At 38.3% G+C, this 57,671-nt stretch carries 47 protein-coding genes, 1 rRNA gene and 1 pseudogene (1 of these 49 running past the window's edge); 18 read left to right on the top strand and 31 right to left on the bottom strand.

Features of this window, described 5'->3' with window-relative positions:
- The 3 genes from H6F39_RS00245 to H6F39_RS00235 form a co-directional block, all read right to left on the bottom strand.
- Positions 1-357, bottom strand: partial view of a hypothetical protein gene (locus tag H6F39_RS00245; protein WP_051347542.1) — the 5' portion only. Its footprint begins 303 nt before the window's first position; the window shows 357 of its 660 coding nt (coding positions 1-357); the start codon lies at positions 355-357; its stop codon lies beyond the left edge, outside the window.
- A 391-nt stretch (positions 358-748) separates the two neighbouring features.
- Entirely contained in the window at positions 749-1,753 is a 1,005-nt protein-coding gene (locus H6F39_RS00240) for a multicopper oxidase domain-containing protein (RefSeq protein WP_190371369.1), read from the bottom strand.
- A gap of 323 nt (positions 1,754-2,076) precedes the next feature.
- Entirely contained in the window at positions 2,077-2,652 is a 576-nt protein-coding gene (locus tag H6F39_RS00235) for a Uma2 family endonuclease (protein ID WP_190396012.1), read from the bottom strand.
- Positions 2,653-3,063: 411 nt separating this feature from the next.
- Here H6F39_RS00235 and H6F39_RS00230 point away from each other — a divergent pair, with 411 nt between their 5' ends.
- Positions 3,064-4,296 carry a hypothetical protein gene (locus H6F39_RS00230; protein ID WP_190396011.1) on the top strand — a complete coding sequence of 411 codons (1,233 nt, stop codon included), beginning with the start codon at positions 3,064-3,066 and terminating at the stop codon, positions 4,294-4,296.
- 298 nt (positions 4,297-4,594) lie between these two features.
- On the opposite strand, the gene H6F39_RS00225 is transcribed toward H6F39_RS00230, so the two are convergent.
- Together H6F39_RS00225 and H6F39_RS00220 are read right to left on the bottom strand one after the other, a co-directional pair.
- The gene (locus H6F39_RS00225; RefSeq protein WP_168360121.1) at positions 4,595-4,927 is read right to left on the bottom strand and encodes a XisI protein; all 333 of its coding nucleotides are present in this window, start codon (positions 4,925-4,927) and stop codon (positions 4,595-4,597) included.
- A pseudogene (locus H6F39_RS00220) lies at positions 4,915-5,331 on the bottom strand (XisH family protein). Before H6F39_RS00220 ends, H6F39_RS00225 begins: the two are co-directional and overlap by 13 nt.
- Positions 5,332-5,709: 378 nt before the next feature.
- On the opposite strand from H6F39_RS00220, the gene H6F39_RS00215 reads away from it, so the two are divergent.
- From H6F39_RS00215 to H6F39_RS00200, 4 genes are all read left to right on the top strand, one after another.
- Positions 5,710-6,633: an energy-coupling factor ABC transporter permease gene (locus H6F39_RS00215; RefSeq protein ID WP_190371361.1), complete on the top strand. Its 924-nt coding sequence runs from the start codon at positions 5,710-5,712 to the stop codon at positions 6,631-6,633.
- 6 nt (positions 6,634-6,639) lie between these two features.
- Positions 6,640-7,299 carry an energy-coupling factor transporter transmembrane protein EcfT gene (locus H6F39_RS00210; protein WP_190396010.1) on the top strand — a complete coding sequence of 220 codons (660 nt, stop codon included), beginning with the start codon at positions 6,640-6,642 and terminating at the stop codon, positions 7,297-7,299.
- 10 nt (positions 7,300-7,309) lie between these two features.
- Positions 7,310-8,074, top strand: coding sequence for an energy-coupling factor ABC transporter ATP-binding protein (locus tag H6F39_RS00205; protein WP_137907767.1), 765 nt, complete (start codon positions 7,310-7,312; stop codon positions 8,072-8,074).
- Positions 8,075-8,311: 237 nt separating this feature from the next.
- Positions 8,312-8,800, top strand: coding sequence for a hypothetical protein (locus tag H6F39_RS00200; protein WP_137907768.1), 489 nt, complete (start codon positions 8,312-8,314; stop codon positions 8,798-8,800).
- Positions 8,801-8,823: 23 nt separating this feature from the next.
- On the opposite strand, the gene H6F39_RS00195 is transcribed toward H6F39_RS00200, so the two are convergent.
- From H6F39_RS00195 to H6F39_RS00185, 3 genes are all read right to left on the bottom strand, one after another.
- Positions 8,824-10,263, bottom strand: a complete 1,440-nt coding sequence (locus H6F39_RS00195; protein WP_190396009.1) for an ATP-dependent DNA helicase RecQ — start codon at positions 10,261-10,263, stop codon at positions 8,824-8,826.
- 52 nt (positions 10,264-10,315) lie between these two features.
- Complete coding sequence (locus tag H6F39_RS00190; RefSeq protein ID WP_190371358.1) at positions 10,316-11,269, bottom strand: isoaspartyl peptidase/L-asparaginase; 954 nt, start codon at positions 11,267-11,269, stop codon at positions 10,316-10,318.
- Between the two features lie 396 nt (positions 11,270-11,665).
- Complete coding sequence (locus H6F39_RS00185) at positions 11,666-11,827, bottom strand: DUF2256 domain-containing protein (protein ID WP_137907771.1); 162 nt, start codon at positions 11,825-11,827, stop codon at positions 11,666-11,668.
- A 297-nt stretch (positions 11,828-12,124) separates the two neighbouring features.
- On the opposite strand from H6F39_RS00185, the gene H6F39_RS00180 reads away from it, so the two are divergent.
- Both H6F39_RS00180 and H6F39_RS00175 read left to right on the top strand, forming a co-directional pair.
- A complete protein-coding gene (locus tag H6F39_RS00180; protein ID WP_190396008.1) occupies positions 12,125-16,135 on the top strand; it encodes a bluetail domain-containing putative surface protein in 4,011 nt (1,336 codons plus the stop codon).
- A 119-nt stretch (positions 16,136-16,254) separates the two neighbouring features.
- Positions 16,255-17,394, top strand: coding sequence for a quinone-dependent dihydroorotate dehydrogenase (locus tag H6F39_RS00175; protein ID WP_190396007.1), 1,140 nt, complete (start codon positions 16,255-16,257; stop codon positions 17,392-17,394).
- A gap of 96 nt (positions 17,395-17,490) precedes the next feature.
- On the opposite strand, the gene H6F39_RS00170 is transcribed toward H6F39_RS00175, so the two are convergent.
- Positions 17,491-18,213, bottom strand: a complete 723-nt coding sequence (locus H6F39_RS00170; RefSeq protein ID WP_137907774.1) for a hypothetical protein — start codon at positions 18,211-18,213, stop codon at positions 17,491-17,493.
- A 932-nt stretch (positions 18,214-19,145) separates the two neighbouring features.
- Here H6F39_RS00170 and H6F39_RS00165 point away from each other — a divergent pair.
- The gene (locus H6F39_RS00165; RefSeq protein WP_027402274.1) at positions 19,146-19,667 is read left to right on the top strand and encodes an NYN domain-containing protein; all 522 of its coding nucleotides are present in this window, start codon (positions 19,146-19,148) and stop codon (positions 19,665-19,667) included.
- A 206-nt stretch (positions 19,668-19,873) separates the two neighbouring features.
- Positions 19,874-21,466: a 2-isopropylmalate synthase gene (locus tag H6F39_RS00160; protein WP_190396006.1), complete on the top strand. Its 1,593-nt coding sequence runs from the start codon at positions 19,874-19,876 to the stop codon at positions 21,464-21,466.
- A 37-nt stretch (positions 21,467-21,503) separates the two neighbouring features.
- Here H6F39_RS00160 and H6F39_RS00155 read toward each other — a convergent pair whose 3' ends face one another.
- Together H6F39_RS00155 and H6F39_RS00150 are read right to left on the bottom strand one after the other, a co-directional pair.
- On the bottom strand, positions 21,504-21,926 hold the full coding sequence (locus H6F39_RS00155; RefSeq protein ID WP_190396005.1) for a DUF29 family protein: 423 nt from the start codon (positions 21,924-21,926) through the stop codon (positions 21,504-21,506).
- A gap of 118 nt (positions 21,927-22,044) precedes the next feature.
- Complete coding sequence (locus tag H6F39_RS00150; protein ID WP_190396004.1) at positions 22,045-23,538, bottom strand: N-6 DNA methylase; 1,494 nt, start codon at positions 23,536-23,538, stop codon at positions 22,045-22,047.
- Positions 23,539-23,691: 153 nt separating this feature from the next.
- Between H6F39_RS00150 and H6F39_RS00145 the strand changes: the two genes are divergently transcribed.
- A complete protein-coding gene (locus H6F39_RS00145; protein ID WP_190396003.1) occupies positions 23,692-24,156 on the top strand; it encodes a hypothetical protein in 465 nt (154 codons plus the stop codon).
- Between the two features lie 142 nt (positions 24,157-24,298).
- Here H6F39_RS00145 and H6F39_RS00140 read toward each other — a convergent pair whose 3' ends face one another.
- The 9 genes from H6F39_RS00140 to H6F39_RS00100 all read right to left on the bottom strand — a co-directional run bounded on the left by H6F39_RS00140 (position 24,299) and on the right by H6F39_RS00100 (position 33,414).
- Positions 24,299-25,015, bottom strand: a complete 717-nt coding sequence (locus tag H6F39_RS00140) for a response regulator transcription factor (protein ID WP_028084525.1) — start codon at positions 25,013-25,015, stop codon at positions 24,299-24,301.
- A gap of 510 nt (positions 25,016-25,525) precedes the next feature.
- The gene (moeB, locus tag H6F39_RS00135) at positions 25,526-26,698 is read right to left on the bottom strand and encodes a molybdopterin-synthase adenylyltransferase MoeB (RefSeq protein ID WP_137907779.1); all 1,173 of its coding nucleotides are present in this window, start codon (positions 26,696-26,698) and stop codon (positions 25,526-25,528) included.
- 315 nt (positions 26,699-27,013) lie between these two features.
- Positions 27,014-27,421, bottom strand: a complete 408-nt coding sequence (locus H6F39_RS00130; RefSeq protein WP_137907780.1) for a HEPN domain-containing protein — start codon at positions 27,419-27,421, stop codon at positions 27,014-27,016.
- Entirely contained in the window at positions 27,418-27,738 is a 321-nt protein-coding gene (locus H6F39_RS00125; RefSeq protein ID WP_137907781.1) for a nucleotidyltransferase domain-containing protein, read from the bottom strand. Before H6F39_RS00125 ends, H6F39_RS00130 begins: the two co-directional genes overlap by 4 nt.
- 409 nt (positions 27,739-28,147) lie before the next feature.
- Complete coding sequence (locus H6F39_RS00120; protein WP_190371353.1) at positions 28,148-28,711, bottom strand: 5-formyltetrahydrofolate cyclo-ligase; 564 nt, start codon at positions 28,709-28,711, stop codon at positions 28,148-28,150.
- Between the two features lie 252 nt (positions 28,712-28,963).
- Positions 28,964-29,908, bottom strand: coding sequence for a GDP-L-fucose synthase (locus tag H6F39_RS00115; protein ID WP_137907783.1), 945 nt, complete (start codon positions 29,906-29,908; stop codon positions 28,964-28,966).
- 20 nt (positions 29,909-29,928) lie between these two features.
- Positions 29,929-31,008, bottom strand: a complete 1,080-nt coding sequence (gene gmd / locus H6F39_RS00110) for a GDP-mannose 4,6-dehydratase (RefSeq protein ID WP_190371352.1) — start codon at positions 31,006-31,008, stop codon at positions 29,929-29,931.
- 391 nt (positions 31,009-31,399) lie between these two features.
- Complete coding sequence (locus H6F39_RS00105; RefSeq protein WP_137907797.1) at positions 31,400-32,158, bottom strand: sugar transferase; 759 nt, start codon at positions 32,156-32,158, stop codon at positions 31,400-31,402.
- A gap of 113 nt (positions 32,159-32,271) precedes the next feature.
- Complete coding sequence (locus H6F39_RS00100) at positions 32,272-33,414, bottom strand: glycosyltransferase (protein WP_190371351.1); 1,143 nt, start codon at positions 33,412-33,414, stop codon at positions 32,272-32,274.
- Between the two features lie 268 nt (positions 33,415-33,682).
- Here H6F39_RS00100 and H6F39_RS00095 point away from each other — a divergent pair, with 268 nt between their 5' ends.
- The gene (locus H6F39_RS00095) at positions 33,683-34,615 is read left to right on the top strand and encodes an NAD-dependent epimerase/dehydratase family protein (RefSeq protein WP_137907786.1); all 933 of its coding nucleotides are present in this window, start codon (positions 33,683-33,685) and stop codon (positions 34,613-34,615) included.
- Positions 34,616-34,711: 96 nt separating this feature from the next.
- Here H6F39_RS00095 and H6F39_RS00090 read toward each other — a convergent pair whose 3' ends face one another.
- The 3 genes from H6F39_RS00090 to H6F39_RS00080 form a co-directional block, all read right to left on the bottom strand.
- Positions 34,712-34,954, bottom strand: a complete 243-nt coding sequence (locus H6F39_RS00090; protein ID WP_137907787.1) for a hypothetical protein — start codon at positions 34,952-34,954, stop codon at positions 34,712-34,714.
- Positions 34,955-35,139: 185 nt separating this feature from the next.
- Positions 35,140-36,495 carry a DUF3370 domain-containing protein gene (locus H6F39_RS00085; protein WP_137907798.1) on the bottom strand — a complete coding sequence of 452 codons (1,356 nt, stop codon included), beginning with the start codon at positions 36,493-36,495 and terminating at the stop codon, positions 35,140-35,142.
- A 38-nt stretch (positions 36,496-36,533) separates the two neighbouring features.
- Positions 36,534-36,986 carry a peptidase C15 gene (locus H6F39_RS00080; protein WP_306420209.1) on the bottom strand — a complete coding sequence of 151 codons (453 nt, stop codon included), beginning with the start codon at positions 36,984-36,986 and terminating at the stop codon, positions 36,534-36,536.
- Between the two features lie 161 nt (positions 36,987-37,147).
- On the opposite strand from H6F39_RS00080, the gene hisH reads away from it, so the two are divergent.
- Together hisH and rsmD are read left to right on the top strand one after the other, a co-directional pair.
- Positions 37,148-37,783 carry an imidazole glycerol phosphate synthase subunit HisH gene (gene hisH, locus H6F39_RS00075; RefSeq protein WP_137907788.1) on the top strand — a complete coding sequence of 212 codons (636 nt, stop codon included), beginning with the start codon at positions 37,148-37,150 and terminating at the stop codon, positions 37,781-37,783.
- Between the two features lie 171 nt (positions 37,784-37,954).
- Positions 37,955-38,512 carry a 16S rRNA (guanine(966)-N(2))-methyltransferase RsmD gene (gene rsmD, locus H6F39_RS00070; RefSeq protein WP_137907789.1) on the top strand — a complete coding sequence of 186 codons (558 nt, stop codon included), beginning with the start codon at positions 37,955-37,957 and terminating at the stop codon, positions 38,510-38,512.
- Between the two features lie 73 nt (positions 38,513-38,585).
- On the opposite strand, the gene petG is transcribed toward rsmD, so the two are convergent.
- A complete protein-coding gene (petG, locus tag H6F39_RS00065) occupies positions 38,586-38,699 on the bottom strand; it encodes a cytochrome b6-f complex subunit V (protein WP_015078754.1) in 114 nt (37 codons plus the stop codon).
- 199 nt (positions 38,700-38,898) lie between these two features.
- Between petG and H6F39_RS00060 the strand changes: the two genes are divergently transcribed.
- Both H6F39_RS00060 and H6F39_RS00055 read left to right on the top strand, forming a co-directional pair.
- Positions 38,899-39,273, top strand: a complete 375-nt coding sequence (locus H6F39_RS00060) for a cytochrome c (RefSeq protein ID WP_137907799.1) — start codon at positions 38,899-38,901, stop codon at positions 39,271-39,273.
- A 216-nt stretch (positions 39,274-39,489) separates the two neighbouring features.
- Positions 39,490-44,214 carry a GAF domain-containing protein gene (locus H6F39_RS00055; protein WP_190396002.1) on the top strand — a complete coding sequence of 1,575 codons (4,725 nt, stop codon included), beginning with the start codon at positions 39,490-39,492 and terminating at the stop codon, positions 44,212-44,214.
- Between the two features lie 122 nt (positions 44,215-44,336).
- On the opposite strand, the gene H6F39_RS00050 is transcribed toward H6F39_RS00055, so the two are convergent.
- Both H6F39_RS00050 and pdxA read right to left on the bottom strand, forming a co-directional pair.
- Complete coding sequence (locus H6F39_RS00050) at positions 44,337-45,818, bottom strand: UDP-N-acetylmuramoyl-L-alanyl-D-glutamate--2,6-diaminopimelate ligase (RefSeq protein ID WP_137907791.1); 1,482 nt, start codon at positions 45,816-45,818, stop codon at positions 44,337-44,339.
- A 56-nt stretch (positions 45,819-45,874) separates the two neighbouring features.
- On the bottom strand, positions 45,875-46,969 hold the full coding sequence (gene pdxA, locus H6F39_RS00045; protein WP_190372701.1) for a 4-hydroxythreonine-4-phosphate dehydrogenase PdxA: 1,095 nt from the start codon (positions 46,967-46,969) through the stop codon (positions 45,875-45,877).
- Between the two features lie 305 nt (positions 46,970-47,274).
- Between pdxA and H6F39_RS00040 the strand changes: the two genes are divergently transcribed.
- Entirely contained in the window at positions 47,275-47,379 is a 105-nt protein-coding gene (locus H6F39_RS00040; protein WP_137907794.1) for a PetM family cytochrome b6-f complex subunit 7, read from the top strand.
- A 70-nt stretch (positions 47,380-47,449) separates the two neighbouring features.
- On the opposite strand, the gene glmU is transcribed toward H6F39_RS00040, so the two are convergent.
- From glmU to H6F39_RS00020, 4 genes are all read right to left on the bottom strand, one after another.
- On the bottom strand, positions 47,450-48,805 hold the full coding sequence (gene glmU, locus H6F39_RS00035) for a bifunctional UDP-N-acetylglucosamine diphosphorylase/glucosamine-1-phosphate N-acetyltransferase GlmU (protein WP_190396001.1): 1,356 nt from the start codon (positions 48,803-48,805) through the stop codon (positions 47,450-47,452).
- Positions 48,806-49,083: 278 nt separating this feature from the next.
- Positions 49,084-51,867 (bottom strand): preprotein translocase subunit SecA, encoded by a 2,784-nt coding sequence (secA, locus tag H6F39_RS00030; protein WP_137909643.1) that lies wholly within the window; start codon positions 51,865-51,867, stop codon positions 49,084-49,086.
- A 618-nt stretch (positions 51,868-52,485) separates the two neighbouring features.
- On the bottom strand, positions 52,486-53,976 hold the full coding sequence (locus H6F39_RS00025) for a sensor histidine kinase KdpD (RefSeq protein ID WP_137909642.1): 1,491 nt from the start codon (positions 53,974-53,976) through the stop codon (positions 52,486-52,488).
- Positions 53,977-54,226: 250 nt separating this feature from the next.
- Positions 54,227-55,069, bottom strand: coding sequence for a lysophospholipid acyltransferase family protein (locus H6F39_RS00020; protein ID WP_137909641.1), 843 nt, complete (start codon positions 55,067-55,069; stop codon positions 54,227-54,229).
- A 332-nt stretch (positions 55,070-55,401) separates the two neighbouring features.
- Between H6F39_RS00020 and H6F39_RS00015 the strand changes: the two genes are divergently transcribed.
- Positions 55,402-55,836, top strand: coding sequence for a hypothetical protein (locus H6F39_RS00015; RefSeq protein ID WP_137909640.1), 435 nt, complete (start codon positions 55,402-55,404; stop codon positions 55,834-55,836).
- Between the two features lie 529 nt (positions 55,837-56,365).
- On the top strand, positions 56,366-56,857 hold the full coding sequence (gene psbV, locus H6F39_RS00010; RefSeq protein WP_137909639.1) for a photosystem II cytochrome c-550: 492 nt from the start codon (positions 56,366-56,368) through the stop codon (positions 56,855-56,857).
- Between the two features lie 357 nt (positions 56,858-57,214).
- On the opposite strand, the gene rrf is transcribed toward psbV, so the two are convergent.
- Positions 57,215-57,332 (bottom strand): 5S ribosomal RNA (rrf, locus tag H6F39_RS00005).
- Positions 57,333-57,671 lie beyond the last annotated feature (339 nt).

The following is a 57,671-nucleotide window of genomic DNA, read 5'->3' as shown; positions in this document are numbered from 1 at the left end:
TGTAGCGATACCCAAAAATGCAATTACACTAGACCAAAATGTTAGGGTACGCATCTGCGGTAATATCTTACTTGCACCTCGTAGCAAGGGAAAGGCTAAATGTCCTGTATACACAGCAACAACTGTTGCCAGCAATGCTCCTACGCCGTGAATTGTGCCTATGGAACGCTGCCAAGGGCTGGGATGTAAAAGATTAAAAAATGGCAAAAATAGAAACATTCCTGCTGATAAAATACTCAATCCATACACAGTAACTTTGGCGATATCTAGCTGTTTGGGAAAGGTTTCTGAAGTTGAATTAATGCCTGAGTCTAACACTATCAATGCTCCTGTAATGATGTGATCAAAAATCCTCATTCAATTACCAAAATCTCTATTTCACCTATAACTGCTAAATTTACCCCAAATAACTCCTAAGTTTGGGAATTTTTTTAGCAGAATTAACTTTGTCTGATGTGCTATTAATTTGATAATCGGATGATATTTTTGTGATTATTAAATCATACATTCTTTTAGCAAAAAAGAATTTTTTTTATTTTTTTATTTTTTATATTTTCCTTTATTTATGATAATTATTACTTATATATGAAGCTAATAAATTTGTCAGAATATGAAAATTTATAGAACTATAATAGAACTATATTTGATCTGGGAACGGGTTTTTAGATAAAAACTTGATTGCATAAATATTTTAGTCTCAATATATTTTCAAAATATAAAATTCCTAACTTTTTCAATACTCAAAGTTTTAGGAGTCTTTTTCTGAAATTACTGCAAATTGTCCCATACAACCGCTTTCAGCGATCGCATCTTGGTGAGGATGAAACATATACTTACCTGGATACTTAAAAGCAAATTCTAAAATATGTCTTTCTGCTACACCCATGGTTAAAACATCCGTTTTTACACTGGGATTCATTGTCATTCCCGAAGGATAAACATCGAAGAAATTAGCGTGAAGATGAAACGTTACAGCGGGGTCAAATTCAATAATATTCAAAACATAGGCACGAATTAACTGATTTTGATAAATTTGAATAGGATGGTGCATATAATGATGTGGCACGCCATTAAAAGCATAATACTCATTGCGGTTATCATCATTTACATCATAGCCAGACATGATTAAAACAATTTCGTCAGCAGGGGGACGGGGTTTAGGAGGATCAATAATAAACATTCCATACAATCCCTTGGCAACGTGACGAGTAACCGGAGCGACATGACAGTGATATAAATGAACGCCATAGGGTTCGGCATCAAATTCATATATAGTTGCTTTGTTATTACCTATGGGTTTAATACCATCCATTTCAGCGGGATGAACTCCATGAAAGTGCAAAGAATGGGAATGTCCAGCATTATTGAGAAAAAGTATTCTTATTTTTTCTCCTTCTTTAGCCCGGAGTGTGGGACCAGGAATGCGCCCATTTAAGTCCCAAATGTTATAGGAGACAGCGCTATTCAGCTGAATGGTGGAAGTACCAGCAATTAAGCGAAATTCGCGGACTGTGCGCCCATTTTCCTGTTTAATTGTCCCATAATCAAAATCTCGTAACACCTGCATAGGGTTAGTAGCACCATTAGAAGCTGTTATTTTCATGGGTGGTATTTTGACACTGGCATAATTTTTGCTGTTTAACATTTGCCAAATTGTCCCTGTCGTGATCATGAATGCACCGGAAAATCCCAGTTGTAGCAGTTGACGACGATGCCAAATTTTATCTTTACTCCCAGTCAAGTTGTCAGACATAAGACCAATAGGGGTATGCAGGTACGGTAAATTGCAAATAATTTGCAATTAGCTTTATATATAGTAAAGGAATCAGGAATTATTGTCAATAATTTAGAAAAATAATTTTCAGGACTATTTATGATATATTGATTTATTTACCGCTAACTAGAGAACAAATGGCACTTGCACCGAGATTGGGGATTACAGCGGATACAATGGCGACTGTGGGAAACTTTGAGCAAATTTAGCGGTTGAGGTCAAGGATAGCACTACAGGGGCAGCTATTAAAGATGTAAGATTGCGAGTAAAAGCGATCGCATTAGAAGATAATTTAACAGTATTTAGACAAGAGGTAGCATCTGGGAAACTACAATTTCTAAATCAGGAAAATCTAAAGGAGATATGTTTTGATGTTCTGTGATAATTTCTCGATTTTGATAACCTTCTGCTGTGGGATTTCTAAATACAATTAATTCGCGTTTCACTACATCTAATACCCAATAATCCTTAATTCCTGCTTGAGAATAAGCTTTAGCTTTGATTTCTGTATCTAGTTTTAAACTACTATCTGCAACTTCGATAATTAAATAAATTTCTGCTGGAGTAGGATGATGATCTGCATAGTCTAGCGGATCTATTTTCACTACAGCAATATCTGGTTCTGGTTCAGACCTTTCATTTAATTTTACAGGGTCTTGAATAGCGATGCAAGCTTTATGACCAATTCTATTTTCCAACAACTTATATGTTCTTCCCACTGCTGAACGGTGGGCTGTTCCTTTAGCAATCATCCAGATTATTTTCCCCTCTAATAATTCTACCCGTTCACTTGGTTCAAATATTCCTGCTTCAGCCATTCTGTGGTATTCATCAACAGTCCACAGCCGTAATTGTAAGGGTGATTCTGTGGTTTGCATAGTTAATTAAGGTGAATATTTATTCTCTATTATATGATATTTTATTTGTCTGAATCAGGATGTCCAGGATTTCAGGATTTACAGGATTTTTTATGAGATTTTAGAAATAAAGACACTGTGATTTTTGGCTCTTCGGTACTTGTTATGCTAAATTATTTTTTTTAAATCCCAAGATCCTTGTTATATAAGGATTTTACATTAATTTATTGGTTATTTTGACAAATTTGGTATCAAAAACAATAAAATCCTTTATTTATATGGGTTGTGGGGTAAATAAACTCATATTTGGCATAACAGGTACGGAAGAACCTGATTTTTGAAATTATTGGTTTAAGAAGAACTGTGTATGATAAATTACCAGTATCTTGCCTATACAGGTAAGTTACACAAAATTTAAAATACAATAATCCTATGAATATCAAATTTTTTCATGCAGATGGTTCATCTTATTTTTTTCTTGATCGGTTGCTTATAGTACCGTTTGGATATAATTATGTTGATAAAAAACCAAGTCCTGTTGAGTTCGGTGAATGCTCTTTAACAGGAGTATTTTTGAAAACTAATAATAATTGTGCTGTGATTGATCTTGATAATCAGTCTGGTCTGAGATTAATTGACCTGCCAAATTTATTTCCTAAGAAAGTTGAACCGATAACAGAACCTAGATTTTTAAGTGATCGAGATCCAAAATATATTTCTGCTAAAAAATATTACGATTATTTGATTGATTTTTATATTGAACAAAATAATGTGGAAACGAATAAATCACCATATGAAAAAATTTTTTTAAAGTTTTATTTTGACCTTTGTTATAAAATTTTCAAAGATCATAAAAATGATTTTTATAAAACAGGTATAGAACAGCTTGCACGTCAAGAATTGGTAAAATCCGCTTACGGTGACGATAATTATTATAATTATGAAGATTATAATAATTATCAATTCCTTCTAGAACAAGAGATAAGAAATACTCAGGAGTTAACGCCTTATCCTTTTAATGATGGTAGAGTATTATTTCAGGTTTTTCTGCCTCTAAATAGCGTACGTTTAAGTGTTGCTGCTAAAGATTTGCGAACGAAGCTTAATAACTCTACCCCTAATAACAACTATAGTTATTATAGTTTTAATGCAGTTGGATACACAAGTAAAGAAAATTTTATAGCCAAATGGGAAAAAGGAGATAATGGCACTAGAAGACAACAAAATAAAAATAAAGTTGGATTTTGTGAAATTGACTTCTTGTTCTGGGATGGTAAAGAGATGAGGCTTGTAGAGATAGATGGTCACAATAAAGATATAAATGAATCTATCGCAAAGAGAGAAAATCTTACTGGACACGAAAATGTAATTTTAGAAAATATTAGCAACGACTCCGTTAAGGTAATGTCCAATAGTTTTATAGAGGGAAGTAGTTCAGATAATAAATTAAAAGGAGATATACTTCATTTTATGTCTCCACGAATGATGCGTTTTTGGGAAAACGAAGATACGTCGTCTTTATTTAAAGACCTTGCACCCATTGGTTTCTTTAACAACTATACTGCTCACTATACTGATGTTCTTCCAAAAGAGCATTTTATATGTATAGAAAAGCTACCTTGGAATCTTAAAACGAACGAAGGACAATATGTTATTTTGGATTAATAATTATTATCAGATTTAATTCTGGCAATAAAATCAGTTTGTTGTGCTTTGATTATAGTTGTCCATTCCATTGGTCAAAATTCGCTTTTATTTTACAAAAAGTATTTATTCTATTATTCCCTATCAAGCAGCAAAAAGCACTAATCTAGATCATATTGCAGCGTTTTGAGTCTAACCAAAAAATATTGAATCCTCAAACCCTAAAAACGCAACTCAAGCAAACATCCTGTAAATCCTTAAATCCTGGATATCCTGATATGGCTACGCCACGCTTCGCTATCAGACAATTGAGATTTAATTAACTAACAGCAAAATCTGTATATTTTCGGACAGAAGGCAATTGAAAACCTAAAACAATATCATCTTTTGGTACACCTAATTCAACCAATTCATTAGCAATTCCCACCTCTGTACCATCCTGCTGAATCCAGATTTTATCATCAATAATATCTAGATGTAAAACAGGTCCATAAATACGAGTTTGATCACGCCAACCTACATAAATTAATTGATAATGGTTATTTTCAAGATCAAAAATTGTCTGTGCTTGAATGCGTTTATCCCAAACCATACTAGCGTGTTGTTTCAGTAAGTTCTGAATATATTGCCGATATTCTTCTAATTTTGCCATTCTGCTATTACCTCTTTTTCAATATTATAAACTACTAAATAAAGTTGATTCATTTTAATCACTGCTTGAATAAAAGGCAGTATAAAAAATTCATTGTAAACAGTAATAGGAACTGCTAAATATAATGTCCGTTCTGGTTCTTGTTCTTGTAAAGCAAGACGATAAATTATAAATTGTCCTCATGCAGCATAAAGTTCTGTAATTTTTGAAGGATTAAGAAAACTTTTGATTTCTATAGCTATTTTTTGTCCTTCTTTTTCGGCTGCAATAACTTTTTCTGCTCCTAAATCAATATATAATTCTAATGTTCCCGCTTGCAATGGATAAGGATCATGACTGATGAACCAGCCCTCTTTTTCTAGTGCTGTTTTGACAATGTTATGAAAAGCATCTTTAGCTGGCACGGTGTTAATTCCAAAATTATAACTTGGTTTCATTAAGTTACTTATATATTAACATTTGACAGTTGGAATAAAAACTAAAAATCCATATTGTAAAATTGTCTGCCTAATTCAGACGTAAATTACCAAAGCTGTAGATTCCTAATCTCTTGCAGCAGATAGAAATCTGAGAAGATGTCATAAATATTTATAAATGTTAATAATTCACAAAATAAATATATAATTTGACGTATTTTTTATTACAAAAATTCTCTAAATAAAATCCCAAAACATCTACCAATAGGGTATTCTCAAGACAGATAAATTTTAGTTTGCTATTAATTTTGTTAATTGTTACATTGCTGAAATTAGTGTAAAGAAAACACAAAAATAGGAGTTTTTATGCACATACCCGATGGATTTGTTTCTGTACCAGTTGCCGCAGTCACCAGTTTAGCCAGTGCGGCGGCTTTATTTGTAGCTTTTGATCGATCGCAAACAGCTTTTGGTATTCGTCGCGCCCCCATATTAGGTTTAACCACAGCCTTTATTTTCGCCGCCCAAATGGTTAATTTTCCCGTAGCGGGGGGGACTAGCGGCCACCTATTGGGAGGGGCTTTAGCAGCGATTATCTTGGGTAGTCCTTGGGCGGGAATGTTATGTATTGCGACGGTTTTGATCATTCAAGCCGTGTTATTTGCCGATGGTGGAATTACTGCCTTGGGAGCAAATATTTTTAACATGGGAGTCATCGGCGTGTGGGTAGCTTGGGGATTAACCCAAACTTTGCAAAGACTCTTTGGCGGTTTTCAAAGACTTTTACCCCTAGCGGCGGGAATAGCAGCGGGAGTTAGCGTAGTTGTTGCCGCTATAGCTTGTGCTATTGAATTAGCCCTTTCGGGGACAGCACCAGCCAACCTAGTGTTACCCACGATGACAGGTATACATATTTTGATCGGTGTTGGGGAAGGGGCGATTACCGGAGGTGTTCTAAATTACCTATCTACAACTCGTCCAGATTTATTACCAGGTGAAGAACAGAAAATTAGAGGTTGGTTAGTTCCCGTTGTCAGTATTTTACTGATTTCAGGTGTATTATCCCTATGCGCTTCCGCTTGGCCTGATGGTTTGGAAAAGGTAGCAGAAAACTTAGGATTTATTCATTTAGCGGAAAACGTGCGGGTAATTGTGCCGACACCTTTAGCTGATTACAATATTCAAGGTTTAGGGAAAATTGGCACTAGTATTACCGGGTTGGTAGGTGCTACAGCTTGCTTTGCTGTGGCTTTTGGCATTGCCAAAATTATCAGACCGAAAAATGCTTAATTAATTATGATGCAAATTTCCTTGCCATTACGCTTGCAATTATCCCTAATTATCGTAATTGGGGCGGCTTTTTTAAAGTATCATACTTGGTCTAATTTACTTGTCTATGGAGCGATCGCTCTTGTGTGGGTTGATTTGTTACAAGTACCCCTACCCAAATTAGGCGGTCTACTGGGTGCAGAATTAATTTTTTTATCCTTCGTGGCCTTACCATTGGGATGGGAACGAGCTAGTTTTTTGCTTGTGCGTTCCCTAATTTGTTTAATTGTCATGAATGGCTTTTTATTAACCCTACCTCCCCATAGTTTGGGTATCGCTCTCAAAAGCTTACCCATACCTGCACCATTAAAAGAAAACCTGATTCTCGCTGGACAATACTTAGAAATATTACTCTTAGAAGTGACGCGAATGCAGCGCAGCGCCCAACTGCGTGGTTTAAATGGTACAGCAGGGTGGCTACGTTATGCTAGTGCTGCCATGATTGGGGCTTTATATCTCCGCACCCTAGACAGAGCCGAAAGAGTTTATGCTGCTATGGTAGCCCGTGGATATAACGGAAAATTACCCCTAGATTCCCCCCTCAAACCGAAAGAACGCTTTACCCTATTAATAGCTGGGGTGATAGCTACTTGTTTAACCCTAAGTTCTTACTTTACTGTTATTTGAGTGGTGAATCTTGACATCATTAACTTCTAATCCCCAAATTTCCCTTTCGCAACCCCATACTGCTGTTGTTGAAGTCCAAAATCTGGCTTACGCTTATTCACAACAGCACCCCGTATTACAAGAAATTTCCTTTAGCTTACAAACAGGCGATCGCGTCGCTTTAATGGGAGCTACTGGTTCAGGAAAAAGCACCTTATTAGAAAACCTGATCGGCTTAAAACATCCCCAAAGCGGCAAAATTTGGATTAACGGTATACCGATATTGCCAAACACTTTACCGCAAATTAGGCAACAAATTGGTTTTAGCTTTCAAGATCCTAATGACCAATTATTTATGCCCACAATCCTGGAAGATATCACCTTTGGACCCCTTAACTATGGCATTTCCCCCATAGCTGCAAAGGATAAAGCCCATCAACTATTAGCCGACTTTGGATTAGAAGCCTACGCCCACCGTTCTGCTCATGAACTTTCTGGAGGACAAAGACGTTTAGCCGCCTTAGCGGCGATTTTAGCCCTAGATCCTGACATTCTCATCTTAGACGAACCCACCAACGGACTAGACCCAGCATGGCGACGACATTTAGCCCAAGTATTATTAAAATTGCCTGTAAAAGTCATGTTAATAGCTTCCCATGATCTCCAGTGGCTAGGAAGAGTCACCCAACGGGCTTTAGTTTTATCTAATGGTAAAATCCAAATAGATAGCGATATTCAACCACTGTTGCAAGATGGCAAAACCTTAGATAAACTGGGTTTGCCAGTAGATTGGTAAACTGGGGCTAACAGGGATTTTGCTGGTCAATGAACCACGGTTTTTGTTTCGCGCAGAGGCGCGAAGTAGGAAAGGCGCGAAGGAAGAAGGTAATCTGCGGTTTAAATAGATAAAAACTGCTGTCATATCTCTAATCTATGCCCTGCTTCCTATTTTCCTAAATTTGGGGGTTTAAGTCCCCGTTTCCCACTCTCTTGAATTTTAAATTTTTAAATTCTTAAATTCTTAAGTTCTTAAATGTTGTTTTCTCGTTATCCAGTTATTGCTCCTGTTACTCTGAGCATTGCTTTATTAATTACTAGTTGTAGTGACAGTAAAACCTCCCAATGTCAGCGACTAATTAAAGCCGTTAATCAGGGTACATCACTGATTGATACCAAAAAAGGTCAGCAAGTATCAACTAGTTTAAAGTTATCTAAAGACTTGAAAAATGTCACTCAAGAACTTCAGAAATTGAACTTAAAAGATCCTAAATTAAAAGAATTTGAAAGCGGTTTTATCAAAGTCTTTGATCATCTCAGTCAAGCCATAGGTAAAGCTGCTAAGGCTCTTGGTGATACTAAAACAGCAGAAGCATCTTCAGATGGTAAAATCACAATTCAAAAAGCTAGAAGAGAAATTGATTCCGCACTGACAACCGCAGCCAAAACCGCTGGTAAACAATCAGATACTTTAGCTGTTGAGTTGAATAAATATTGTAGCCAAGAACAATCAATTAAGAATTAAAAATGATCATTAACAAATGATAATTAATTTCTACAATTATCACAATGTCCACAACGCCAATTAACAGTTGGTGTTTCAAAGCCAAAAGCATTTAATAAAAACCGCCAACGACACTGTTTAGTAGTGAGATATTCACTCAGTTTACCAGTTTGTAATTGGGTTTGTGCTGGCTTTCTTGACTGAGAAGAAATAGAATAATGAAAAGGATCAAGCCATTCCAATTGTCCGTTACTATGGAGAAGAGAAAGAGCCACCGCACTATTGGGAAATTCTTTAATTACACTATTTATTTCCCCTTGGGGTGGTAATTTCTTGACTAATTTTCGCGCTCTTTGTTGTTGTAATTGTAGTTGTTGTTCAAAAAATTTTTGTCTTTGTTTATCCCCAGGATCTAAAAATCCTGTCGGTTCACTGACCAAGGTTAAAACATCAGCAGGTTTCCCGTCTCTTCCCGCTCTCCCTATTTCTTGTACATATTCAGATAATAAATATGGTGGATGAAAATGCACCACCCAACGCACATCAGATTTATTTATCCCCATACCAAAAGCACAAGTAGAGACCACAAACGGGATTTTTCCACTTAACCAATTAGCTTCAATATTCCGGCGTTCTGTAGGGCTTAATCCTGCATGATAACTAGCAGTATGATAACCCCTTTCTATTAACCATTGGCTGAGATATTCGCTATCTTTTCGAGTTCTTACATAAATTAAACCAACTTGATTTGGTCGTTTTTGTATAAACTTTAATAATTGTTGTTTTCTTCCTCTAGGAGTCCAAGCAATTCGGACAATAGGGTTTAAATTTTCTCGGTAGGGATTAATCTTAAAAATATCAGGTTTGTCTAATTTTAAAACTTGAGAAATAATCTTTTCAGCTAAAGGATCAGCAGTGGCGGTAAAAGCTGCTATACTAATTTTTGTTCCTGGTGGTTTTGATTTTAGTAACGCTTCCCGCACAGTTCCTAACCGTTGGTAAGCTGGACGAAAACTATCACCCCATTGGACTAAACAATGGGCTTCATCTAGTATTAAACCATTAAGTAGTTGAAGACTACACAACTTTTGCCAAACTATTGGACTCAGTAAGGTTTCAGGAGATAAATATAATAATCTTAATTCATTGTTTTCCAAAGCTTGCAAAGTTTTCTGTCGTTGTAATGCGGGTAATTCACTGTGTAAAAGTGCTGCTTTTTGCTGTTTTTGACGTAATTCCTCAACTTGGTTTTCCATGAGCGCCACCAAAGGAGAAATGACTAAAGTTAATCCTGTGTTTAGTAGTGCGGGAAGTTGAAAACAAATAGATTTTCCCCCACCTGTGGGCATAATAATTAAAGCATCTTTTTGTGATATTAAACAGTTAATAATTTCCTTTTGGGGAGGACGAAAATCGTCATATCCCCAAATTGCTTTTAATGCTGTGCGAAGATCATGATCAGATTGTGTTAAGGGAATACTCATTTTTTACCCATTACCCATTACCCATTACTAATTACCCATTACCCATTACCCATTACCCATGACCAATTAATTCTTGATCATCCCATTCTAAAGTATCACCAATGTTTTCTCCATTATGGTAAGCAGCCAGTAATACCTCACAGGTTTTACCATAGGATATCATGCCAGTGGCATCTAGAGCGATCGCTCCAAAATCCCTGTTATTTTGCCGCGCTTCTGTAAATGATTTCTGCATTGCATCCTGTAGGGACATTCCATCTGTTACCCTCACCACAACTTTAGCGGCTAAACACTCATCAATAATATCTTCACCAATACCTGTACAACTAACACCTGCATGAAAATTTGCATAATTACCCGCTGGCATCGCTGAATCACTAACGCGGCCAATTCTTTCAAAGCCTTTACCACCTGTAGAAGTACCAGCAGCTAATTTACCATCACCATCTAAAGCCACAACACCAATAGTTCCCCTCCCCGCATTACTACTTAATGCCATCTCTGGTTCTGCTACCACACCAGCCATAGTTCTTTGAAAATTACCTTGACGTTCTAGAGTCCATTCTTGCAAGCGCAAATCGGTTAAACCATTGTAACTAGGCATTTGCAACTCCCGCGCTAACTCGGCCGCACCATAATCAGACAAAACCCGGTCATCGGAATTTTGTAAAAATAGTGCCATTTCAATGGGGTTTTTTACCCGTGACACATTAATTACACCACTAAAACGGCCAGTAGTCCCATCCATGATAGAAGCACTCATGCGAATTTGTCCATCAGATTGCAGTACAGAACCAGTACCAGCATTAAAGCGTGGTTCATCTTCTAACATTTGACAACCCCGAACTACAGCCTCGGTTGCATTTGCACCATTTAGTAAAAGAGCATAAACATCCGCAACGATTTTAGATAGAGAATTACGAACCGCTATCAATCCCCCCTTACCTTGCAGGGAACTACCAGCGCCACCATGAATAATTAATTTAGGTTGTACTTGTAATGTCATGTTATCTTCTTATTTGTTCGTTATTATGTTAAATATTAATTGTCAATTAACCATTGTCAATAGGACTGATGCAAGTGTCACAAAAAATTATAGATAAAATCAAATAAAATCAAATAAAATCAAATAAAATCAAATAAAATCAAATAAAATATTAATAAATATAATATAATTTGTTTGTAGTCAGGGCTAAAGCCCTGATCAGTCTTACCATAGTGTTTGGCAGATAAGACTAAAGTCTTACAGCAGTTTCCGATATTCACAAAGTACAGATATTAATAATAACACTCTTGTGGTGCGGGCATCTTGCCCGCACAAAGTGTACCTCACTCAAAGCTACTTACTGTAACTACGATTTCATTTTATTATCCCAGTTGCGTCAGTCGTGGTCAATGTTCCCTAAGTCTCATTTTGAGCGTGAGAACGACGACGACGACAACGTTCCGAACAATATTTTACTTCATCCCAACAATCTTGCCATTTTTTCCGCCAAGTAAAAGGACGTTGACAGACTACACAGACTTTTTCCGGTAAATCGGATTTAGAACGAACACGACCCATAATAATCAAGGTAATTGGTAATTGGTAATTGGTGATAAAATCCCTGTTTTCATCCTTGAATCATAAATATCCTGATTCTGACAGTATAGTTATAGCTTTTTTGATCTTGTATAAACTGTTTACTGTTTATATGTTATATAATAAAGTCGTTTCAGTCTAAGCCCATTTGGGGAAAGCTTTTTTGTGGTCTGCACTTCAACAAGCTCAGACACAATAAACTAGGGATTTCAGCCTCGACAGTGTTTAAGTCTTAAAATCTGACAATTTTACTGTTTTTTAACTTAAAAGGCGAAAAAAATGACTCAAAATCAGAATTACATCAATAATCTTCTGAATACAGCCATTCCTGGCGTTTATGATACCTTATTTGACTATGCTCGTTCTCAGAATTTCTGGACAATATTAGGGACAGCTTTCGGGTCTAGTGACAATCGCTTAAAAGCAGAGTCTATTCTTGCTCAGTGGAAATCAAAAAATTTCAGTGCTTTACCAAATATTGAAGTCGTTAGTGGTACAGTGCTAGGGAACGCAAGAGGAGGCTATGGTGCAAGTCAGAATAAGATTTATCTATCTGATACTTTTCTCAATACTGCCACTGTAAACGAAATTCAGGCTATTCTTTTAGAAGAAATTGGGCATTATTTAGACGCTCAAATCAACCTCACAGACACCAGAGGAGATGAAGGTGAATATTTCTCTGCTTTAGTGCGTGGTGTATCTGTAAGTGCTACGGAAATAAATCGTATCCAAAATGAAAATGATCATCGGACTATTACCCTAAATGGCCAAAATATTGCCATTGAAGAAGCGGGGATTACCGTCTATGAGACAGTTAAGTTAGCTAGTTTGGGAAGTGCTTTTTTGGGAAGTGCTTCTGTTAAATCTTCCGGTAGTAATTACGTTTGGGTAGCTACCAAGGGAGCAAATTCTGTTCTTAACCTCTACAACGGCACAACAACATTACCAATTGCCAATAGTGTCTATGATAGTTTTACAACAATTAATATTTCTGGTAATACAGTTGTTTATACCAAAAAAGATGGTAATGACACAGAGATTTATCGTTACAGTGGTGGCACAACAACCAAACTGACTAATAACACAATTAACGACTACGCACCTCAGATTGCTGGTAATACTGTCCTCTGGTATGCTGATGATGGTACGGATATGGAAATATTCCGCAATAATGGCACAACCACAACTCAACTTACCAATAACGACACAGACGAAAGGGGTTTAAAACTATCAGGTAGTAATGCTGTCTGGGTTGGTTGGGATGGTAATGACTACGAAATTTATCTGAACAACGGAACTACTACAACTCAACTGACAAACAACACCACCGACGATTATAGTCCTGTTATTTCTGATAATAAAGTAGCGTGGTTTAACTGGAATGGTACGGCAGAAAACTTGTTTTTCTACAATGGTACAACTACTACCCGAATTACCAATAACATTGAGGTTTATAATCCACTAGTTTCTGGGGATAAGGTTGTCTACTCTAAATATGATGGCACAAATTATTCTCTTCAGCTTTACAATGGTACTACTAACACCACAACCCAACTAGCCAGTCAGTTGTTGCCAAGTCAGTCGTCGCCAAGTCAGTCGTCGTCACCGGCAAACTTTAAGATTGATGGTAATTGGGTTGTTTGGGTAGATACAACAACAAATAGTAATAGTTCTCCTAGTTCCACATTGAAACTCTACAATGGAACTTCAACGGTAACACTAGGTAATTCCTTCCCTTTTTATGACTATTCTTTTTATCTTAACGGCAATTTCACTGTTGCCAATAACAAGGTGGCATGGTTAGGCACTAGTAATAGTAATAATAGCAGTAATCGTGATATCTTTCTTTACGATGGCACAACCACCACCCAAATTACCACTGGTGGTAGTTATTCTAACTATAACTCAAGTAACTTAACCATTGTTGGCAATAGTGTTCTGTCAATACTAAACAATGACTTATACATTACCCAACCTTCCACAATGCCTGGTCTAAGTATCAATAGTGTCACAGTAATAGAAGGGCAAACCTCCCCACAAAATGCAGTTTTAACCGTCACCCTTTCTGCGGCCAGTACAACTACTGTAACTGTCCAATATGCCACCAGCTCCTCCTATCCAGGAGGCTACACTGCTTCTCCGGGTGATGACTACACTCCCACTACAGGTACAGTGACTTTTAACGCTGGGGAAACCACAAAGACTATTAACGTCCCCATTTTGGATGATAACTCTCGAGAATCTGATGAAACCTTTAGCGTCACACTTTCCAATCCTACTGTTGCTTTTTTGATACCAGGGCAAAATACAGGCATAGTAACTATTAGTGACACTGTACAATCTAGTGCTACTACTACCCTACCCGCAGGTGTGGAAAACCTGACCTTGACCGGAACTGGGAATATTAACGGTACTGGCAACATTAACAGTAACACTATCCGGGGCAACAGCGGCAATAATATCCTTAATGGTGGTGCAGGTAATGATACTTTAGATGGTGGATTAGGTACAGATACCTTAATTGGTGGTGCGGGTGACGATACTTATATTGTTGATACCACCACCGACACTATTACCGAAAATGCTAACGCAGGTACAGATACAATTCAATCTAGTATCACCTGGAGTATTGCCACGTTGACAAACATCGAAAACCTGACTTTATCGGGAACAACCGCAATTAACGGTACTGGTAATGCAGGTAATAACGTCATTACTGGTAATACTGGTAATAACATCTTAGATGGTGGTGCAGGTAATGATACTTTAGATAGTGGATTAGGTACAGATACCTTGATTGGTGGTGCGGGTAATGACATTTATATTGTTGATACCAGCACTGACACTATTACCGAAAATGCCAACGCAGGTACAGATACAATTCAATCTAGTATCACCTGGAGTATTGCCACGTTGACAAACATCGAAAACCTGACTTTATCGGGATATAACGCAATTAACGGTACTGGTAATGCAGGTAATAACGTCATTACTGGTAATACTTATGATAACATCTTAGATGGTGGTGCAGGTAATGATACCTTAGATGGTGGAGCAGGAGATTATGATACTGATACCTTACTTGGTGGTGCGGGTAACGATACTTACATTGTAACAAGTGATTATTATGATACTGATATTGTTACTGAAAATGCCAATGAAGGAACTGATACTGTCCAGTATTCTTCTCGTACAAGCTATTATTATATCCCTTATGATAGTTACACATTAGGAGCTAACCTAGAAAACCTGACTTTAACGGGAACAACTGCAATTAACGGTACTGGTAATGGAGGTAATAACGTCATTACTGGTAATACTGGTAATAACATCCTAGATGGTGGATTAGGTACAGATACCTTGATTGGTGGTGCGGGTAATGACATTTATATTGTTGATACCAGCACCGACACCATTACCGAAAATGCTAACGCAGGTACAGATACAATTCAATCTAGTATCACCTGGAGTATTGCCACGTTGACAAACATCGAAAACCTGACTTTATCGGGATATAACGCAATTAACGGTACTGGTAATGCAGGTAATAACGTCATTACTGGTAATTATTATAATAACACCTTAAATGGTGGTGCAGGTAATGATACCTTAGATGGTGGTGCAGGTAGTGATACTTTGATTGGTGGTGCGGGTGACGATACTTACTTTGTAACAGATTACTATTCCTTTTCTTACTCTTATTATGATACTGTTACTGAAAATGCCAATGAAGGAACTGATACTGTCCAGTATTCTCCTGAATATGGTAGTTACAGTTACACATTAGGAGCTAACCTAGAAAACCTGACTTTAACGGGAACAACCGCAATTAACGGTACTGGTAATGCAGGTAATAACGTCATTACTGGTAATACTGGTAATAACACCATAACTGGCGGTACAGGAAAAGATACTCTAACCGGAGGATTGGGAATAGACCGTTTTGATTACCGTAATTTAGCTGATTCTGTCTTCAGTAGTTTTGATGTGATTACAGACTTCAATGCTACTGCCAATAATGATTTATTCCTTGTTTCCACTGCCCGCAGTGTATTTTCTGATGTGGGATCTGTGGCAACACTGAATACAACCGGAATTGCAGCTAAGTTAACCAATACTGCTTTTGTAGCTAACTCCGCTGCTCAATTTACCTTTGGTACTGGTGCTAGTATCCGTAGTTTTGTCGCTATTAATGATGGAACGGCAGGATTTAGTGCTGCTACTGATGCTATTATAGAGGTGACGGGCTTAACGGGGACTTTGGCATTAGCTAATTTTGTCACAGTTTAGTTAATAGACATCAGGTGAACATTTAATGTTTTAATGTGCGTTACGGCTTTGCCTAACGCACCCTACAAGTAGTATATTATTTTCTGTAATTCCCTAATTTAACTGACTCCTAACCTAAATTGGATATTTATAAAGCATTAGTTGGTCATTTTTTATTTACTCTGGTGAAAACAGACCCAGAGTGGTTACACAAACAAACTATTAGTAGTCTCAATTGGCTGGCAAAAACCAGCTATTATCCGGCTAATAATTGTTTAAATCATCTCCTTTACCAATCTTTATCGCTCCAACACCCACGACTAGAACAAACTATACTGGGAATGAAATTTCCTAATCCTTTGGGTTTGGCTGCTGGATTTGACAAAGACGGTGTTGGCGCTAGTTTGTGGCATAATTTTGGGTTTGGTTTTGCTGAATTGGGTACTGTTACTTATCACCCCCAACCGGGAAATCCCCCCCCTCGGTTATTTCGTTTACCTTTAGATCAAGCAGCACTTAACCGGATGGGTTTTAATAATGCCGGTGCTGTCGCTATGGCCGCAAGACTCAAGGAGGGGAAAGAAAACTTGAATTATCCAATACCTATACCTATAGGTATAAATTTAGGTAAATCCAAGATCACAGCTTTGGAATTAGCAGCCCAGGATTACCTAGAGAGTTTTCGATTACTCAAGGATTTGGGTGATTATTTTGTAGTTAATGTTTCTTCTCCTAATACTCCGGGATTGCGATCGCTCCAGGATGCTGCTATGCTCAGTCAAATCATAGATGTATTGCAACGAGAAAATAGGGCAAATAAACCCATCTTTGTGAAAATAGCCCCCGATTTAGAATGGGAGGCCATAGCTGATATTATTAGTCTAGCTAAAACTTACCAAATTGCTGGTTTAATCGCCACTAACACCACTATTAGTCGTGTGGGACTGAAAACCCAAATCATTGAAAAAACAGGTAAATCCCCCCAAGAGGAGGGGGGAGGAATTAGCGGAAAACCAGTGAGAGATCGTTCTACAGAGGTAATTCGTTTTATTTACGAACAAACCCAAGGACAGATGCCAATCATTGGTGTAGGTGGTATATTTAGCTCTGAGGATGCTTGGGAAAAAATCACAGCGGGAGCTTGTCTGATTCAAACTTATACAGGCTGGATTTATGAAGGTCCAATGATGGTACGTCGTATCCTCGCTGGGTTATTAACTAAACTGGAAGAGAAGGGCTTGACATCTATCAGTCAAGCGATAGGGGTGGGTAATAGCTGATTGGATTTTGGATTTTGGATTTTGGATTTTGGATTTTGGATTTTGGATTTTGGATTGTATGGTAGTTTACTCCTCCCGACCCCTAACTCCAGAACCCTATTCTTTTATGGGGAAAAAATCCTTAGATTTACGAGAATAGGACCAAGCAATACCATCAGGATCACGGCTACGACTCCACTCAGGGAAATCTGGGTCATTGCGTCGCTTGTAAACTGTACTGGAATAGACATTGAGCCTTTTAGCTAATTCAGATTGAATCAGTGAACCAAAAACTAACTGTTTTTCTAAGGGTTTTTTGATTTCCTCCGGGGTTGGTTCGGGTAAAGATTCAAATTCAGATTTCTCTTCCTGGGGTATTGAAGTCGGTGGAGCTAAAAACGAACGGGCAACTTTAGTAACTGGTTGTCTGGGAATATCTTCCGAATATTCACTACTATCAAGAATATCGCCGAGAATACTGGCAGTGATAAAATAGTAGGATTGTCCCTCATTTTCCGATTCGAGTACACTAGCGCCAAATTCCTTGGCCTTAGCATCTAAATAACGTTTTCCCGTCTCTCCAGAAAAATTAGCCTTAATTGCCAAATCCATGGGTGTAATTTTTCCCTGGTTTTCCTGAATTAACTCGTAGAAAATTGGGTTAACTTGATTACACCACTTTTCCCATGTATATTGCTGCCAAATAGTCAAAACCATTAACAGCAATAAGATTACGAGTAAAACTTTCCAGGTATTGACCAGTAAAACAATCACAAATGATATCGGCAAAATTAGAACGAGAAAACTTTTCCCGTAATTTTCTATGGTTTTTTCACTCATGCTGATTTTTGCCAAGTTATTTTCTATAAAATAATATTTCTATCTTGGCAAAAATTTGGACATTTGTTTGTATCTTTCGGCAAAAATGTCGCTAATTACTTGGCAAAAGCTAGTTACTTGTGTAAAAATAACAGGTTACACTGATAACGGATATACCCCCAATGGACAATTTACCGTACCAATGGATACTGAGGAGGAGGGGAAAATATCCTGATACTGGGTTAGTTATGTAAATATTCCTTGATGTGGAGCGAAATTTTTATAAAGTGGTGCTAAGGTAACTTTACACATATATAATTTGTAAGTTGATATTTGATCAAACTTCCAAAGCAAAGTGAAGTATTGATAATACTCTCAAATCATGCCTACAATTGATGAAAAAATATATTGATGAATATCGGTCTATTCTCTACCCCAAATTAGTTATCATACCCCTTTAGTAGTAAAATTGAATATTATCTAGTTCGGAATGCTGTTACTAGGTCAATTTTATTGGTAAATTTTGATCAGAGGATGTTTTAAAAGTATTTTTGGTAATATTAAAGCCTCAGTAAACCAACCCCCATCCCTTCCCTACCTGCTACGAGAAGAGACAAAAGGAAAAACTTTTGGAAAAACTTTTGTTACTGGGGGAGTAAGAGTCACAGTCTCTCCTCCTGCGGGAAAGAGATTTACAAGAGGGGTAGTATACTTTGTGACTTCTCAAACATCTTCTGCTTTTGAGAAAATTTTAATCAGTACCGGAGGTGGAACAAGTTAAATAATTGGGATCTGATCTGGGATATTTTAGCCAAGTTTTGGCTTCTAAAGTGGTAAGATCATAGCTATATATAATTATGTGCATTAGATATCTTAGCAAAATTACGACTTGATAATTGCTATAATCTATTCTTACCTCTAACATTCTTATCTATTATTAGGTGTAAATTTTTATGGGTTCTCCAATGAATCGTCTGTCTATTTTTGTAGACGGAAACAATATGTTCTATGCTCAACAGAAAAATGGTTGGTTTTTTGACCCCCGGCGTGTTTTAGAATATTTCAAGTATGAACAGTCTGACACAACATTGATCAATGCTTTCTGGTATACTGGATTAAAAGACCCCCAGGATCAACGCGGTTTTCGAGATGCACTCATCAGTTTAGGTTATACAGTCCGCACGAAAATCCTCAAGGAGTATTATGATGATGCTTCCGGTCGTTACTCCCAAAAAGCCAATTTAGATATTGAAATTGTCGTTGATATGTTTAATACGGTAGATCAATATGACAGAGTTGTATTATTCAGCGGAGATGGTGATTTTGAAAGGGCTATCGAGTTATTACGCTCCAAGAATACACATATTACAGTAGTATCAACGGAAGGGATGATTGCTAGAGAGCTACGTAATGCTACTGATAGATATATAGACTTGAATGATATTAGAGACAGAATAGAAAAAACTGACGGTTAATTACCTTAGTATTTATTTACAAATCTCAAAATTAAAAACTAAAGTTCATAGTTCAAGCTATTTTATCAAGAAAGAATATAGGAATTAGCAGTCAATAAATGATCATAAATTCCGTAGAATTAACAAATAACAAATCAAAATATTGATTCTAATTCCATTATTTTTTTTGATTCAGCCCATGATCAAAATTAAAAGAGGTTAAGCTAATGAGCAGACAAGCCGATAGAATTATCATCTTTGACACCACATTGCGCGACGGGGAACAGTGTCCAGGAGCAACTCTCAATATAGATGAAAAGCTAGTTATTGCTAAACAATTAGCACGTTTAGGAGTAGATATTATTGAGGCAGGATTTGCTTTTGCTAGTCCTGGAGATTTTGAAGCGGTTAGCAAAATTGCTCAAACCGTAGGAACGGAAGATGGTCCGGTAATTTGTAGTTTGGCCAGAGCTAAACAGGATGATATTAAAGCCGCAGCAGCAGCTATAAAACCGGCAGCTAAAGGGAGAATTCATACTTTTATCGCTACTTCTGATATTCACTTGCAATATAAGTTAAAAAAGACTAGACCGGAAGTAATTGCGATCGCCGAAGAAATGGTAGCCTATGCCAAAAGCTTCACCGATGATGTAGAATTTTCTCCAGAAGATGCGGGACGATCTGATCCAGAATTTTTGTATCAAGTCTTGGAAAGAGCGATCGCGGCCGGGGCCACAACTGTTAATATTCCTGATACGGTAGGTTATACCACTCCCAGCGAATTTGGGGCAATCATTAAAGGCATTACCGAAAATGTCCCCAACATTGACAAAGCCATTATTTCTGTTCACGGCCATAATGATTTAGGTTTAGCAGTTGCTAACTTTTTAGAAGCGGTGAAAAACGGCGCTCGACAATTAGAATGTACCATTAATGGCATTGGGGAAAGAGCCGGAAATGCGGCTTTAGAAGAGTTGGTAATGGCTTTGCACGTGCGTAGACAATATTTTAATCCCTTTTTGGGACGGGCTGAAAATTCAGAAGCACCGCTCACCAATATTGACACCAAACAAATCTATAAAACCTCGCGTTTGGTTTCCAATTTAACGGGAATGTTGGTACAACCAAATAAAGCCATTGTGGGTGCAAATGCTTTTGCCCATGAATCTGGAATTCATCAAGATGGGGTATTGAAAAATAAACTCACTTATGAGATTATGGATGCCCAATTAATTGGTTTATCTGATAATCAAATAGTATTGGGTAAACATTCTGGGAGAAATGCTTTTCGGACTCGCTTGAAAGAATTGGGCTTTGAACTATCAGAAAATGACCTGAATAAAGCCTTTGTGAGATTTAAAGAAGTAGCAGACAAAAAGAAAGAAATCTCTGATTGGGATTTGGAAGCTATTGTTAATGACGAAATCCAACAAGCCCCAGATTTATTTAAAGTAGAGTTAGTACAGGTTTCCTGTGGTAGTAAGGCTCAACCTACCGCTACCGTGACACTCCGCACTCCTGACGGTCAAGAATTAACCGACGCGGCCATTGGTACAGGTCCAGTGGATGCGGTATATAAAGCTATCAATCGGGTGGTGAATGTCCCAAATGAATTGATTGAGTTTTCTGTACAATCCGTTACCGGAGGAATTGATGCTTTAGGAGAAGTGACAATTCGCTTACGCCATGAATCCCGTGTATTTTCAGGTCATGCGGCTAATACAGATATTATTGTCGCCTCGGCTCAAGCTTACGTAAATGCACTTAATAGACTGTATGCAGCATTACAGCAAGAAGTGAAAGGGGGGGTAGTAGCCTAGAACGTGTAGAGACGAGAATCCTATCCAGGTCGCGTCTCTACTTTTGAATCAATTCCAGCGACAGAGATAAAATTTCTTGTTCATTAACCATAGTTGCTAATTCTTCCGTTTCATAACGTCCTTCAAAAGCTTCTAGCGCCGCTCTTTTTAGTGCTACTTGATATCCTTGTTGGAGAATTTCCATTAATTCTGTTTGATTTAAGTAAGAACCTCCAGATTTGCGGCGCTTGTTAATTTTATTGATTTCTCGCACTGCATTTTCTATAGAAAGTTCCCAAGAGCGGGTAGAACGTTTTTCAGCTTTTTGTTTGATTAAATGAATCAGTAGAATTACGCCATAACTATCAATTTTATTGATTTTATCACTTAGACTCATTTCTTCTAATTCATCTACTAACAGTAAAGCTTCATTGATTTTTCCTTGTTTTAGGAGTTGTCTAATTTCTAGTAGTTCTTCCATGTTGAATTTGAGAATTTTGGTTTTTTCACACTAACTTACTTATCCAGTCTAAAGCACCCTATATAACTTCAATTCATACAAAATTTAATTTCTTTAATTATACATTATTTACTGTTTACTAAAAAAGTTCAAGTTGCTGAGTTTTAGTTTTATATTTTTGCCGTTTTAAATTATATTTATCTACTATATGTTCTGGAATGGGAACTTTATCAAGATTACGAGGCTCAACTTTGATAGCTCCAGAACCATAACTTTTACCTACCAGTCTAAGATTTTGAATTGTCTCAGGATCATTTAATGCTTGCCAAAGATTAACGATATATATTTCATCGTCATAAATAGGATAAATGCACAAAAAACTTGTTAATGGTACAACACCAGCCTCATTTTTAATAAACCTCGAATTGCGTCTACCAAGATAAGCAAATAATATCGGTGGCACTTGTCTATATTCTGTTTTATACCACAATTTACGTTGTTTAATCAGCGGACGGTTAGGAAGACCTAATTTTTCACCTTCTTGGAGATAGTTAGCAACTGATTCGGGGATATTCTCATTACTGTTTATTGAAAGTAAAATTGTTGGCCGATTATTTTCTTGTAATTTTTTGATATCTTCAATAGTTAATTTATCCCCGGTTACATCTTTTGTTCTTCCAATTGCGAGTTTAAGAAATTCTTTAGGAATTGCCAGTTCTTCTACTTGCTGTGTTGTTAAAAAAAAGAAATCATTCGCTCCTGTGGCAATACCACGGATCACTTTTGCAAAGTCATTAAGGTGATATTTACAATTAGAATTATTATGTTCAGGTCTTGATAAACCGGTTGTTAATGCTTCTTTTAAATCTCGATTATTAATTTCCAGAGTTGTATAATTAATTTCTTGAAAGTCTGATTTAACAAAATGAAAAAGTTCCTCATTAGCTTGATTTGCCTTGATCCATTTAATCGTCGGCACAGGTTCAGATTTCTTGATCAAAAAAATAATCGCATTGGTATCAACCTTTGGGAAAGGTGTGGCATTTTCATCAAATGTCACAACACATTCAAGACAATAATTTTTAGTAATCCATTGCCAAAGTTTTTGAGCAAAAATTCCTTCACAAGTATCGGCCGGCATGATCAAAGCTAATCTACCATTTTTATCAAGTAAATTTAATGCCTGGACAAAAAAGTAAATATGATAACCTGCTCTACCATCAATGGCAAAACCTGTAATTTTTATAAAAAGCTCTTTGAGAAATTGTTTCATCTTTTCATCAATTCGGTGATGTCTGATGTAAGGTGGATTAGCTATAATTGCGTTAAACTTTTGCTGTGGAGGATTTTTGATAAAATCACGTATTTCTACAAAACAATTATTTTTTTGATAAATTTCATCTAATAAAACATATTGATCTATATCAATACCATAATAATTAATAGAGGGATTTATTTGTAATAAAGCATTGAAAAAAGCTCCTTTTCCAGCAGCAGGATCAAACACTAAATTTGTGTCTTTTGCTATATAGGAAACCATCGCTTTTGTTACCCATTCTGGTGTCCAGAATTGACCTTTATCACGTAATTTTTCGCGTTTTTGCCAATTAGTAGGTAGTTTTTGATGAATCATAATTTATTAAAGGTTATTGAGTATTTTTAAAGCATCCTGGGTAAATCGATTTTGGTGCGATCGCCTCGTTGAGCGATAAACTTAACTTGTAGGAAAATTCAGACAAGGTGTATTAGTGCAGGTACAAATTCAATAATGATCCAGGGAGTAATTATGAATAATAACCAAAATGTAGCAGCAGCTACTGATTTGCTTTTTAACCCAACATCCCTTCAAGAAGCAATTCAAATTGAAGATGAAAGCGACTGCGACGTGACAGCAGGATTAGATTGGGGTTTAGCAATTCCCGCTTTATTGCAAAATCCGGGAATGTTTGGAAGAATGACACAGTTGCGCGTATCACTCAACCGGGAACTGCGGTTACTCCTAAAAGAATGGAATTTGGGTATAGGGGAAAAAACAGCCTTAGAAGTAGCACAAAAATGCTTGATTCAAAGACTACAATTACCCCAACCTGTAGCTTTATCAGCACTGGAAGAAATTTTAAAACAAGATAAATTATATAATGTTGAAAAATTTATATCTAATCGGGATTTATTAAAGTCACTTTTGAGCATTTTATTATTAGATAGTGATTGGGAAGAAATAGCTATAGCTAGGGAAAAAATAAAGCTTTGATCTGAGGCTTGAGTAGACACAAATCCCTGGCTTTAGCTTCAATGTCTACGCATAAATGATATCAAGCATCTCAATCAAGCCTCGGTAATATTTAAGCAAGTTGTTAAGCGATCGCAACAATTACAATTATATTTTCCAGAGTTTAAGCCTTTCTATTTTCAGGGGGGTCAAATTTATAACCATAACCCCGCACTGTTTTAATAAACTCCGGCATACTAGAATCAGCTTCCATTTTCTTGCGTAGTTGACCAATATGCACATCCACAACGCGGCCATCTCCCACATAATCACAACCCCAAATCTTTTGGATCAGTTGGCTACGACTCCATGCTTGTCCCGGATGGGTAGCGAGAAAATGTAAGATGTTAAACTCTAAAGCAGTTAAAGCCAAAGGTTTGTTATTAAGTGTTACCTCTCGCGCTTCCGAGTTAATAGCTAACTGGTTAAAAGTCAGACGTTGTGACGGACTTGGCTGGATATAGCGGACTCGTCTTAATAGGGCTTCTACCCTGACTTCTACCTCTGCTAGACTAAATGGTTTGGTCAAAAAATCATCTGCACCAGCGGCCAGAACTTTAATTTTATCAGCTTCATCATTGCGACTGGTGAGCATCATGACTAAAACATTAGTACGGCTTTGCATTTCTTGACAAAGTTTATAGCCATTTGCATCTGGCAAATTCCAGTCTAAAATCACTAAAGCAGGATTTAATTGCTCAAATAAGACAAGGGCAGCTTTACCATCCGCTGCTGATTCTATTTGATAGTTGCGACTCAAAAAACGCTGGATGAGGTTGCGGACACTGGAATCGTCATCTACAATCAAAATCTTGGAATTGGTCGTGGAAAGCGTATCCATAATGCAGTATATTATTGTTTTGGCAATTGGCTGTGGCGATAGATGCTAGTTAACTGGTGTTTTTGCAAGCGAGTCTACTCTCAATTTCCTGTCACTTGTAGCAACGGGGTTGAAAGTATATGTGGTGTCTGAATTTGATGATGCTACGACTCGGATAATGGATACAGTCTATGTTCTCACCTGGAAACTGCTTTAACTAAATTTTCCATCAAGTTTATGCAAAGACATTTTACTCTTTTTTAAAGATGATAAGTAATGTACAATTTTGGTATTTTTTAAAGATTTTTTTGTATTAATTAAATATACGGAGTTTGTGCATTAAAGTATCAATCTGTCTCACGTAGAGACACAAAGATGAATATTCTGAGACATAGAATTTTTGAATGGTAATCTGGAGACAAAAAAAGAGTAAGATACCCGAATTCTCAAAATCGGGTATCTGATTATTCACATCGAATTTAGGATGGTTATGGTAATATATCTAAATATCAACAATCCCCCACGGAAGTATCAATACTGAGGAACAGAAGTATCTACTTCTTGACTCCAAGCATTAATTCCACCTTTGACATTTGTACCAGTCATTCCTGCTTCTTTGAGAATAGCCAAGGCTTTCGCCGACCGACCACCCATTTTACAATGAGCAATTAAGCGGTGTCCGTTGAGTAACTCCCGTACCTTAGCCACACCATTACCATTTTCAATTTCTGGTAAAGGCACTAACACAGAACCAGGAATTTTAGCAATTTCATACTCATTAGGATTACGCACATCTAGTAGTACAAAGTCCTTAGCACCACTATCTAATAAAGCCTTTAATTCCTTAACCGTCATTTCTTGAATTTCCATTTGCTGCTTCGCTTCTTCAGCTTTGGCTTGGGGAATACCACAAAATTGTTCGTAATCTATCAGCTTGTTAATAACTGGACGGATAGGATTAGGACGCAATTTCAACTCCCGGAATTTCATATCCAAAGCGTTGTAAAGCACCAGTCTACCACTCAGGGTAGTACCATTACCCAGAATAATTTTCACTGTTTCCGTGGCTTGGATAATGCCAATCATTCCTGGTAAAATTCCCAGCACACCACCCTCAGCACAAGAAGGAACCATTCCTGGTGGTGGTGGTTCGGGGTATAAGTCACGATAGTTGGGACCACCTTCATAGTTAAAGACAGTTGCTTGTCCTTCAAAACGGAAAATAGAACCGTAAACGTTAGGTTTATCTAATAAAACACAAGCGTCATTGACTAAATAGCGAGTTGGGAAATTATCAGTTCCATCTACAACGATATCGTAAGGGCGAATAATATCGAGGGCATTTTCTGAACTGAGACGAGTTTCATATAAATCAACCTGACAATGGGGGTTAATTTCATGAATGCGGTTTTTTGCTGATTCGATTTTGGGTTTACCGACCCAAGAGGTCCCGTGAATAACTTGACGTTGGAGGTTAGAGGTATCAACCACATCAAAATCAACAATACCAATTCTACCAATACCCGCTGCTGCAAGATATAACAGTAGTGGTGAACCCAGTCCACCAGTACCGATACATAATACACTGGCAGCTTTGAGGCGTTTTTGCCCTTCCAGACCCACCTCTGGTAAAATTAAGTGGCGGGAATAGCGTTCGTAGTCGTCTTTTGTCAACTGGATTTCATCCAGATTGGGATTTAGCATAGCAGTTGTAGGAATCAGCGCGGAGTATTAATCTTAACTTAAAATTACTAAGTTGATCACTTTAATTGTCTGGGCTGGAAACTGGTGATTGTCATCAAAAATTCAGCTTTGCAGTTCACCAGCTTGGCCATTTTGTAGCGATAATATCACATCAGGGTATTCTAAGCAAGCATATTTTGATAATCAGACAATTCGTTATTTTAATGTATAAAATCAGAATGATATTCAAGAGTATATTTACTTCTGTTTAAACATCGCTCCCAACTAGAAAATGAGGCAATCGCTAGTAGACTAGAAAATCTGCTTACCAGAAGGTTAGTTAACCTCCATCCAAGACTTTAAATACTGTGTAATTTCATCCACAAAATTCTGCGCTCTCTCAAATAGAGCCATTGCTGACCCCATATCTGCTTCTAACATTTCTCCATAATCACTTGCTTGTCGTTCATCAAATGCCCGATGAAAACTCCGTGATAAATCCTTAGAAAAAATTCCCGTCTTCACAAACTCACGATCAAAAAAACTAACTATTCCACTATGTTTAGAACTGCCTAAACCTTTAGTTGCTAAAAGACCCAGTGCCGCATAAAACATTGCATAATAAGAGCGATTGATGGTACCACGAAAAGCTGATTGATTGAGTAAAATCTTTGCTTCTCTTAAAGTTTCTTCACTTTCAGATAAACGGTACTCAATTAATAACTTTAGTTGCTGATTTATCATATAGCAATACCCTCTTGTAACACCTTAGACAGTAAGGGACTAGCTCCCATAGCTCCCCTTTCTACCTGTGCTTCTGTAACTACAAAGGTGGAAATAACTAGATCATATTTAAAACCTATTTCCCATGCCAAATCACTAATTTTTTCTCGACGTGATCTATCTAATTCAGTAATTTTAATAAACACATCTAAATCTGATTCTTCTGTAGCATCACCTCGCGCTCTTGAACCAAATACCCGTAAATCCAAAATGGGAATTATCGCTTCCAGTCGAGAGCGAAACTCTGAAACAATTTTCCGATCACTATCCTGTATCATTTCTATTCCTCTAGAGAAAAACCAACTTTAGCTAACTATATTTTAATCTCCTCATCTAATAACTGCCAGCAATTCTCATTTTGAAAAAAATAAGATAAAATTCTCTTAATTTAAGTAGGAAGTCTGTATCAAATTATCATTTTGATAGATAATTATCATTCGACCCTGGAGATAGATTTGGCTAATGGTGTCTCAAAATAGGTGCATTTTTCTTTGTCGGATTTGGAAAATTGAGGATATCCAGACAGTTAAAACTGTTCCCAGTTAAGAGTTCCCTGTTCCCCGCTACATTCCCCAAGGGGTGTATTTTCTCTTAACCTGTCCTCGGTTTTTATCAGATAATTCCGGTTTATTAATAGAAGCAAATGTAACTGTTTATAGATTTTATCATGATCATTTCCGTCAATGGCTAATATCTTCTTTCTGTAATCACCCTTTCTAAAGGTTTATCCCAACTATCAACCGGTAATTGAGAGACATAAGCAAAATCAAAAACCACTCCCATAGTTGGTTTCTTGTCCCAACCGGGAGAATTTAATAACCGGTCATAATATCCCCCACCATAACCCAAGCGGTATCCTTGGACATCACAACCCACACAGGGAACAAGAATTAAATCTACTTCCTCAATCTCTATTATTGCTGCTTCATGGTGAGGTTCTTTGATTCCATAAGCACCAGTTTTAATGGTATCATGAGGTTGCCAAAAATGCCAAACTAGAGATTTATCAACACAACGGGGAAACCCCCAACGTTTATTAGTGTTGGTATATAGCGAGCTAATATCAGGTTCTTGACGAAAGCTGAAAAAAGCCAGAATTGTCTTTGCTTGATTAAATATAACTGAGTTTTGGATGTTGGTGGTGAGGCGATCGCTTTTTTCTCTCCATTCCAATAATGTCATAGACTGACGTTTTTGGAGTAAAACCCGTCGCAATTCTTTTTTAGTTAGTTGTGAATTAATTGTTTGCAAAGCCGATACAATTTTAGATTTTAGATTTTAGATTTTAGATTTTAGATTTTAGATTTTAGATTTTAGATTCTCTCATTCCCATACAGAGTATGGGAATGAATTAAGAAGGCTCTGGCTTCTCTTGTATACTAGAGTCTGAGACTCTGGGAATGAATTAAGAAGGCTCTAGCTTCTCTTGTATACTAGAGTCGGAGACTCTAGAAGGCATTCCCAGTCGGAGACTGGGAATGAGGGAAAACGAGAGAAACTACTTTAGCCGGCGTTTTTCCGCCACCAATCAATGGTATTCTTTAAACCTGTTCTAAATTCTACCTCAGCAGTAAAACCAAAAGCCTGTTTTGCTCTTTCCGTATCCAAACAACGACGGGGTTGACCATTGGGTTTGTCGGTTTCCCAGACAATTTCCCCGTCATACTCCATTAATTCGCAAATTAAGGTAATTAGGTCTTTAATGGATATCTCGTAACCAGTTCCTAAATTTACGGGTTCAGCATCATTATAAAACTGAGTTCCCATGACTATACCCCGTGCTGCATCTGTAGAATACAAAAATTCACGAGTGGGAGAACCGTCACCCCAAACAGGAAGTTGTTTTTCTCCCCTGGTTTGGGCTTCTTGTACTTTGCGAATTAAAGCCGGAATCACATGAGAACTATTGGGGTTGAAGTTGTCTTCAGGTCCGTACAAGTTTACTGGTAAGAGGTAAATACCATTAAATCCGTACTGCTGACGGTAAGATTGTAATTGTACCAACAGCGCTTTTTTGGCAATTCCATAGGGGGCGTTAGTTTCTTCTGGATAACCATTCCAGATATCATCTTCCTTAAATGGTACAGGGGTAAATTTAGGATAAGCGCAGATAGTTCCTACACAAACAAATTTTTCTGTACCTTGTTGATAAGCCGCATGGATTAACTGCGTCCCCATGATCAAGTTATCATAAAATAACTCACCGGGTTTTTCTCGATTTAAACCAATACCTCCCACATGGGCGGCTAAGTGGATGATAATATCCTGTTGGTCTACTGCTCGTTGGCAATTTTCCCAAACCCGCAGATCACAATCGTGCGATCGCGTCACGGTAATTTTATCACGATCGGCGCCATTTTCACAAAGTTGATCTATGACTTGACGACCGAGAAAACCCGCCCCACCGGTGACAAGAATCCGTTTATTTTCTAATTCTAAGGTAGTCATCTTATTATCCTTGATACGAATTAAAAGTGCAGAGATCCTAATGCTTGACGGGTAGTAGCAATATCTTCAGGGTATTTTAAGCCATTACCATTGGGAGAAGTACAACCCACAGCTTGTAAATCAGCTTCTACCATGAGAGATACAAGTTCTGGAAATGTTACCGATGGTTGCCAGCCTAATTTTTGCTGTGCTTTAGTCGGATCACCAATTAATAAATCTACTTCGGCTGGGCGTAAATAACGTTGATCAAACTCTACGTAATTCTGCCAATCTAGGTTAACATAACCAAACGCTAACTCTAGAAATTCCCGCACTGAATGGGTTTCTCCCGTAGCCACCACATAATCATCAGGTTGCTCTTGTTGCAACATTAACCACATAGCTTTTACATAATCTTTTGCATATCCCCAATCTCGCTTGGAGTCCAAATTACCCATAAAGATATTTTTTTGTTTACCGGCGACAATGCGGGCTACGGCTCTAGTTATTTTACGGGTAACAAATGTTTCACCTCTTCTGGGAGATTCATGATTAAAAAGAATGCCATTGCAAGCAAACAAATTATAAGATTCACGATAATTCACTGTTTGCCAATGGGCGTACACTTTAGCACAAGCGTAGGGACTGCGGGGATAAAAAGGTGTAGTTTCACTTTGGGGGACTGCTTGCACTAAACCATACATCTCGGAAGAACCGGCTTGATAGAAACGTAATTCAATCCCGGTACGTTTTTGGTAATCACGGATAGCTTCTAATAAGCGTAATGTACCCATGCCTACAGAGTCCACTGTATATTCAGGCGAATCAAAACTAACTCTCACGTGAGATTGGGCGCCTAAATTATAAATTTCTACAGGTTTGACTTCTTCTAAAATCCGTCGTAGTGTTGTCCCGTCTGTCAAGTCGCCATAATGTAGAAATAACCGTACCCCTTGGGTATGGGGATCTTCGTACATATGATCAATGCGGTCTGTGTTAAAAGTAGAAGTACGGCGAATAATCCCGTGGACTTCATAACCCTTTTCTAACAAAAGCTCAGTTAAATAAGAACCATCTTGTCCAGTTATACCAGTAATTAAAGCCCGTTTTGGTTGTGTCATGATAATGCCTCATAGTTTCTAGTTGAATCACGACAAAAAATCTGATTCCAACTAGTATTTAAGTAGAAAACCCATTCAATAGTAAACTTACAAGTAAGCTGCTATCAAAAGCTAACCTCGAATAAATATACTTGATCAAGAACACTTTGACAAGTAATTAATTCAGAAATGATATTTGAAAAACCGTAAGTAGTGTAGTCCTTGCATACTCTAGCTATATTTGCCAAATCATTAGTCAATATCCTTGGATTGTATGTATTAACTGCGATCAGTAACTAAAATTTGTTTAGTCTTGTCTATTGTAGCGGACAAATAAAACTTATAATTTCATCATCAAAAATAGTTTTTTGGGGCAATATCATGCCCCACCACAGCAAATACGCGTAATTACTTAGTAAGCCCCTTTATTTTTGGGCATAATCACAACATTAACTGTTTTCAGGATAATCCACAAATCTAGCCAAAAGCTCCTAAAATTGACATAGTGGAGGTCTATTTGTACCCGTCGAGGATAAGGAATATCATTACGTCCAGATACTTGCCACAAACCCGTAATTCCGGGACGAATTGTTAAAACATGACCGATATAATCACCATATTTCGGTAATTCTTCCTCTACTAAAGGACGTGGACCAACTACGCTCATGTCCCCTTTGAGAACATTCCAAAATTGGGGAAACTCATCTAAGCTGGTAATTCGCAAAAAGTGACCAATTTTAGTGATTCTCGGGTCTGTTTTCAGCTTAAAATTGCTTTCAAATTCCTCTCGCAGCTCGGGTGATATGGCCATCATTTCGACGAGCATTTCGTCAGCATTATTAACCATAGTGCGAAATTTAATACAATTAAAGCTTCGGTAATTTTTGCCTACTCGTTGTTGAACATAAAAAACTGGACCTTTTGAGCTTAGGGCTATCAACAAGGACAATATTATGTAGATGGGAGAAAACAAAATCAACACTGATAGTGAAAAAACTATATCAAACAGTCGCTTTAAAAACTCTCCGTATAAACCCTGAAAAGATAAACCTCTGGATTTCACCTTTAGCTGTTTAACTTTTTGACCACGTTTTGATAAAACAGCCATAGATGTACTGTTATCTTTTCGTGGGTATCGTTTGCCGGAGAGGAGTGAACTCTGGGCAGTCATCATACTCCTTTATAATCCACACCACACATAGTCCCGATCTTAAGGCTAAAAGGTAGTGATTTTTGGGAAAAATTTGCTATCTTCCTAGAAAACAAATACAAAAAGGCTAGTGTTTACTTTTGGTAAAATCTTTTTTCACGACATTCATTAACAAAACCCAGATAACGTTCTGCAAAAACCTGGCGAGAAAATTGATTAGCGTGTTTTTGTATATACTCATAATTATACAAATGTTGATGATCTACAAATTCGGCTACGGCATCTACTAAAGCTCCTACTGTTTGCATTTTGAACAATATACCAGTTCCTGTGTCAGGATGAGTGCGAATATCTCTAACTGTTTCTAGCGCACCACCGGTGCCATAAGCAATTACGGGAGTTCCACAAGCCTGGGCTTCAACTAGGGCTATACCAAAGTCCTCGCAAGCTGCATAGACAAAAGCCTTGGCACGTGCCATGTATTTTTTGACGATATGATCAGGTTGCCATCCTAAAATTTGGATATGTGGTTGGGCTATTTCTCGCAGCTTGTCCATTTCTGGACCTGTACCAATAACTACCAAGGGTTTTCTTAGGCAATTAAAAGCCTGAATAATCAAGGAAACTTGTTTATAACTCACTAATCGAGAGACTATTAAGTAAAAATCTTCTTTTTCTGGAGAAAATAAACATTCGTCAATATTCACTGGTGGATAGATAACGGTTGCTTCCCGACGATAACAACGCCAAATCCTTCTAGCTGTGTGTTGGGAGTTAGCAATGAAATAATCAACCCGGTTGGCACTAATTACGTCCCATTGCCGCAAATGATGTAGAATGTAGCGTGTTATCCAGCCTATAGCTCCTTGACCTAATTTGCTTTGCTTGAGATAATCAAATGTTAAATCCCAAGCATAACGCATAGGGGTATGGCAATAACAGATATGCAATTGATTAGGCGTGGTTAATACTCCTTTAGCTACCGCATGAGATGAAGATAATATAACTTCATATTCTCGTAAATCCAATTGTTCAATGGCCAAGGGCAGTAAAGGTAAGTATTTTTGCACACCTTGACGCGCTTGGGGAAATTTTTGTAAAAACGTTGTGCCAATTTGACGTTTGTACAAATAACTTTCAGGATTATTGGATTCAAAATCAATCAGGGCATACAAATCAGCATGAATATGCTTTAATATTTCCCGGACTACCAATTCTGAACCACCCGTAGCTTGAGGGGTTAACCACTCATGAACCAAAGCATATTCTAAAAACACAGCTAAATTGAATGGGTAGGAAGTAATTAGTCTAATTTTATCAGGTGATATTCCACACTACTGATTTTTCCTGGGACTTACTCACGATGTTACCAAAAAGAATATTATAAGTCTTATTTCTTCAGCAGTGGGAAAATCTCCAGATTACATGAGAGGTACAATTCTAGCAAAAGATGTTCCAGAATGATACTACAACCTGATAACCTCAAAGATAAGCAAAGATCAGGGTGACGCAGACCACTTTTGGTTATTTAGGAGTTAGGAAGTTATGCGAATTTTGGTTATTGGTGGAACTCGGTTCATTGGTGTGTATTTGACTCAATTACTGCTAAAGGCCGGACATGAGGTGGTTTTGTTTAATCGTGGTAATCATCCCACACCTTCAGGAGTAGGACAAATTATAGGCGACCGCACGGACCCAAATCAACTTCAAGAAAAGTTAGCACAAGAAACCTTTGATGTCGTTTTTGACAATAATGGCAGAGAACTCGCGGATACCCAACCCCTGGCAGAAATCTATCAAGGACGGGTAAAACACTTTGTTTACATGAGTTCAGCAGGGGTGTACCTCAAATCTGACCAAATGCCCCATTTGGAAGGTGATACAGTAGATCCTAAAAGTCGTCACAAGGGTAAACATGAAACGGAAGCTTACCTCAAACAATTAGGAATCCCCTTTACTTCCATTCGTCCTACTTATATCTACGGTCCCCAAAATTATAATCCTTTGGAAAGTTGGTTTTTTGATAGAATTGCTCGTAATCGTCCCATTCCTATCCCTGGTAATGGTATGCACTTGACTCAGCTAGGCCATGTATTAGACTTAGCACAAGCGATGATACAAGTAATTGGCAACGAAAAAGCAATTGGGCAGATTTATAATATTTCAGGCGATCGCTTTGTCACCTTTGACGGTTTAGCTCGTGCTTGTGCTGTGGCTGCTGGTAAATCTGCCGATGATGTTAAAATCGTCCATTATGATCCTAAAAAGTTTGATTTCGGTAAACGCAAATCCTTTCCTATGCGGGTACAGCACTTCTTCGCATCAATAAATAAAGCACAAATAGAATTAAATTGGCAACCTAAATATGATTTAATTTCTGGTTTAAAAGATTCTTGGGAAAATGATTATTTAATCAGTGGACAAGATAAATTAGAAGTTGATTTTTCTGTAGATGATGAAATTTTGATCGCTGGGTAATGGGTAATGGGTAATGGGTAATTAGTAATTACCCATTACAACTCATGTCAGCGTTGACCTAATTTATATAATGCAGCAGGAACGATAGCTAATTTACTATCTTTCCATTTTTGCATGGTTAGTAGTCATTGTGTTACGTATAAAACCAAAAAAATCACCTTTGACAGTAGAAGATTGAGAATGTTCACTATGCTCCCGCATTTCTGCTTCTAACTGACGCAATAGGTTTTCATTTTTCTGGTTTTTAGCTGCTTGTAAGCGATGTTCTAGTGTTTTTCGCATATTCTCTTTATGCGTTTTTAAAGTCTCTTTAGCTAATTCTATCCTGCTTGTATTCATATTTAGGCTTCCAAGAAGGAACTCAAGTTAAGACAAAACCCACTACTTGATGGTTGTTTTGTAGTTGGCAATTGCAGTAATAAACAATTTCATTTTTATAATCTGTGATTTTGACAACAAATTCAAGTTACTATTGCAGTAATAGCATTATTATCTTGCATTTATCGCAAAAATAGCTGAAAACCCTATCTAATTTGAGTTGACACCGTTAAAACCTGTGGTGGAGAAGCATCTGGTGGATAAAGAAAGTCTAATTGTACTAAAGAGGTATTTTTTGGTTTAATATTCAATACTACTAATGGTTGTCCCATTTCACCACGCCTTTGAACCAAATGTACAAACTTATTTTTCCATTGTCCCTGTTCTTGATAACGTAAACGCACCGTTCCTCTAAAAAAGACTTGACGCGCAGGTGGTTGAAGAAAGCGGATTCCTGATTTACTTAACTCATTCTCTTTGAGTGGAGTTTGAATTGCCACATTTACAGTTTGTTCATTTTCAGTATTGTTGTATAAAGGCAACTTCAGACTATATTGAACACCATAATTACCATGAGCATAATAGGCCGTATCAGGATAACGGACTAACATAGGTGCAGTTTGAATTTGATTTGTGCCTAAAGTTCCACCATGCAAGGTACTCAACCCGTAGGAAAACCCTGTACCAGGTTGAGGAATAGTTAAATACTTACTTTTAGGTTGATCTACCACATAAGCCCGCCATTGAGAACCCTTTGATACTCCGGCTACACGTCCGTAAATTCCCGGTTTATTATTTCCTGTGATAGGAGTGGGGATTTTATCTCTAGGAGTGGATAATTCAGCATTATCTAATAAATTTTGCCATTCTGCTAAATTAGGCGTACGTTCACTACCATCAGTATTTTTCTGGGCAAACATCGCCAAACTAGCAACGTAAATATTACCATTACTTCGTAATCGCAGATATGTAGAACGACCATTTAAAGGCGGTATTAACCCTTGGACAGGAATTGGTAAATTTAATAACATCTGGCTTTGACCGGGGGGAATGACAATTTGCGGGGGAAAAATATCTTGTCTTCTACCCCTCAAAATATCGGACATAACGCGACTACCTGGACCTGCAAACACTGTTCCCAAGTCATTGGCAATTAAAGATGGTAATTCCTGAAATGGGGCATCTGGTTGACTTAAATAACTAGCGGCTTGTAATATATTTACTGTCACTGGTTGAGAACCAGGGTTATGTAAAATAATACCCAAGTAAAGAGAAGGTAAATTTTCTAGTAATTCAGTTTTAGTCACATGATGGGCAAAAATATCAAATTGGCCACGGAAGGGAAAATTTAAATGGGCTGATGTAACTTTTTTTCCTGCTGCTGGAAAAGTAGAAAGTAAAATTCCTTCCTTTAATACCAATTCTGGACTATTGCTATTAAATACTGGTACTGAATCTAATTGTCCTGGCAAAGGGCGTACTGATTGTACTTGCAATATTTCCTCTGGTGGGGTCACCAAGTTCGCTTGTGCAAGAGCCAAAGAAAGTAATAGTGGCAACATCATACTCAGTAATTTTTTTAAAACAGACGTTAATATTTCTAAAGAAGTGCCAAGTTGTTAATGATCAAAACAAAATCGGCAACAATCCGAATCAAATTTTCTTCATTTAACATGGGTACATAAACAAAAATGCACTTAATTGACGGTTGAAACTGGGGTAAATAGTCTAAGATTGAATAATAAACTCCCTCACAGACACACTTACCACAATCATAGCTAACCTCAACTGCTGCTGTTGACACTAATAATTTTTCCAGATCAACAGTGGTTCGCAAAATATTTTCGCTAGAATTTATAGACTCTAAAGGTAAGATACTTGTACTACAGACCAGGAGTTCTATACTTAATTGTGAAGGACTTGCAGCCATGGCACAATAGATAATATAGTCAAGCTGAATGTCATTAATTTTGGCAATGACGGGAGAACTGGCCAGTTGTACATCTACAGGTAGACGGTGCAAGAAATTTAAATCATGGGAGAGTGAAGCCATTTTGGCTAGTGCGAGTAACAAGTCATTGGCTTTTGACTCTTGTTGACTTAGCTAAATCTCAAAAGAAGTTAATAGTATTTTTTTTCTGCATAAGAAATATTATTTAGAATTAGAATAATTAAATAAATGCCCTTCCTCATAAATTTACAAGGAGCAGCTAAATGCCAGTGATTGCAGTTGTTGATTACGATATGGGAAATTTGCACTCTGTCTGCAAAGGATTAGAAAAAGCTGGTGCAACTCCTCAAGTTACCTATTGTTCTCAAGAGTTGGCGAAAGCAGATGCTATAGTTTTACCAGGCGTGGGAGCATTTGATCCAGCGGTACAACATTTGCGATCGCGTGGTTTGGAAAAACCTATTAAAGATGCTATCGCTTCTGGTAAACCGTTTTTGGGTATTTGTCTAGGATTACAAATTTTGTTTGAATCCAGCGCCGAAGGGACGTTACCAGGACTAGGAATTGTTCCCGGAAAAGTCCGCCGTTTTCGTTCTGAACCGGGAATGACAATTCCCCACATGGGTTGGAATCAACTCCAACTCAAGCAACCAAAAAATCTTTTATGGGAACATTTACCCGCCGATCCTTGGGTTTATTTTGTTCATTCTTACTATGTTGAACCTACAAATACCCAAGTCCGCGCGGCTACTGTTACCCATGGAAATCAAACCTTTACGGCCGCGATCGCTCATGAAAATCTTATGGCCGTGCAATTCCATCCCGAAAAATCATCAAATGTCGGCTTGCAAATATTATCTAATTTTGTGGCTCAAGTCCGTGAAAAACTTTTTGCTTAACAAAAGTTGGCAATATTTTCGGTTGTTAAACTCTGATAGTATGATCTGCTACTAGCTATAAGTTCAAGATTAATGACAAATAAGCCGTTGATGATCAAAACCCTCGGATTTATTCCCGGAATCAATCCAAAATCCAAAATCCAAAATCCAAAATCGGATTACCAATAACTAATGAGTCTGAGAATTTACGGTAATCGTCTGCTTAAAACCTTACCAGGTAAACATACCAGACCTACGAGTGCGCGAGTCAGGGAAGCATTATTTAATATTTGGCAAGGAACAATTACTGGTTGCCGGTGGCTAGATTTGTGCGCCGGTAGCGGGGCAATGGGTGCTGAGGCTTTATGTAGGGAAGCCAGCGTCGTTATTGGCATTGAACAGTCAAGTCTTGCTTGCGCCATCATCCAAGAAAATTGGCAACAGGTAGCCAATCCAGAACAAAAATTTCAGCTATTACGGGGAAACGTTACTCAACAGTTAAAAAAATTATCAGGTCAAAAATTTGACAGAATATACTTTGACCCACCTTATGCTAGTGGATTATATGAACCAGTATTACAAGCGATCGCTCAGTATCAGCTTTTAGATTCCCCAGGAGAAATAGCAGTGGAACACCGTCACCAAGATTGGACACCGCTAACAATTCCCAACTGGGAAATCTGCCGACAAAAAACCTATGGTAACACAGCTTTGACATTTTATCAAGAGCAGGGAATTGGTAATGGGTAATGGGGAATGGGTAATTATTTCCCCTGCTCCCCGCTTCCTACTCCTGGCCTCTTCCCTGACTCCTGAATCAATATCAGCCGCCTAATTCTGTAGGACGCTTATATTGTCTATAGGCAGCGTAAAAAAGTCCACTTAAAGTTACAAAAACCAAACCAAGCACAATACCTGATAATAGAGGTTCAACCACTGTAAAGCTCCTTGTTGCGATTATTGAAAGATTCGTTTCCTGTTTTTGATTTTACCAAATTTGGCATTAATCCCGCGTCCCATAGCAGTTTTAAATCTAAATACTATATAAAAATCGTCTTATGTACTTGCGAACACAATCAATAAATTTTAAGCTATGTGTAGGAAATGAAAACTTGAAGACTGTAGAAGCAACTCTTTTGGATAACCATCTGATCAAACCTGAAACCCTGATTCAACAGATCGTTATCTTTACTATAGCGATGCTGATAACCCTGCCATTAGTCCTGTTTGGGATTGAGATAGTGCAAGCCTCTGATCCTTATGTCAAAAGTGTTCTCTCCCTTCAGGGAAACCTAGTGCAGGGGAAAGCTATTTTCCAAATCAACTGCGCTGGCTGTCATGGCTTAAAAGCAAATGGCCTAGTCGGTCCAACTCTACATGAAATCTCCAAATACAAATCCCGCTATGGACTAATTCATCAAGTAACTAGCGGGGAAACGCCCCCTATGCCGAAATTCCAACCCAGTGTCCAGGAAATGGCAGACCTTTTAAGCTACTTAGAAAGTTTATGAATATTTATACATTATGGCGGGCAGAGATGCCCCACACCCCCCAAGCATTAGACTGATTTGAGGTTATACATATTTAAATGCAGTACAGCTTACCATTTATTTATTTATAAATTCCTATATTTGATATTTATTTGAGCTTATATACTGAATTTCTGTAAAACTATTGTAAAATTATTAGGTGACACAAAAGTAATTATACAAAATAGATATACTTAAATGTTGATACCTGTAAATTCTATCAGTGCAACGGAACTAAAGTCAGCTATTATTTATAACCCGTTAGTCGCAACTGCCGATACAACGGTTAGACAAGCTGTAGTCCAAATGAGTGGAATAGGGGGAAACCCCCTGTGGCTGAACGTACAAGCAGTTTGTTCTGTTCCCCAAACCACTGATAACCATCTAGAACATTTACAAATTCAAGGCCGTTCCAGTTGTGTCCTAATTGTGGAAAATAATCGTCCAGTAGGCATCTTTACGGAACAAAATGTGGTCGAACTCAGCGCCCAAAAACCCGACCTGGAAAATTTAGCCCTCCGTGATGTCATGAGTCATCCTGTAATCACCTTGCAGGAGTCAAAATTTACAGACCTCTTTTTTGCCCTGAATCTCCTTCAACACCACCGCATTCGTCATTTACCACTGGTTGATGAGGAAAATCAACTGGTGGGACTCCTGACTTACGAAAGTTTACGGCAGATACTTCGGCCTGTAGACTTGTTGCGCTTGCGGTTGGTTCATGAGGTCATGACCACCAATGTCTTATGTGCACCTGCTAATGTTTCTATACTAGCGATCGCTCGCTTAATGGCAGAAAATCAAGTCAGTTCGGTGATGATTGTAGAAACACAAGCATCTTTAACAATTCCTCTGGGTATGGTGACAGAGCGTGATATTGTACAGCTTAAAGCTTTAAGCGTGAATTTCGATACCTGTTTAGCAAAAACTGTCATGAGTACACCAGTTTTCTGTGTGACTGTTGATGAATCTCTCTGGACTGTGCAGCAAATAATGGAACAGCGATTTATTCAGCGTTTAGCAGTGATAGGAAGCGCAGGGGAACTACTTGGTATCGTTACCCACAGCAGTATTTTAGAAGCCCTTAATCCTTGGGAATTATATAAACTAACAGCAGTGTTACAAGAAAAAGTATTACAACTAGAAACAGAGAAAATACAACTGCTAGGAAATTATACTCTTGAGTTAGAAAAGCAAATAGAAGAGCGCACTATTAAACTGAGAAGAAAAGCAGAACAGGAAGAATTAATTAATCAGATTGCAACGCAAATTCACTCATCTCTAAATTTACAAGAGATTCTCAATAACACAGTTGTAGGAATGAGAAAAATATTAAAATGCGATCGCGTGATTGTTTACCAATTCAGTGCTGATTTTCGTGGTCAAGTTATCGCTGAAGCAATTGTTGCGGGTGGACATTCAGTCCTGAATCAAGAAGTACATGATCCCTGTATCAGTCCAGAATGGCTTGAACTTTACCGTCAAGGGCAAATTCGGGTAATTAATGACATTGACAGTGAATCCATAACTCAGTGTCATCAGCAGATGTTAAAAGACCTTGATATTCGCGCTAAACTATTGTCTCCGTTAATTGTTAAAAATCAACTCTGGGGACTAATGTTAGCAAGTTACCGCGATATTCCCCACAATTGGGAACTTGAGGAAATCGAATTGGTAAAACAAATATCACTGCGAGTCGCAATTGCGATTCAACAAGCAAATACTTATCAACAGACACAAATTGAAATTCATCAACGACAACAAGCAGAAGAATTAATCAAACAACAGTTAGCAGAATTGAAAATATGGAAAAATCGTTATGAATTAGCAAGTACAGCTAGTGGACAAATTATGTATGAATATAATTTGCTCAATGATGCTCCCGTTTGGGCAGCGAATATGGAGGAAGTTTTGGGTTACTCATATTCAGAATGTCCGAGAAATTTAGCTGAATTCATGGATATAGTTCATCCAGAAGATCGAGACAGATTATATTCTTTGATTCAAAAAAACCTAGCTCAGAAAAGTTCTGTGTCCACAGAATATAGACTGAGACGTAAAGATGGTAATTACATCTGGTTTGAAGATCGCAATCAAGTAGTTTTAGATGATCAAGGTGAGATTGTCGTTGTGATTGGAGCTATGGTTGATATTACTGTTCGCAAAAATTCAGAGGAAAAATTATCTAAATTATTCCAAAAATCAGAAAAACTGCAAGAACGATTATCTCTAGTTCTTAAAGGTTCAAATGATGCTTGGTGGGATTGGGATATTCTAGAAGATAGTATTTATTATTCTGATCGTTGGTTTTCCATGCTGGGTTACAAACATGAAGAACTTTATCTCAAATCTAAAACCTTCTGGGAGAATTTTATGCACCCAGAGGATATAGCTCCTATCCGTGGCAGCTTCAATCAAGCATTAGACGATAAAAATATAGAGTTTATTGAGTTAAAGTTTCGGCTGCGACATAAACAAGAATATTATATCTTCATTAACTGTAGAAGTTATATTCTCCGGGACGAAACTGGAAAAGCGGTGCGAGTATCTGGTGCAAATACTGATATCACTCAACTAGTGCAAAAAGAAGAGGAATTACAAGCCACCTTAAATCAGTTGTCCCAATTTAATCAAAAACTAGAAGCCAGAGTACAGAAACGCACAAGTCAACTACAAAAGCTCTCCAATCGTCTAGAATTAGCAATCAAAGCTGCCAAAATTGCTATTTGGGAATGGGATATCGTCAATAATCGCACAATTTGGGATGAAAAGATGTATGAACTCTATGGGGTCAAAACATCGGAATATGGGGATTGTATGGAAATTTGGCAAACAGCATTACATCCAGAAGATGCAGTCAGAGTTAATAAAATTATACAACATAAGCTGAAAGATGGCAAAGAATTTGAGATTGAGTTTAGAATAGTTTTGCCAGATGGTAACAACCGTCTTTTCCAATCTTACGGCATTATTGAGCGCAATTCCCAAGGAGAAGCAGAACGGGTGATTGGGGTGAATAGAGATATTACGGAATGGAAACAAGCAGAACAAAAAATTAAGCAGCAAGCAGAAAGAGAACATTTACTCTGGGAGACAACCCAACGCATTCGTCAGTCCCTAGATTTACATACTATTTTTAATACTGCTGCGGCAGAAATACGACAATTAATTAATGCTGATAGAGTGGGAATTTTTAAATTTGATACAGACAGTAATTTTAATTATGGTGCATTTGTCTCAGAATCAGTAGTTTCTGGGTTTAAATCTGCCCTAGAAATGAAAGTTAATGATCAATGTTTTGGTGAGAGATTTTCTCCCGACTATGCAGCGGGGAGAATGCAAATAGTAGATGATATTGACAATGCGGGACTCGCAGATTGTCATCGTCATATTTTAGAACGATTTCAGGTGAGAGCAAACTTAGTTGTACCATTAATCCAGGGAAAAACTTTATGGGGTTTATTGTGTATTCATCAATGTTCCCAACCTCGTCACTGGCAAGATTTTGAAATTGAACTTGTTCAACAAATAGCGAACCAATTAGCGATCGCCATTCAACAATCTATGCTATATGAACAAGTACAGTCAGAATTAATAATTAGAAAGCAAGCTGAAACTGAAATTTACCTGCAACTACAACGACAAAAAGCCATTCAAGATATCACTCAAGAAATTCGCTCTAGCCTCAATTTAAATCATATTTTAACTACTATTACTGCTAAAGTGCAAGAATTAACCCAGGCTGAGAGGGTGATTGTCTTCCGTCTATTTCCTGATGGTAAAAGTCAAATTGTGGAAGAAGCTGTTGCTAACGGTTATATGACTTTTAAAGATAGTTATTGGGAAGATGAAAAATGGTCACAAGATATTTTAGAATGCTATTGGCAAGGAAAACCGCGCATTGTTCTCGACGTAATGGATGATATTTGGACAGATTGCTTGAGGGCATATTCTCGACAAGGAAATATTAAATCTAAAATTGTCGCTCCCATTTTGCAGGATTTGGTAGAAAATGAAAGCGGGCGCTGGGTAAATCATCCTCATAATAAACTCTGGGGGGTGCTGGTTGTTCATGCTTGTAGTCAAAAACGTATTTGGGAAGAATCTGAAGCTGAATTATTGCAACAAATAGCCAATCAATTAGCAATAGCTATTCAACAAGCGGATTTATTTGAGAAATTACAAAAGTCTCTCGCACAAGAAAAAGAAATCAGCGCAATGCGATCGCGTTTTATTTCCATGGCCTCCCATGAATTTCGCACCCCATTAGCTATTATTTCCTCATCTACAGGGATTTTACAAACTTTTAGCGATCGTCTAAGCGCGGAAAAAAAACACGGACACTTAGAAACGATCCAAAAAACCATCAAATATACTGTTCAACTACTAGATGATGTTCTGATGATCAACAGTGTTGAAACTGAGAAAATAGAATTTAAACCAGAAACATCAGATATTATTGCTTTTTGTCGTGGTCTCATAAGAGAAATACAAGGAACTAGCCACAATCATGTAATAGAGTTTTCTTTAAATAGCAGCGAGCCAGTTTTAGATGATACCTTATTTACGGAATTTGATCCAAAGATTATCCGTCAAGTTCTCACAAATTTGCTCACTAATGCTATGAAATATTCACCTGGAAGTAGTAAAGTTAATTTTAGTTTGAATATCGCCGATGAGCAGATAATCTTTATAATTCAAGATTATGGTATTGGTATTCCTAAAGAAGATCAAGTTAATTTATTTGGTTCTTTTTATCGTGGTTCTAATGTTGGTAGTATTTCCGGTACGGGTTTAGGTTTAGCAATAGTCAAAAAATGCGTTGATCAACATCAAGGGGAAATTACATTAGAAAGCGAACCAAAGCAGGGAACAACATTTAAAGTTAGTATTCCCCGATACAATTTAATGGGTAATGGGTAATGGGTAATGGGTAATGGGTAATAACTCTACCTCCTTGCCTATTCCCTATTCCCTGTTACCTGTCCCCTGTTACCTGTCCCCTGTTACCTGTCCCCTGTTACCTGTCACCTGTTACCTGTTCACTAGTTAATTCTTTGCTGTAAAGCTTTTTGTGCTTCTTCCCTGTCGTCAAAGTGGATTTTCTCAGTCCCCAGAATTTGATAGTCTTCGTGACCTTTACCGGCTAATAATACACCGTCTCCGGGTTGAGCTTGGAGAATTGCTGTATGAATTGCGGTAGCGCGATCGCTGATAACTATTGGTTGTAATATATCAGGAATACCTGCCAATATATCCTCTAATATCTTTTCTGGATCTTCTGTGCGGGGATTATCTGATGTCACCACAACTAAATCAGCCAATTCTGCCGCTATTTTCCCCATTTTTGGACGTTTAGTGCGATCTCGGTCTCCACCACAACCAAACACACAAATCATTTTACCAGGAATAAACGGCCGAGCAGCTTTGAGCAAATTTTCCAAACTATCGGGAGTATGGGCATAATCCACAATCACGCTAATATCTTGTTGTGGGTTAAGTACCCGTTCCATGCGTCCAGGAACGCCGGGAAACTCAGGAATGGCATTTACTACCAAATCTAAATTTAACCCTAAATGGAGAGCAGTAGCGATCGCAGCCAAGAGATTTTCGAGATTATATTGACCAACTAAAGGGGAACTAAAAGCTGTATTTCCTTGAGGAGTATGTAAAATTCCACTGACACCATTTGGTTGATAATTTAAATCACTCATCCAAAAATTGGCGGTATTATTGTTAACGCTATAACTCCAAACCTGGTCGGATTTTGTAGACGTAATTAAGCGTTGACAGTAGGCATCATCGGCGTTAATAATTGCTTTTCCTTGCAGATAATCTGGACTAAATAGCAATGCTTTCGCCGCAAAATAGTCTTCCATATCCCTATGATAGTCTAAATGGTCTTGAGTGAGATTAGTAAAGACTCCGACCTCAAAATCACAATTTAACACTCTACCCTGGGCTAAAGCGTGAGAACTGACTTCCATGACGACGGTTTCACAACCAGCATTGATAGCATTGGCTAATTGCTGTTGTAAATCCACAGCAAAGGGAGTAGTATTCACAGATGTTTGTTCAAAACCAGGCCAACGGGTGTAAAGAGTACCGATTAAAGCCGTCGGTAAACTAGATTTTGTGAGAAAATACTCAATTAAGTGCGTGGTAGTCGTTTTCCCATTTGTCCCGGTAACACCCACCATTTTGAGTTTTTGTCCGGGATAACCATAAAAAGCTGCGGCTATTTGAGCGCAGGCTTTAGTCATATTATCGCTACTAATGACTATAGAATTTGATGAAGGGGGAGTTTTAAGAATTGCTGCGGAGGAAACAATGGCTGCTACCGCACCAGCAGCTAAAGCACTCGGCCAAAACTCCCCACCATCTACTCTAGTTCCTGGCATTCCCAAAAACAAATCTCCTGGAGTACAAGCATGAGAATTAGTTTTAAGTCCCTGAATATCAATATCCGGTATATTTACAAGAGATCCAATTCCATCTACAGTCGCTAATAATTCTCGTAATTTCATCTCCACCAACCTCGCCACAAGCTTGTCTTGGGCTTATTTAAACATGATTTTGTAGTCTATGGGGAAATTTTGTGATCAAGGTGTTTTCGTGTTGCTTGATGCTTGACTAATTCTACTGCTAATTGGATTGCTGCTTTCATGCTTGTCGGGTCAGCAATACCCTTTCCCGCAATATCAAAGGCTGTTCCGTGGTCTGGTGAAGTCCGTACATAAGGTAAACCAATGGTAGTATTTACAGCCCGATCAAAAGCCATTAATTTAACAGGAATTAAACCTTGGTCGTGATAAAGTGCTAAATAAGCATCAGCGGGATTTTTGACCTCACCATTTCCATACCAAGCCAGACCTGGTTTTACCCACATTGTATCTGGTGGTATTGGTCCTTCTAACTGATTTAGGGAGTTTTTGGCGTGGTGTTTTTGGCGTTCTGACTCCAACCAGGGAATTAACCAGTCTATTTCTTCCGTTCCCAATTGTCCCATCTCTCCACTGTGGGGATTTAAACCGGAGATCACAATTCTCCAATTTTTCAGCCCAAAATCATTTTCCAAACACTGTACCAGCAAATCTAGTTTTTTTGTTAATAATTCTGGCGTTAATGTATTGGGTACTTGACATAAGGGAATATGTGTGGTGGCAAGTAAGGTACGGAGTGTCCAACCGGTAAAAGGAGATCGTGCCACAAACAACATTCCAAACCGGTCTTTGGAGATATTAAAGCCGGTCTTAGCGGCTAAAAGTTCCGTTTGTCCCGGATAATTGTAACCTGCGGCTTTCCAGGCTGATTTAGCAATAGGTCCTGTGACAATTCCATCAAATTCACCCGCCAAAGTGTGAGATATAGCATATTCCATATAAGCAAAACTCGCCGCGCCACTGTCCGCATTACCCACACCCGTGACAATTTTACCAACAGTAGGTAGGTCAATAATAGACAAATCAGCGGGATTTGCCAAAACTAGATCATTATCAATATTTTTACTGATATTTTCATAAGTTATAGTTATTAAATTCCTGCTACCTACTACCACCAGATCGCAATTTTGAGTCACTTGTGGATCTGCTAAAGCCTTCAAAATTACTTCCTGTCCGATACCAGCCGGATCTCCTAGCGTTAATACCAACCGTGGGCGTTTATTTTCATTAGTCATGTTGGTTAATTGGTAATGGGTAATGGGTAATTGGTAATTGGTAATTGGTAATTGGTAATGGGTAATTGGTAATGGGTAATTGGTAATAACTCTACCTCCTCAACTGTCCCCTGTCACCTGTCCCCTGTCACCTGTCCCCGTGGCGTAGCACCTGTCCCCTGTCCCCTGTTCCCTGTTCCCTGTTCCCTGTTCCCAAATTGGTTTAGAATGATTAACAAAGGTCTAACTCGATAGTTCTGATAGACTGAGTTGAGCCGACAAACAGGAAACATAAATCAATCATCCACAAAGGAGAATTGCAGCAAATGAGCGGTGAAATGTTAAATGCAGCTATATTGTCTTTTAGTCTCATCTTCGTAGGTTGGGCTATCGGTGCTTTGTTACTGAAAATTCAAGGTGCGGAAGAATAGAGCCAATTCAAGATATTTGTGACATTATGGTGCGTTCGCAACGCACCCTACAAAACTACAAAATAAAATGTCAATCTTGAGTTTTCATTTTCCAACCTGGTTTGACTACCTGACGACTACGTGCAATTACCAAGGCATCATCGGACACATCTTCTGTCACCGTTGAACCTGCGGCGATGTAGACATCATTCCCGATAGTAATAGGTGCAACTAGAACACTATTAGAACCGGTTTTGGTACGATCGCCAATAATTGTTCTATGCTTATTCACACCGTCATAATTAGCAGTAATTGTCCCCGCACCGACATTTACCTGAGTTCCGGCGGTCGTATCACCTAAATATGAGAGATGTGACACATTAGTGCGATCGCCCAATTGAGTGTTTTTCAACTCGACAAAGTTACCAATTCTACAACCTACACCCACATTAGCATGACCGCGTAAATGGGCATAGGGTCCAATGCGGGTATTATTCTGAATAATACTATCCGTGACTACAGAATATAGGACAGTGACATTTTCACCCAAGTTGCTATTTTCAATTAAACTCCCCGGTCCAATGCGACTACCAGACTTAATTACCGTCTTCCCACGCAAATGGGTTTGAGGTTCAATAATCACATCTGGCTGTAATTCCACAGTTTCATCAATAGTAATACTAGCAGGGTTAATTAATGTCACACCTGCTAATAACCATTTTGCCTGAATGCGTCTTTGGAAAATATCATTAGCCGTCGCTAATTGTAATCTATCGTTAATTCCCAAAATTTCTTGGTAATCTTGAACATCTACCGCCATTACCTTACCCACCTGAGTTACAGCGTCAGTGAGGTAATATTCTTTTTGGGCATTATTAGCTTGTAAATGTGGTAACATCTTAGCCAAATCTGGCCAACGAAAGCAGTAAATACCAGCATTTACCCGATCATTTTCTCTTTGAATAGGAGTGCAATCTTTATCCTCAATTATTTTTTGGACAATACCTTCACTATTACGAAAAACCCTACCATAACCTTGAGGATTTGCCAATTGTGCAGTCAGAATAGTACAGGAATTATGATTTTCTTGGTGAGTTTGTAAGAGAGCTTTCAGAGTTTCAGTTCGCAACAAAGGGACATCACCATTTAAAATTAATAAATCCCCAGTATAATCTTGTAAATAGGGAAGTAATTGTTGGATAGCATGACCCGTACCTAATTGTACAGTTTGTTCCACAAACTCCACGCCATGAATTGAATCAATAGCCGTTTTTACTTCCTGAGACTGATAACCAACAATCACTAATTTGCGTGAAGGTGAAAGGGGTTCAGCACTTTCAATAACGCGTTCCACCAAAGATTTTCCACCCAAAGAATGTAAAACCTTAGGCAGATTAGATTTCATTCTTGTTCCTTTTCCTGCCGCGAGAATTGCTACAACAACCATAATTAGCTATCAGTAATTTTGCGATAAATGCCTTTTTGACTTGCTCCCTTCCAGGCGATATCATATCAGTTAATCATCTGTAGTGGAAGTCCCAGAAAAATTTTAGATAATTCCCGCTATCACGACTGACGCAAAATACCTCTCCTTAAACCCCCTTTCCTTCGCGCTCTTCGCTCCTTCGTGGTTCATTTCTCCCCTGCTGACCATAAAACAAAAGACGCAGAAAACGGCTCTGTAGTGCCTCTGCGCCCGTACCCAGAAAAAACCCTTAAACCATCTCACCAAGCCTGTACAGTAGGCTGTGCTTGAGGCTGGAACATAAACAGAGAATAAACCACATCACGGCGGATATTCACCATCATATCCAAGAACAACTCATAACCCTCGCTCTTGTACTCAATTAGCGGATCTTTTTGCCCGTAACCACGCAAGCCAACGGACTCACGCAAAGCATCCATTTGTTGCAGATGTTCCCGCCACAAAGTATCAATGCGCTGAAGAATAAAAAAACGTTCCGCTTGGCGCATTAATCCTGGTTGAATCTGGTCAATTTGCGCTTCTTTGAGATCATAAGCAATTCGCGCTTGTTCATGGAGGAAAGCTTTAATTTCCAAAATTCCCATATCTTCCAACTGGCTAGACTGCATATCAGCCAGCAAGTAAACAAACTCTTTTACCTTATTCACCAACTTCTCCAATTCCCATTCTTCCGAAGGTAAATCAGGGTTAATGTAATAATCAACGATGTCGTCCATGGTTTTTGCAGCGTATTTGATCACCTGTTCCTTCAAATCTTCGCCTTCCAAGACCCGACGACGTTCCGCATAAATAGCCCGACGTTGGTTATTCATGACCTCGTCATACTCAAATACCTGTTTACGGATATCGTAGTAATAGGTTTCTACCTTTTTCTGCGCGCCTTCTAAGCTGCGAGTCAACATACCCGACTCAATAGGCATATCTTCTTCGACTTGAAATGCATTCATCAATCCAGCAACGCGATCGCCCCCAAAGATGCGTAATAGGTTATCCTCTAAACTGAGGAAAAATCTTGTAGTTCCGGGGTCGCCTTGTCTTCCTGCCCGTCCGCGTAATTGATTATCAATCCGTCGTGATTCGTGGCGCTCTGTACCAATGACGTGCAAACCGCCTCGTTCTACCACTTGATCATGTTCACTGCTGGTAAATTCTTCATATTCACGTTTAACCTGTTGGTAAGCCGCCCGCAATTTTTGAATTACCACATCATCCGTAGGGGCTTTTTCCGCCGCTACAGCCACTTTATCTTCTGCTTCCAACTCCGGTAAACTACGTTCGCCGTAAGCCTTGACAGCCGCCTCTACCGCCGCTTTTAAAAGCTGTTCTGTTTCCTTTGTTAATTGGGTGGGAAAAATTTCTGGAGAAGCCCGCCAAGTTTTCACCTTTTTTCCCGGTACAAAACCCTGTCCACCACCGCTACCACCTATAGGTAGTCCAGAAGCCCTTTGGATACCAAAATTATCATCATCTTCTGGTCTGACAATGCGAGGCATAAAGTATTCCCGCAGTTTCAACCTGGCCATATACTCAGAGTTACCGCCGAGAATGATATCTGTACCTCGTCCCGCCATATTAGTAGCTATAGTTACAGCCCCGCTGCGTCCAGCTTGGGCGATAATTTCCGCTTCTCGTTCTACGTTTTCTGGTCTAGCGTTCAGTAACTCATGGGGAATTTCCATTTCTTTGAGGAGTCGGCTGAGGAGTTCAGATTTTTCGACACTAGTTGTCCCCACTAACACAGGTCTACCATTTTCGTGCATTTCGGCACATTCTTTAGCGATCGCTCTCCATTTCCCTGATTCGGTTTTAAACACCATATCAGATAAATCTTCTCGTCTTCTGGGCTGATTTGTGGGGATAATTGTAACTTCTCGTTTATAAATCTTTTCAAATTCCACTTCTTCGGTTTTTGCAGTTCCCGTCATTCCCCCCAACTTGGGATACAGCAAAAACAGGTTTTGATAGGTAATGGTCGCTAGAGTTTGGGTTTCTGGCTGAATTTCTACCCGTTCTTTGGCCTCGATTGCCTGGTGTAATCCATCACTCCAACGCCTACCGGGCAATACCCGCCCCGTAAATTCATCTACAATCACAACTTCATCATTGCGGACAATATAATTGACATCTTTGAGGAACAATTCCTTAGCTTTAATGGCATTGAAGATAAAATGCGCCCAAGGGTCTTCTGGGTCAAATAAATCTGTCACACCTAGTTGATTTTCTGCTTCAGCAAAACCCTCATCTGTCAAAAGAACATTACGATCCTTTTCATTAACTTCGTAATGTTCATCTTTTTTGAGAGTAAAAGAAATTTCCGCAGCTTGTAAATATTTTTCCGTAGGTCTTTCCACCTGACCAGAAATAATCAGGGGTGTCCGGGCTTCATCAACTAAAATTGAATCTACCTCGTCAATGACGCAGAAATTAAATGGCCGTTGTACCACCTCGGACATGGAGGTAGCCATATTATCCCGCAGGTAATCAAAACCGATTTCGCTGTTGGTTACATAAGTAATGTCACAATCATAATTTTTCTTGCGTTCACTGGGGGTCATTGTAGACTGAATTAGCCCCACACTCAAACCCAAGAACCGATGTACTTGACCCATCCATTCCGCGTCCCGACGGGCTAGATAATCGTTAACAGTGATTACGTGGACACCCTTACCAGTCAAGGCATTTAAGTAACTCGGTAAAGTCGCTACCAAGGTTTTTCCCTCACCGGTTTTCATTTCCGCAATTTGCCCATTATGCAGAATAATACCACCTTGTAATTGAACATCAAAGTGGCGCAATCCCAAAACACGCCGTCCTGATTCCCGAACCACAGCAAAAGCTTCTGGCAAAATATCATCTAGGGTTTCACCCTTAGACAGCCGTTGTTTAAACTCGACGGTTTTAGCCTTTAACTGTTCATCAGAAAGCGGCTTAATATCTTCCTCTAAGAGGTTAATTTCTGTAATGTCAGGTTGGTATTTTTTAAGTTTACGAGCGTTGGGATCGCCCAACAAGAGTTTTAGCATGGCAGTTTATAGAATTAAATCAAGAAGGATGGAGATTCAAGCTTTGGCTATATGATTATAGACGTTTAATCTAACCCAGCCGCTTTGCTTATGGGTGGGTGGAAAATGAGAATTTACTCAAAAACCGAATTAAAAAACTGATCACTTATATACAATGAGTGGTTTTAATTATTATTTTAATATTGAAGCTGCCTAATCGTAACATTTTGCCGTGAGAAATTATGTTTCGCGCAAGGGCGCAAAGTAAGAGTTTAGAGGATTTGCACTGTGGGTACTGGTAACCAAAAATCCCCATACCAAGCCCATAGCCACACTTGAGGCAAAAATTACTAACATAACGATGAGTAGCTGGCGTTTTAGTCGTTGGTGGGATTTACTTTTAACTAAATTTGGCATAAAGTTGAGAGTGGGAATGTTTATTTATTTGTGAGCAGCGTGTAGGGGAAAAGTTGCTAAAATTTGATTAACTGTATAATGTTTGTTTTAATAATGTTTGTTTTACCATTGGATACCGAATCATGATTAACAACCTCTCAGATTAGTTGACAAATTTTGGTGTTGCTGATGCCATTTACTGACCAAAAAACATGAATCGCTGATGACAAAATTCAGAATTGTCTAACTTCCTACAGGTAAGAAAATCGTCAACACTTCGCCATTTTGAGGACGTTGACGGACAATCAACTTGCCACCAATTGCTTGAAATAAATGCTTAGTTGCAGCTATATTTAAAGTGATTGCTCCTGTTTCTGGTTGGAACATTAATAATTGACCTAAAGATTTACGAATTGGTGGTGTTGTCATGGAGCTTTGGGGATCTTGACAATTAAACTGAGGTGACAATTGTAATTTTAGTTGATCACCAGCGGTCATTACTTGGACTTGAATACAACTACCGGGAGGTAAACTGCGGGTAAAATTCTCCATTAAACCTGTGAGTACCCTGTCTAGCATAGCAGGATTACTAACCACCGTTGGCAGTTGCTTAGGTAAGACCACATTTAAAGTTAAATTACGGCGAGTTGCTGCTTGTTGCCAACGGGGAATACTTTGCTCTAATACTTGATCTAAACACATCGGTGTTAGTTGAGCATGGGCGGCCTGGGAAAATTTTGAGCCTAGGGGTTGTTGGGATAAGTTTTCTAATTCGGCTGCCTTAAATAATAACTCCATCCGGTCAATTTGATCAGTACATTCATGATCAATAACTTCTAACCGACTGATAACATTGAGGGGTAAATCCTGGCGTTTTAATAGCAACCGTGTCATCATCCGAATTGTTGTTAACGGAGTGCGGACCTCATGGGCGAAAGCTTGTAGTAATTCTACATCAGGACGAGATGGATGTTTTGGCGGTGGAGTAGGTGAAGGAACAGGTGATAAAGTATGGGTAACTTGTGGATTACTTTCTGAGATAGTTAATTCCTGGAGTAATAATTTACTAAATTGAATGATAGTGTGATACTCTGGTGCAACTAAAGGATAGTTTTGGACTTTAGTATCTAAATCAGCAAACAATTCTGGATTAGTTAAAACTACCCTAGAACCTAAAGATTGCCAAGCCTGTTGTACTATTTCTGGTTCAAAGGAAAATAAAAATTCTTTCTGACCAGATTCAAGTTCGGACAAAACCAGCACTAATCTAAATTTATCTGTGAATACTAAACAAAACTGCTCTGCTGCCAGGGGATCAGCCGGTAATAAAGGTAAAATAGATTCTTGGAAAGTGGGACTATCAGGAGAAATAGTTTCTATATTATTAATAATATTAATATTATTAATAATATTTAGATTCTGGGGGATTTCTGAGGGGATGATGAACGGCATCAAAGCCAAAGGGTTAAAAGGTTTTGCTGTAAAAGTTATTGTTTGTAAATGTTGTGTTAATTGTGGGTGACTAAATAAAGGCGCTGGTGCGGCTAATACCAAACCTGGGGTAGTATGGGGTAAAGTCGTAGCCAGGGACTGGAAAAAACCCAACAGCAGGTTTTCTGTGGCCGCGAGACTGACACGCCATTGATGTTCGGCCTTAGCCGTGGAACAGTCAGCCATAGGAGACTGACTTGAAGATAAAACTTCCTTGAGACTTGGCAAAATCCATTTGTACACAGGTTTTTGTCCCTTGATTGCAGAATTGCTACAGTAGCTAAGGGTGGCTAGGGATATCTTTGCACCTTATAATCATGGGATTATAGACTTTGGTGTGAAGAAGTCAAAGTGGTACAACCGAACAATTAAGGTGCAATTTCCTCAAGTTTCGACTTTTAAGCGTCAAGTCTCAGGTAACAGAGTGTAATTACCCATTATGAATCTGTTATTAATTAAAATAACCTGGCGGTTTCTAGTCGCCAGGGTACTGTTAATGAGTAGCTTGTTGGATTAAAGTATCTAACTCCTGCTGCATTTTGCTTCTAACTAACTCGTAACATTCATTAACATAGGTGCGATCGCTTGCGGCTTCTTTTCCATAGCGTGGGAACACAATCGGGGGACAAACCCTAGTATAGATAGATATGGGTAAAGGAATATTAGGTAATGGACCAAAAGCCAGTCCCCAAGGTAATCCCAGGTAAATAGGGAAAACTAAAGGATCAACCCCAAACAACCAAGGTATCCCCATGTTATGGAACTGTCGCATGATATCATATATATCAGCCACGACAATCAGGGTGTCATGTGAACCCCAGGAAATCGCTGGCACAATAGGGACATTTTCCCGCAGAGCTAACTTAATAAACCCCTGACGTTGAGCAAAGTAAATTTTATCTCGCATTGCATGGGGTCGAAACACATCCTCAGCGCCTCCAGGATAGACTAGGACACTAGCACCAGACCGCAAAGCCGTATAAGCCATTTTGGGATGCGCTCTGATTGCACCCGCTTTCATTGCCATTTCTGCCGCTGGTGGAAATACATCCCAAACTTTGGGGTGCATTAAACCATAAATCTGTCTTTCCACACCAAAGCGACGAAACCAGTCATATAACATCATTGATGTATCTGGAGATGCAAGTCCGCCATTATGAGAACCGACAACGAGAATTTTTTCATCTGGGACATTTTCCCAGCCACTGGTTTGGACTCGAAAGTAGAAGTTATATAACAAGCCCAATATGGGCATCATAGACTCGATGAACTTTGGATCTCGTTGATCCAATGACCACCCTGTATTAGTCTTTTGAAGATGTTGCAGTTTTAACATCAGGAAATTTGATCAGGATTTACACGGATGAAATAATCCGTTATTTTGCAGTTTTATCTAGCCTAACGTAAGCTTTCCAATATTTCCCGTACTCCGACTAAACATCCTCTAATACTACACAGGTTCTCAGTTTGGCAAATCACTAACTAGCTACTAACTTTAGTCTAACTAAGAGTATAGGATTTATGCAAAATGTGGCTGATAGCCCAGGTGGCGTAGCTATAAACGTTATTATATAGGTGGGGTAGCTCATGAATTACCCTACTTCTGCTCTGTTTTGGGTAAGTTCATTGACAAATTACGTTATCAACCTAAAGGGGTGTAGAAATAACATGAAGACTTTGAGACCATTGACAATTGTTCCCTTGGGGTTAGCAATAAGTTTATTGCTTAATGAGGCTAGTTTTGCCAAACCCCCAATTACTGAAATTAAAAATCCTCTCCAGATAGACCCAATAATTTTAACTGGTATGTCCGGGGGAACAGTTAACACTGATTGCGGGTATATTTCCACTACACCTAGTCAAGTGATTGAGATGACAGATTCAGTACCATATCTACAGTTAAGAGTAGAGAGTGAAGGACAGGCAACGCTATTGATTGATGGTCCAGGAGGGCGGTTCTGTGTACTTAGTAATGATGATCTGAAAAGTAAACCAAAACTCTCTGGTTACTGGACTAAGGGAAAATACTCAGTGTATGTCGGTGAATTATCGAAACAAAATTATAACTATACCCTTTCTATTTCACAACAACAACAAAAATAACAATTTTAGCTTTGTTACCGGATAAATTTTGTGGGGTGGTAATCTGGTCTGGGCAACAACTTAGTCAGTATCCTTGTGGATTATTAAGTATAATAGACTCACGCCAATCTTGGCTGAGGTTATTTGCAGCAATCAGATTATGAGAGTCTCAAGTTTTGGCAACAAATTGGACTCCTAACATGATATTGGTATTACAGTGACTCAATTTCTATGATAAGTTCACAAATGTTATGGGTTGTCCAAAGCTATTAATAGCAGAGATAACAGCCTAATACAGTCATTCTGTAGAAGGATTGTTTTTTGTCTAACCAACTCTTAATTACCTATAAATAGCATCGGACTCCACTGGAGTTAGAAGGTATGAAGGTAATTATGTCTCAACTATTTTCGGTAATGCCAAAATTTTGCCAACAATAATTAATGCTAATAGCTATTAGCAAAGACAAATCACCCATCAGTCATGAACAGTATAGAAATTTAGTATCGCTATCAAAACTTGTGTTAATGATCAAAATCTTGAAGGGGAAATATGTTTAGAAGACTAATTGGGGTTGTTGTGGTTACTATGTTGCTGACATTGCAGATGCTTGTCGGTAGTGCAACAGCGGTAGAACTAGATGAAGCTATCCGCACAGTACCATTAAATGCCCAGGGCGATACCGTTGTCCTCAGTTTAGAACAAGTCAAAGAAGGGAAACGATTATTTAATTACGCTTGCGCTCAATGTCATGCGGGTGGAGTTACTAAAACTAATCAAAACGTGGGACTTGAACCAGAAGCTTTAGCAGGTGCCTTACCCAACCGCAATAATATCGAAGGATTGGTGGACTATATGAAAAATCCCACCACCTATGATGGTGAAATAGAGATTTCTGAACTCCACCCCAGTATCAAGAGTGCGGATACTTTCAAAGTCATGCGAAATCTGACGGAGGAAGACTTGAAAGCAATTGCTGGACATATTCTCTTAGAACCAAAAGTTGTTGGTACAAAATGGGGCGGTGGTAAGATTTATTACTAACCATACCAGAATACAGTCAAATAATCAATAATAGAGCTTATGTGAATTAAGTGGAAAAAAACCTTGTAATTCCGTTGATAATTGCCAAAATCATCGTTTTGGGCAACTCTGGAAACCTAATAAAACAGCAAGAGTTGTGAAGTCACATATTACTCACATAAGGCATATAATACATAGTAAGGGTAGAATTACCTTGCCCTTACTTTTTGTAAATTTAGTTAAATAATAATCATAAATTTCCAAGAATTAACCATATTAATACTTAATATTTTTCCATACACAACAGCTTAAAAAAAGGACGAAAAAACAAAACCCCCACTAAATAAATAGAGGGGGTGATGTGATTGTAAAAAATAAACCTGGCATCGAGCTATTTTGACATGGGGCTACCCCCAAACTATCGTCGCCGCAGCAGCGTTTCACCTCTGAGTTCGGGAAGGGATCAGTGTGGTTCCACCGCGCCATAGACACCAGGAAAGCCTGATGATTTTGGATTTTGGATTTTGGATTTTAGATTGCAGAAAATAATTCAACATGGTTCACAGAAACTTAACAACTGATATTATTCTCAACTAGGGAAACTAATTATCAATCTTTTATAATTCCCAAAATTGGAACTTTTAGTTTCTACATTGTTGGCAAATAATCCAAAATCTAAAATCTAAAATCTAAAATTCACAAAACCCTGAAGACTGCATTTGAGAACGAGAAATCACAATAAGAATTAAGAATATAGAGGTCAAGCCCTCGGTCTGTTAGTACTCCTTTGCTACATACATTACTGTACTTCCACATAGAGCCTATTAACGGGTGT

Origin of the sequence: Dolichospermum sp. FACHB-1250 (assembly GCF_014696335.1) — a bacterium.
GTDB lineage: Bacteria > Cyanobacteriota > Cyanobacteriia > Cyanobacteriales > Nostocaceae > Dolichospermum > Dolichospermum planctonicum.
This window is presented reverse-complemented; position numbering and strand designations above follow the sequence as displayed.

Excerpts from the sequence above, each read along its gene's own strand:
- H6F39_RS00240 (WP_190371369.1), bottom strand. The coding sequence starts at position 1,753 with ATGTCTGACAACTTGACTGGGAGTAAAGATAAAATTTGGCATCGTCGT.
- H6F39_RS00235 (WP_190396012.1), bottom strand. The coding sequence starts at position 2,652 with ATGCAAACCACAGAATCACCCTTACAATTACGGCTGTGGACTGTTGAT.
- H6F39_RS00230 (WP_190396011.1), top strand. The coding sequence starts at position 3,064 with ATGAATATCAAATTTTTTCATGCAGATGGTTCATCTTATTTTTTTCTT.
- H6F39_RS00225 (WP_168360121.1), bottom strand. The coding sequence starts at position 4,927 with ATGGCAAAATTAGAAGAATATCGGCAATATATTCAGAACTTACTGAAA.
- H6F39_RS00215 (WP_190371361.1), top strand. The coding sequence starts at position 5,710 with ATGCACATACCCGATGGATTTGTTTCTGTACCAGTTGCCGCAGTCACC.
- H6F39_RS00210 (WP_190396010.1), top strand. The coding sequence starts at position 6,640 with ATGATGCAAATTTCCTTGCCATTACGCTTGCAATTATCCCTAATTATC.
- H6F39_RS00200 (WP_137907768.1), top strand. The coding sequence starts at position 8,312 with ATGTTGTTTTCTCGTTATCCAGTTATTGCTCCTGTTACTCTGAGCATT.
- H6F39_RS00195 (WP_190396009.1), bottom strand. The coding sequence starts at position 10,263 with ATGAGTATTCCCTTAACACAATCTGATCATGATCTTCGCACAGCATTA.
- H6F39_RS00190 (WP_190371358.1), bottom strand. The coding sequence starts at position 11,269 with ATGACATTACAAGTACAACCTAAATTAATTATTCATGGTGGCGCTGGT.
- H6F39_RS00185 (WP_137907771.1), bottom strand. The coding sequence starts at position 11,827 with ATGGGTCGTGTTCGTTCTAAATCCGATTTACCGGAAAAAGTCTGTGTA.
- H6F39_RS00180 (WP_190396008.1), top strand. The coding sequence starts at position 12,125 with ATGACTCAAAATCAGAATTACATCAATAATCTTCTGAATACAGCCATT.
- H6F39_RS00170 (WP_137907774.1), bottom strand. The coding sequence starts at position 18,213 with ATGAGTGAAAAAACCATAGAAAATTACGGGAAAAGTTTTCTCGTTCTA.
- H6F39_RS00165 (WP_027402274.1), top strand. The coding sequence starts at position 19,146 with ATGGGTTCTCCAATGAATCGTCTGTCTATTTTTGTAGACGGAAACAAT.
- H6F39_RS00160 (WP_190396006.1), top strand. The coding sequence starts at position 19,874 with ATGAGCAGACAAGCCGATAGAATTATCATCTTTGACACCACATTGCGC.
- H6F39_RS00155 (WP_190396005.1), bottom strand. The coding sequence starts at position 21,926 with ATGGAAGAACTACTAGAAATTAGACAACTCCTAAAACAAGGAAAAATC.
- H6F39_RS00150 (WP_190396004.1), bottom strand. The coding sequence starts at position 23,538 with ATGATTCATCAAAAACTACCTACTAATTGGCAAAAACGCGAAAAATTA.
- H6F39_RS00145 (WP_190396003.1), top strand. The coding sequence starts at position 23,692 with ATGAATAATAACCAAAATGTAGCAGCAGCTACTGATTTGCTTTTTAAC.
- H6F39_RS00140 (WP_028084525.1), bottom strand. The coding sequence starts at position 25,015 with ATGGATACGCTTTCCACGACCAATTCCAAGATTTTGATTGTAGATGAC.
- moeB (WP_137907779.1), bottom strand. The coding sequence starts at position 26,698 with ATGCTAAATCCCAATCTGGATGAAATCCAGTTGACAAAAGACGACTAC.
- H6F39_RS00130 (WP_137907780.1), bottom strand. The coding sequence starts at position 27,421 with ATGATAAATCAGCAACTAAAGTTATTAATTGAGTACCGTTTATCTGAA.
- H6F39_RS00125 (WP_137907781.1), bottom strand. The coding sequence starts at position 27,738 with ATGATACAGGATAGTGATCGGAAAATTGTTTCAGAGTTTCGCTCTCGA.
- H6F39_RS00115 (WP_137907783.1), bottom strand. The coding sequence starts at position 29,908 with ATGACTACCTTAGAATTAGAAAATAAACGGATTCTTGTCACCGGTGGG.
- gmd (WP_190371352.1), bottom strand. The coding sequence starts at position 31,008 with ATGACACAACCAAAACGGGCTTTAATTACTGGTATAACTGGACAAGAT.
- H6F39_RS00105 (WP_137907797.1), bottom strand. The coding sequence starts at position 32,158 with ATGACTGCCCAGAGTTCACTCCTCTCCGGCAAACGATACCCACGAAAA.
- H6F39_RS00095 (WP_137907786.1), top strand. The coding sequence starts at position 33,683 with ATGCGAATTTTGGTTATTGGTGGAACTCGGTTCATTGGTGTGTATTTG.
- H6F39_RS00090 (WP_137907787.1), bottom strand. The coding sequence starts at position 34,954 with ATGAATACAAGCAGGATAGAATTAGCTAAAGAGACTTTAAAAACGCAT.
- H6F39_RS00085 (WP_137907798.1), bottom strand. The coding sequence starts at position 36,495 with ATGTTGCCACTATTACTTTCTTTGGCTCTTGCACAAGCGAACTTGGTG.
- H6F39_RS00080 (WP_306420209.1), bottom strand. The coding sequence starts at position 36,986 with ATGGCTTCACTCTCCCATGATTTAAATTTCTTGCACCGTCTACCTGTA.
- hisH (WP_137907788.1), top strand. The coding sequence starts at position 37,148 with ATGCCAGTGATTGCAGTTGTTGATTACGATATGGGAAATTTGCACTCT.
- rsmD (WP_137907789.1), top strand. The coding sequence starts at position 37,955 with ATGAGTCTGAGAATTTACGGTAATCGTCTGCTTAAAACCTTACCAGGT.
- H6F39_RS00055 (WP_190396002.1), top strand. The coding sequence starts at position 39,490 with ATGTTGATACCTGTAAATTCTATCAGTGCAACGGAACTAAAGTCAGCT.
- H6F39_RS00050 (WP_137907791.1), bottom strand. The coding sequence starts at position 45,818 with ATGAAATTACGAGAATTATTAGCGACTGTAGATGGAATTGGATCTCTT.
- pdxA (WP_190372701.1), bottom strand. The coding sequence starts at position 46,969 with ATGACTAATGAAAATAAACGCCCACGGTTGGTATTAACGCTAGGAGAT.
- H6F39_RS00040 (WP_137907794.1), top strand. The coding sequence starts at position 47,275 with ATGAGCGGTGAAATGTTAAATGCAGCTATATTGTCTTTTAGTCTCATC.
- glmU (WP_190396001.1), bottom strand. The coding sequence starts at position 48,805 with ATGGTTGTTGTAGCAATTCTCGCGGCAGGAAAAGGAACAAGAATGAAA.
- secA (WP_137909643.1), bottom strand. The coding sequence starts at position 51,867 with ATGCTAAAACTCTTGTTGGGCGATCCCAACGCTCGTAAACTTAAAAAA.
- H6F39_RS00020 (WP_137909641.1), bottom strand. The coding sequence starts at position 55,069 with ATGTTAAAACTGCAACATCTTCAAAAGACTAATACAGGGTGGTCATTG.
- H6F39_RS00015 (WP_137909640.1), top strand. The coding sequence starts at position 55,402 with ATGAAGACTTTGAGACCATTGACAATTGTTCCCTTGGGGTTAGCAATA.
- psbV (WP_137909639.1), top strand. The coding sequence starts at position 56,366 with ATGTTTAGAAGACTAATTGGGGTTGTTGTGGTTACTATGTTGCTGACA.